Consider the following 57,671-nt stretch of genomic DNA (forward strand, 5'->3'; position numbering starts at 1 on the left):
GTAAATTGGCGTTTTCGTACAGAAGACGCAAGAGTTAAGCTTTTAAAGATTTATCCAACCCATCAGAATTAATGACATACACTACTAGTAGTCTGTCCCAAAAGTTTTGAGAGGTGAATCAGTTTTAAATTTATCTTCTTTACCTCTTAACTTTGCGCTCTTTGCGTCCTTTGCGGTTCGTTTTCTTAACCCATCAGAATTAATGACATAGACTACTAGTCCTATATATTAATCCAGTAAGCTGTTGAAGGATTCTTGCTGAATGAAGAATAGAATCACTCAGCCAACACTTTGCCATAACTCACCTCGCAGCACCGTTACCGCTTGTCCCGCGAGAAAGACGCGATCGCCTCCTTCGTAATATACTTTCACCACGCCACCACGACTAGATGCTTGATAAGCCAAAAAATCATTTTTGTACAAACGAGCGCGCCAGAAGGAAGCAAGGCAACAATGGGCTGAACCAGTCACCGGATCTTCATTAATACCTACCCCTGGTGCAAAAAAGCGAGAGACAAAATCATAATCTGAATCGGGATTAGTCAAGCTAGTAACTATAACTTTGCCAAGTGGTAACGTTTTGAGTAGTTGAAAATTCGGCTGTATTTGTCGCACCAATTCTTCAGATTCTAATTCCACTAGATAACCTAATGAATTCTGTAAGACAGATTTGTAGGGTATGCCCAAAGCTTGCTTGAGTTCTGGAGGAGCGATCGCAGCTTGTGAGTGATTTACAGGAAAATCTAACTCAATCCAGTCACCTTGTAACTTAGCAGTCAGCACTCCACTTTTGGTATAAAAACGTGCAACTTCATCAGGTGATAAATGTCCCTCTGACCAAAGTACATGGGCGCTAGCTAAAGTTGCGTGACCACAAAGCGGTACTTCCACAGTCGGCGTAAACCAACGCAGATTAAAGCCATCATCCTGTCTAACTAGAAAAGCTGTTTCAGATAAATTCATTTCCTGCGCCACGCTTTGCATCCAGCGCTCATCTTTGGGAGTAGGCAAAACACAGACAGCAGCAGGATTACCGGCAAAAGGTGTATTGGTAAAAGCATCAACCTGAGTAATGATTTGTCCCATTAGAGTCACCTGGAAAATTAGACAGCAATATATTTATCAGGGCGGCGTTCGAGATTTATGCTGACAAGGTTTAAGACCCCCACCAAATCTACGATTTGGTGGTCTTCAAGACGCTCGCGGACTCGCTAACGCTGCGCTATCGAGCGTCTTGATTCTGAATTCTGAATTCTGAATTCTGCATTCTTCTTCAAGATATGTCTATTTTTTGATTTTTCATTTTCTTAAAAGGAACTCGAACCAAGTTATAAGCACCTTTGGTCGATAAATTCTTGTAATCATCTGGCTGTAAGTCCATTTGTAAAAACTTTTTCTGTTCGGCTAACAGTAGCACTGATGAGGGTTTTAGTCCTTTGGCAGCCTGTTTTTTAATATGCTCTACAGCCTCTTTGGGAAATTTTAAATAATTTACGTGAATGTGGCTGTAAAATACCACACTAGGCTTTTTGAAGCCAAGCATGATCAATTCTTCGTTTGGTTGTTTTGCTTCTAAGATGACAGCAGATAATTCCCTTAAGGGTAATTGACGTTCTCGATCGATAAAGAAGGAAGCAGGTGTTAAGACAAAAATTACAAACGCCACAAACCCGATTAAATTAATACTGATAATGTAGTTCCAGCGACGACTCAATAATAAAGCCGCAACCAAAACAGCAGAAACTAGCCAAATTATACCTGCGATTACTGGTAAACCAGATTGTTCAATTAGTTCGTGGAAGTTACTGATCGCTGGATCAGTACCTAATATGTGGGTTATGTTGAGCAGTGCTGTTGCCAAAAATGACAAAAACACTACATTCACCCAACCACTCCAAAGGAATGGGGGAGAAACAGAAGTTGTTTGCTGTGTCTCCGTATCTGGAAAAAGGTCGCTCCACAATAGGGCTACCAGGATTGCTGCTGCTGGCATTAAAGGCAATACATAACTAGGAAGTTTAGTGACAGCAATGCTGAAAAAGGCAAAGATGCTAGCAAACCAGAACCAGGCAAATAAACCAAATTGCTGAAAACGCTCAAGCGATCGCCAATGCGATCGCTGCCAAAACTTTAGTCTGACTATAGATGCTGGTAAATATATTGAGTATGGTGCAAAACCCAGCAGCACGACTAAAAAGTAAAAATACCAAGGTGCGGAGTGACCATTAACCACTTCTGTAAAGCGTTCCAGGTTGTGATAACCAAAAAAGGAGTTAATATAATTCCAGCCATTGCGCCAAATGACTAAAGCATACCAAGGAACTGACAAAGCAATAATTATCAGCATACCTACGAGAAGGTGCATTTCCCGCAACACCTCTCGCACTTTCCCCACGTAAAGCAAAAAGGCGGCAACAATTAGCCCCGGCAAAACAATTCCCACTGGCCCTTTAGTCAAAATTGCGCCAGCAATCAGTACATAAAAAGCTAAGTACCATTTATTAGGGAATGGAGCATTGGTTATTCTTTCTCCCCCTGCTCCCCCTGCGTATCCTAGAAAGAAACATAACAAAGCTGATGCCATGCATCCGGTGAGCAGCATATCAGAAACACCCGTTCTCGCCCAAATAATAGTTTCGGGATTGAGTGCCATGAGGGCTGCTGCTATAAAAGATATTAAGTAGCGGCGAGTCGGACGTGAAACTTGTTCTAGTTCGTCTTGTTTAGCCAGATACCACTGCATGGTGTAAAAAGCTAAACAAACTAAGCCGAATGCGGCGATCGCAGAAGGAAGGCGTACTGCCCATTCATTCACGCCAATTAGATGATATGCGATCGCCTGACACCAGTAAATTAAAGCAGGTTTATCGAAACGAGTGTCACCATTGAAAAATGGGGTAATCCAATCACCTGTGACGAACATCTGGCGGGAAGCTTCGGCAAAGAGCGGCTCTGTCTCATCAATCAAGCCAATGTTGCCCAAATTCCACCCAAAAGCCACCCAGCCAACTACCATCAACCACAAAGCCGACACAGTTACACTCAGGGCTGGATTTTTTGCTATTTTGTTGAACCACCGATCAACAGTGTGCTTAACACTCAATTTCATTCTCATTTAGTCAATAGTCAACAATCACTAATCAATAGTCGTTGGTTATCTATCTTTTGTTCTTCGGAGTTTTTAATTCAATAATTTTCCTTACTTAACACTTTACCAACTGTAGGGTAATGATGTAAAAATAAAGGTTTGAGCCAATGGCATGATTTATTGACTCAGCACTAGTTGCCATTCTCTGTTTTGGGAATTCCACTTAGGTAATTGAGTTTCGCCAACAACATAAGGGCCCCAGTAACGCCGGGAACCATCTTCTGCAAAAGCAACTAAAATATCTCCCTTCTCCACCTTTAAATTATTCTCAGGTAAGGATAGAACCAGTCCCTTCTCACTACCTTCTTCGGGAGCAAAATCCCAATGCGCCGGTACATCATAGTGAGTCTGTTTTTTACTAGCTCCTTTTGCTACCGACTGCCGTGCCAGTATAACCAGGCGCACAGGCTGATTTGTTTGATTGCTCATTCGCAAAGTCCCTTGATCTTTGGCAATGCTTGCTGATTTATCACGATTTGCCAAAACAGGATAAGTATTCTCTTTACTGCTATGTTCTACTTGATTGCTTGGGGTAGGTACTGGAGTCGATAGACTAGCAGAAATACCTTTTTCAGGTACAACCGAAGTTGTTTGCCACTCTTGAGTTTCTGTTGGCTGTTGTGATGATGTATCTGGGTTTGTGGACTCCAAGGATACGCTCACTCCAAGGCATCCCACTAGAGCAACAAGCAGTCCCAAGCAAGAAGCTGTAATACCGACGTTACGATACACTGAAGATTTCATATTGATAGTTATTAGAAATAAATATTTTGTATAGGCTTGACCAAATAGTAGCCTATTATCCCAAAATACAATCACACAAAATAGCCAAATATAGACTTTCCTAAAATTAGAAATACGAATGTATTATAAATATCATTTTGATTAGAAAACATTTGCAGGAAAAAATCTCTTTGATGTTTGACAAATCAGGGGTACAGACATCCATTACTTCGGATTTTGACCGTAAGTATGGATAAAAACAAGATAATTTGATACTTGCCCAGGCAATTCACTTGTATAAAAAAACAAAAGTTTCCTGAAATCGCTAGCGGAGTCTACAGGTATCCTTTACTAAACATCAGATAAATCTAAGTGGTATATTTTATATTTTGCGATGAAAAGCTACCTGAAAAGAATGTTTGGAAAGTACTTGGTGATATCGCAAGTGCTTAAAGATCCTCCTTCCTAAATCTACGCAAGTCCTTCTCTTGTTGAGAGACGCTACGGGTAGCTTACCAGAAAATAGCGGGAGCTTGAAAGCCCCCAAGGAACAGGTACGCAGTACCGACTTCCGTTCTTTAGATGGGGGATGAAAAGCGACACGGGCAAATTTAAATGCCTTTGAAGATTGCATAGAGTATTTTAACTAACTCAATATCTTATACCAAACATGGTAGTATAAGAAGGGAGGTAAAATCATGCTTGTATTTGAGTTCAAAGCTTATGGAAAGTCAGCGCAGTTAGCGGCAATAGATGATGCAATTCGGACTGCAAAGTTTGTTCGCAATAGCTGTATTCGGCTATGGATGGATGTAAAAGGCACAGGTAAAAATGATTTGCAGAAATATTGTGCTGTACTTGCAGCTAACTTTCCCTTTGCTAATGAACTTAACTCAATGGCTAGACAAGCCAGCGCAGAACGGGCATGGTCTTCTATCTCTCGGTTTTATGACAACTGCAAGAAGGGCATTCCAGGCTTAAAAGGATATCCTCAATTCCAGAAAGATTGTCGCTCTGTTGAGTACAAAACATCAGGATGGAAGCTTGCAGATAATCGTAAATCTATAACTTTCAGTGATAAAAAAGGTATTGGTCGTTTAAAGCTCAAAGGTACTCGTGACTTGCACTTCTACCAAATAAACCAGATTAAACGGGTGAGATTGGTAAAACGTGCGGATGGTGTGTATGTTCAGTTCTGCATTGACGTAGACCGTTCTGAGGATATAGAACCTACTGGTAAAACGATAGGGTTAGACGTTGGATTGAAAGAATACTACACCGATTCTGATGGGATAATGGTTGAAAATCCTAAGTTTCTTCGTATTGGTGAGAAAGTTCTCAAGCGTTCACAACGTCGCATTTCCAGAAGGGTAAAAGGTTCAAAAAACAGAGGCAAGGCTAGACAGATTTTAGGGAAACGCCACCTCAAAATAAGTAGGCAACGTAAAGACCAAGCTGTGAAATTAGCACGGTGCGTAGTTCAGTCTAACGACTTGATCGCCTATGAAGATTTGAGGATTAAAAATATGGTAAAAAATCATTGTTTAGCCAAGTCCATTAATGACGCATCTTGGTATCAGTTTCGTGTCTGGATTGAGTACTTTGCAAAAGTATTTTTAAGAGTCACGGTTGCGGTTAACCCGCAATATACGAGTCAAGAATGCTCTAGTTGTGGTGTCATTGTTAAGAAAACACTATCCACTCGAACCCATGTTTGTAAATGTGGTTGCGTGATGGATAGGGATGAAAACGCAGCTAGAATCATCCTTAGTCGGGGATTGGGTACGGTAGGGCATACCGGAACCTTTGCACTTGATGCAAGCAACGCTTGGGGAGATGAGACCTCTACTCAATCTGGAGTAATCCTGATTGAGCAAGTCATGTCTTAGATTCAAGAATCCCCGTGTCTTTAGACCGGGGAGTGTCAACTTAATATAGATATATTTCAAGATATCTTGACTTTTCCCAGAAGTCCCTTTGATGCAAAATACTCGTCTGAATAACTTGTTCGATGCCATTGCTGCACGCTTTGGGCAATGGTTTTTAAATCCTTGGCGGCGGCTATCGTTGCTGATAATTAGTTTTTTGTTCGGTTTTTTTCTGGGAAACGCAGTTTCCACTACAGCCGGTCAACGGGCAGAATTAGATATTGTGGCAGCTGGTTTTTTAGTACTCTTGACGGAAATTACCAGCCGGATATTTTATAGTCGCAGGTTTTTGGATAGGCGATCGCTCTTGGTAGACTCACTAAATCTCCTCAAAGTTGGTTTCATCTACAGCCTGTTTCTCGAAGCCTTTAAGTTGGGATCGTAAAAAGGGGCAGAGGCAGAATTTATGAATTCATGGCTGGGTGTTTTGGCAAGCAATGGAATGGGGAAAACTTGGCAGCAGCAAGCAAGAGAAGCAGCGCTGGCAGATGAGTTAAGGGCAAAAGCTTTTGACATTACGCCGGAAAATGTTGATGAAATGCTCGAAAGGCGATCGCATTTACTAAAATCCGTCTTCCCAGCTTTTAGCCAATTCTGCCTAACTAATCTCCAAATCCAACCCCAAGAAATGTTACAAGTGTTGTGGGACTTGTGGTTGCCTTTGGGGATCAAACTAGCATCGCAGCGCCAACAGTCGGAACGTCCCCTGATTCAAGGAATTTTGGGAGGACAAGGTACTGGTAAAACCACAATGTCTAAAGTTCTGATTTTGATTCTCGATCATTTGGGATATCGGACTGTGAGTTTATCTTTAGATGACTTATATAAAACTTACAGCGATCGCTTGGTTTTAACACAGCAAGATCCCCGCTTGATTTGGCGAGGGCCACCAGGAACCCACGATATAGACTTAGGCTTAAATGTACTAGAGCAAATTCGCCAGTTGCAAAGCCCGGTGATGCTTCCTCGCTTTGATAAATCAGCTTGTGGAGGTGCTGGCGATCGCACTACTTCCGAAATGGTAACGGATGTAGATATTCTACTATTTGAAGGTTGGTTTGTGGGTGTGCGACCAATCGACCCAAATTTATTTGATACAGCACCGCCGCCAATTGTCACAGATGAAGATAGAGCATTTGCCCGCGATATTAATCTTCGCCTCCACGATTATCTACCATTGTGGGAGCGATTAGACAGCTTAATTTTGCTTTATCCCAGCGATTACCGTTGTTCTTTAGAGTGGCGCAAACAAGCGGAACAACAGATGATTGCTGCGGGTAAATCGGGGATGAGCAATGCAGAGATAGAGCAATTTGTCAATTATTTTTGGCGATCGCTGCACCCGGAATTATTCATCAAGCCGTTGGTAAAAGATGCGACAGTGGTTGATATGGTAATTGAGATTTATAGCGATCGTAGTTTTGGTGAAGTGTATTGCGATCGGGCTAATTCGTAATTGTTTTAAAAGTATTGGGCGAATAGAATTCGCTACTACACAAACCAAGTCCACCTCCGTGGACTAAGAAAAAATCAAGGTTTTTAACCCACGGAGGTGGGTAAAGTCTAGTGTAGCCGTGACTTCTAGTCGCCAGGGATTTACTGACAAATTGCTTTTAAAACTTGTAGCAAATGAATTGAACGCTCTCTTTCCATTAAATTTAATTCTGGTAACAGATAATAAATCGGGGGATTTCCTTGTTCGATATAGACAAACTGATAACTTCTACCATTAGTCGTTAATCCCCAAACTGATTTTTGATTATCTAAATTTTTATAAGAGTATGTGAGTAGCTGAGGTAAACCTGTTGATATATCAATCTGACTATTTTTAGATTCAATTAACAATACCCAAAAATATCCTTGAGGTTTTGTATGTTTAGCCTTACTAATCGCTAAAATATCAAATCTTCCTTTAATTTTGATATCTTCATCTTCAACTTCAATATCAGCAATATTTTCCTCCAAAATAATCTCGATCGGATAGCGATAAAAACCAGCTAATCTTAGTAAAGGCGCAACTGCAAGAAACTTTACCAGACCTTTAGAAACTTTGCCTATTGTTAGGTATCTATCAAAGTCATGCTGAATTTGTTTGAGTTCCTGCTGTTCTACTTCAGTGAGAGGTTCCAGAGATAAGTAGTTAGAAAATGAGTCATTGTACTGTCTTTGAAAGCCAAACAGACGCTGAACTTCTTCTAAGGATAAATTACGAGCGTTGAGAATTGTCATATATTTTTCCTTGATTAAAACGAAAAAATTATCAGTCAATCAAATTTTAACCCACAGCAAAATCTGTAAACTGTCTTTTATAAGGCGAGTGAAATCCTAAGACAATATCTTGTTTGAGAACACCTAAAGCAACTAATTCATCACCAATATTAGCTTCCGTTCCATTATGCTGAATCCAAATTTTTTCATTCTTAATATCTAAATGTAATACACAACCATATACACGCCGCTTATTTTGCCAACCCACATATACTAATTGATAGTGGTCATGTTCGGTATCAAAGATAGTTTGTGCTTCCACTTGACTATCTGATTTTTCATACTGACTATATGCTGTTAATAATTGCTTAATGTATTTTCTATATTCATCTAAGTTAGCCATTTGACAATCACCTCATTTTCGATGTCATAAATTAGCAAATATAATTTATTTTGTTGAATTATCATCTGAGGGAATGGCAGCTTAAAAAAAGCTTCGTAGGTATCTGAAGGAACCGCTAAATATAAAATGCGTCCTAGTTGTTCTTGGGAAAGTGCAAAGCGATAGTTAATAAATTGTCCAAGTGCGGTATGAAATTCAGAAATAGTTGATTGTCCAAGAAAACTCTTAACCTCTACAGCTATTTTTTGCCCTTCTCTCTCAGCTGCAATAATCTTTTCTGCTCCTAAATCAATATATAATTCAACCAAACCCCACTCTATACGTAAAGGATCATCTGTAATAGTCCAGCCATCTTTTTGTAAGCCTAATTTTACGACATCGTGAAATTTATCTTTTGCTGACATAACATAGTTGATTAGCTTTGTAGAGCATTCCATCTATATATTATCCACCTTCTCAAGGTGTGGAACTTAATATGCAAAATTAATTAACCAAGTAACGCACCCGCTTCATCTCATCTGTTCAGGTGCGTTAATTTGCGGCATAACCCATTTACATAAAATTATTAAGTATCGTATTTCCTTTGTCCTTTAACTGGATTCATCCACACTTCTAAGCGACTAAACACCTGTGAAGAAATTAACGTCAAACATAAATAAACCACCGATACACCTGCGTAAATCTCAAAGGCGCGATAGTTGTCAGCAATAATTAACTGTCCTTTACGTACTAATTCTTCAAAACCAATCACAGAGACTAAGCTAGTATCTTTTAACAAACTGATAAACTCATTACCCAAAGGTGGAATCATCCGCCGGAAAGCTTGGGGAAAAATTACATACCTCATAGTTTGCAGAGAACTCAAACCTAATGATTTTGCTGCTTCTGCTTGTCCTGGTTCAATTGATTGAATTCCAGCACGAACAACTTCGGCAATGTATGCAGCACTATTCAAACTTAAGGCAATTACCCCAGCACTTAGACGATCAAAAGAAAATGTCAAACCAAGTTCTTGTAAAATTGCTGGTAAACCAAAGTAAATCATAAAAATTTGCACCAGCAAAGGCGTTCCTCGAAAAAAATCTACATACGCCCTCGCCAACCAACGCACAGGTGCAATATGAGAAAGGCGAACAATACCAATTAAGGAACCGCCAATTAAACCAAACATTACAGAAAGTATCGTCAATTGCAACGTTACCAATGCACCCTGCAATAGACTTGGAAAAGCCTGTAAAAACACCCGAATTGAAGTTAATATTTTAGGTGCGCCAGCGTTAGTTTGATTCTCAAATGGTGATTTAGCTGGTAGTGATGGCGGTTGAACTTTAAACCATTTCTGGTAAATTTTGGCATAAGTGCCATTTTTCAACACTCTATCCAAACCATTATTTATTAATGCCAAATTCGGCGATTTTTTGGCTGTAGCAATGCCGTAAAATTCCTCTGTCAGCAGTTGCTGTACTATTTTAATTCCCTTGAGATTGCCTGTATTAATGGCATATAAAGTCACAGGCGCATCATTAATTACCGCATCCACATTACCGTTGAGCAATTCTTGCAAAGCTAAAGGTGCTGAATCAAAACTGCGAATTTGCACCCCAGGAACACTCTTAGCCTTTGCAGCCCCAGTTGTACCAAGTTGTACAGCAATTTTTTTATTTTTGAGACTGTCAAAACCAGTAATATTTTGATTATCTGCGCGAATTGCGATCGCTAATCCAGCCTTAAAATAGGGACGGGAAAAAGAAATCGTCTTCGCCCTTTCCTCTGTAATCGTGATCGAACTAATCGCCGCATCTACCGTTTTGGCTTGCAAAGCGGGGATAATGCCATCAAAAGGCAGACTTTGAAAATTCACTTTAAAGTTAGCAGAAGAAGCGACCGCATTCATCAAATCAATAGAAAACCCCTGCAACTCGCCACCTTTTCCTTGAAACTCAAAAGGTGGAAACGCCGGTTCGGTAGCAACCCGCAGAGTTTTACCCGCGCTAGGGTTCACAGCACAGCCAGCCAGTAACAAACAGCAAAAACCCACAGCCAGACACCAACGCCCAAAACCAAATTTAACCATATTATTTTCTCTTCCCCTCTGCGCTCTCTGCGCCTCTGCGGTTCGTCAAAAACCTTACAATCAACTTTAGAGCAGCTTGACACAAGAAATGAACAATACCATCCCTGCGATTATCTTTGACAATATCGAAAAAAACTTTGGTTCCCTAAAAGTTCTCAAAGGAATCACCGGCGAAATCAACCGAGGAGAAGTCGTTGCAGTTATCGGTTCCTCCGGCTGTGGTAAAAGTACCCTACTACGCTGCTTCAACCGCCTAGAAACCATTGACAAAGGGCGTTTAATCATCAACGGTATCAACTTATCTCGACCCACTGTCAACTATAGCCAACTGCGGCAACTACGAACACAAGTAGGTATGGTTTTTCAACAATTCAACTTGTTTCCCCATCTGTGCGTCTTAGAAAATATGACACTCGCACCGCGTAAAGTCTTAGGTAAAACACCGAAAGAAAGCGCCCAACTAGCAGAGTTATATCTCGAAAAAGTTGGCTTATCTGACAAAGCCTCTGCTTATCCCGAACAACTTTCTGGTGGACAAAAGCAACGAGTAGCGATCGCGCGTAGTTTGTGTATGAATCCCCAAATCATGCTATTTGACGAACCCACCAGCGCCCTAGATCCCGAACTCGTCGGCGAAGTTCTGCAAGTAATGCAGCAATTAGCCACAGAAGGCATGACAATGGTAGTTGTCACCCATGAAATGCAGTTTGCAAAAGAAGTAGCCCATCAAGTGATATTTTTAGACCAAGGTATTGTCACAGAACAAGGCGCAGCCTACGAAGTACTGACTAATCCCCAAAGCGATCGCCTACGTATGTTTCTAAGTCGCCTTAAAATAATTCGTAATTCGTAATGACGCGACGCTCGAATACTCGCTACCGCTACGCTATCGAAGACTCGCTACCGCTACGCTAACGTAATTCGTAATTAAAGGCTTCTTTTAAACTCAGCACTCCTAACTCCTAACTCCTAACTCAGCACTCAGCACTCAGCACTCTTTAAAGATATTCGCGCAAGAAATCAAAGGGATCGTCCTCCCAACAAGGTTCAGGTATTAGCCAAAATAAACTACTGTGGATATCAGCTTCAATTTCATCACCGTCATCTCTATCAAATAGTTCTATCAAAGCTGTCCAATCACGTTCTCTGAGAGATATTAACGATGGGGCATATACCTGGAGATTGTTTGAGTAATTCACGCGCAAAGTTGTGCTTGACAGCCGTAAAAAGTTAGTATAGAAATTTGTAAATAATCAGAGTTTAGCTTTGATAACCGCAGTTACACTAATTCAAAATACAAAATGCAAAATTAAAAATGTCTGATTTAATCTGGCTTTCTAGGTTTGTATCTGTCACATTATTTTTTAAAATGGGTATTAAATAATTATTTTTATACTATTAAATATGGACTACTCTCATAAGTGTCTCACAATTTATATAGGACTGCTATAGTATTTATTACATAATTACAAGCTGAATTTACTCAGACCGGAAAAATTCTTGGGGCTGAGATTCTACTAATTCCACGCCAAAGACTTCTGCAAAAGATTGTGCTATATAAAAACGCACTTCTTGGCAGGTGATACCTGGAATCCATTGGGCTAAACTGCCTACAGGTTTGTCAGAAATACCGCAGGGTACAATGCGCTCAAAGCCTGTCATCTCTGGACAAACATTTAACGCAAAGCCATGCATAGTAATCCAACGGCTGACTTTAATCCCAATAGCCGCAACTTTTCGCCCTTGCAACCAAACGCCAGTAAAAGCCGGAATTCTTTCTCCTTCCAATCCATAAACTGCCAATACGCGAATTATTACTTCTTCGAGTTGCCGTAAATACCAATGGAGGTCTTTACGATAACGTTGCAGATTTAAAATTGGATAGCCCACCAGTTGTCCGGGACAATGGTAAGTAACCTCGCCGCCTCGTTCAACTCGATGCACATCATACTCACCTTTGTCAATATCAAATTTGAGAAAATCTAAGTTGCTTCCTTGTCCCAGAGTATAGACAGGTGGATGTTCTAGCAAAATTAACACGTCATCTAGACTGGGATCATGAATGCGCTCAGTTAGAAGCGATCGCTGCCATCGATGAGCTTCCAAGTAAGGCATTAATCCTTGATTATAAAACAAACAAAGGTTTTTATGTGGATATCTACTATGGATCATGCCAAAAATCAACCGTATAAAGAACTAAATATATTTCAAGTTACAGAATTAGAATCAAAAATTGTCAAGTTTTGCAAAGGATTTTAAAGGAAAGTCAAGGGAACCTGCATTAGAAAATACAAAGTGCTAGTTTGAATATTAACCTCAATAGGTTTTAGGAGGAATTCTCTGTAATAAGCATCATGCCAAGACGATAAGAACGAATGGATTGGCTGATGACTCTTATAACATTGCTTGCATTTCAAACAGAATCAAACTTCCACAAAGCCTTGTATTCTTAAACAACAGCAAGCAAACCTCAATCGAACACAGAAGGAGCAACTATCAACAGTTCTGTAGGCGTTCTTTTAAAGGAAAAGGTAGTCGTAGGAGCTACAATTAGATTCCCTTACTCAAGAGTTCTAAGTGGATATCCAATTGGATACCAGCGCAGAGATGAGGAGGTCAATCAAGGTTATACTTGACAACAACTCAGATGCAGCAAGCTGAGAGACAGCTTACCAGCAGTAGATACAATATAGTTCACAATTTGTTTTGGCGGAAGTAATAAAACTTACCGCAACTTCTTTTCATACAAAGCAAATTCACACATCCAAATATTCAGTGGGAGAGTATTACATGAAGCTTGTCATCCACGGCAAAAATATTGAAATCACCGATGCGATTCGTGAGTATGTACATCAAAAGATTGAAAAAGCAGTTAGTCACTTTCAGAGCATTACAAATGAAGTGGATGTGCATCTTAGCGTCGCCCGGAATCCCCGAATTAATACTAGACAAGCGGCTGAAGTAACTATTTATGCTAATGGTAGCATTATTCGTGCCGAGGAAAGCAGCGAAAGCCTGTATGCCAGCATTGACTTAGTTGCAGATAAAATTGCCCGTCAACTGCGGAAATACAAAGAACGTCGTCAAGATCAGAAAACTCATACTCTACCAACAGAAACAGTTGTTGAAGAGTTGGTAGTCACAGATTTAATTGGCGATCGCACCCCCGAATTGCCCAACGAAGTCGTCCGCACCAAGTATTTTTCCATGCCGCCAATGACCCTTGCAGAAGCCCTGGAACAACTGCAACTAGTGGGACACGACTTTTATATGTTCCACAATTCTGAAACTGGAGAGATTAATGTAATTTACGAACGTAACCACGGCGGTTATGGTGTAATCCATCCCCGCAATGGTAACGGACACACTAACGGCAAGAATGGCAAGGCAAGCCACGCTAATATTGTCATGCCGGAAAAGTCGCATTCGAGTAAATAGGGACTGGGGATGAAGGGAGATGAGGGAGACAAGGGAGACAAGGGAGACAAGGAGATAAACAAAAGTCCTAACTCCTAACTCCTAACTCAGCACTCAGCACTCCTAACGCCCAATGACCATTCCCTCATTTCGCAAGCTGTTGCAAAGTTTTCAACGCTTCCTCGACGTGACCTTTAAAATTAAACATTGAATCAAACACGTATTGCACAACTCCCTGTTGGTCAATAACGTAAGTAACGCGACCAGGGAACAAGCCAAAGGCTGCTGTTGCGCCATATAGCTTACGCACTTGGTCGCTTTTGTCAGTTAACAAAGTAAAAGGTAGATTGTATTTCGCAGCAAATCGCTGGTGAGATTCGCTTGAGTCAGCACTTACGCCAACAACTTCAGCACCAGCAGTTTTAAACACTTCATATTGATCGCGAAAGGCGCAGGATTCAGCAGTACATCCAGGCGTGTCATCTTTGGGATAAAAATATAGGATAACAGCCTTTTTGCCGCGAAAATCTTGGAGGCTAACTGTCGATCCGTTTTGAGCAGGTAGAGTGAAATTAGGAGCTGTATCTCCAACTTTGATTGGCATAACAAGTAGTGGTAAAGACTTAACAAAATTTTACCTTATATTTAAGTCTAGCTAATTGCTACAGCACTTAGTTAATGCGAAATGCCTTATTAAAAGGAAAAAGCTTGGTAGTTAGTCATCATTCTTGATTGTGCCAACTCCTTGATTATTGTTAAATATGGCGTTTGCAGCACCATAGATATTGACAAAAAATGTTTCATTGGGTTCAACTTTATTATCACCTCTAACGCCAATACTAATAACTTTGCTGGTTTCGCCAGCGTTGAAAATAACTGTCCCCAATCCAAAGTTGTAATCCGAGTCAGATTCTTTGGCACTACCATCACTCGTACTGTAATTTACAATCACCCGTTGAGAGAATTCATTAGAGAGAGTAACGACAAAATTAGCATTAGTTATCATCCCTGTTGTGCCTTCTTTGACTGATACATCTGCAATGCTAATAGCTGGAGGCTGATCATCATTTGTAATAGTAGCCACTCCTAAGCTATCAGTAATCGTAGTGTTTATAGCACCGAAGAGATTGACAGAAAATGTCTCGTTATTTTCAGCTTTATTATCGCCGATGACACCAATACTAAGAGTTTTGCTAGTTTCGCCAGGATTGAAAACGATCGCCCCAGAAGCAGGGTTGTAATCCGAGTCAGAAACTTTAGCAGTACCATCACTGGTGTTGTAATTTACAGTAACCTGCTGAAAACTGGGTGCAGAGAGAGTGACGGTAAAGTTAGCATTAGTTGTTGTGCCTGTGTTACCTTCAACAACTGAGACATCCGAGATACCGATCGTTGTTTGGTTGTCATCATCAATGATATTACCAATACCTAAACTATCTGCGATCGCAGCATTGCTTGCACCCGAAAGATTGACAGAAAATGTCTCGTCAGTTTCAGTTTGATTATCACCGATGACACCAATATTAAGAGTTTTACTAGTTTCACCAGGATTGAAAGTAATCGTCCCCTGAGTAAAATTGTAATCAGAGTCAGCAACTTGAGCAGTGCCATCATTTGTGTTGAAATTTACACTAACCTGCTGAGAACTAGGATTGGAGAGACTGATAGTAAAGTTAGCGTTAGTGGTTGTACCTGTGTTGCCTTCGGTAACTGAAACATCTGAAATATTGATAGTTGGTTGATTATCATCATTGATAATGGTAGCAACTCCTAAACTATCTGCGATCGCGGCGTTTGTTGCACCCGAAAGATTGACAGAAAATGTCTCGTCAGTTTCAAATTGATTATCACCGATGACACCAATATTAATAACTTTACTAGTTTCACCAGGATTGAAAATAATCGTTCCCTGAGTAAAATTGTAATCAGAGTCAGCAACTTGAGCAGTGCCATCATTTGTGTTGAAATTTACACTAACCTGCTGAGAACTAGGATTGGAGAGACTAATAGTAAAGTTAGCGTTAGTTGTTGTACCTGTGTTGCCTTCACTAACTGAAACATCCGAGATGTTGATAGTTGGTTGATTATCATCATTGATAATGGTAGCAACACCTAAATTATCTGCGATCGCAGCATTGCTTGCACCCAAAAGATTGACAGAAAATGTCTCGTCAGTTTCAAATTTGTTATCGCCGATGACACCAATACTAATAACTTTACTAGTTTCACCAGGAGCGAAAATAATCGTTCCCTGAGTAAAATTGTAATCAGAGTCAGCAACTTGAGCAGTGCCATCATTTGTGTTGAAATTTACACTAACCTGCTGAGAACTAGGATTGGAGAGACTGATAGTAAAGTTAGCGTTAGTTGTTGTACTTGTGTTGCCTTCGTTAACTGAAACATCCGAGATACTGATAGTTGGTTGGTTGTCATCATCAACGATAGTACCAACTCCTAAATTATCTGCGATCGCAGCATTTGTCGCACTTAAAAGATTGACAGAAAATGTTTCGTTGGTTTCAGCTTTGTTATCACCGATGACACCAATACTAATAACTTTGCTAGTTTCCCCAGGATTAAAAGTAATTGTCCCTGAAGCCGAATTGTAATCAGAGTCACCAACTTGAGCAGTGCTATCACTCGTGTTGTAATTTACGGTAATCTGCTGATAACTGGCATTGGAGAGACTGATAGTAAAGTTAGCATTAGTTGTTGTGCTTGTATTGCCTTCGCCAACTGAAACATCTGAGATAGCGATCGTTGGTTGACTGTCATCATTGATGATAGTAGCAACACCTAAATTATCTGCGATCGCGGCATTTGTTGGAGCTAAAAGATTGACGGAAAATGTCTCGTCGGTTTCAAATTTGTTATCCCCTACAACACCAATGCTAAGGGTTTTACTCGTTTCACCGGGATTGAAAGTAATCGTACCTTGAGGAGAATTATAATCAGAATCAGCAGCATTAGCAGTGCCATCACTCGTGTTGTAATTTACAGTAATCTGCTGTGAACTAGGATTGGAGAGACTGATAGTAAAGTTAGCGTTAGTTGTTGTACCTGTATTCCCTTCAGTAACTGAGACATCCGAGATGCTGATAGTTGGTTGGCTATCATCATTAATAATGTTTACTGTCGCTGAACTGTTAGTAATTGTAGAATTTGCCGGTGCAGCTGTGAGGTTGGGGTTACTCAGGTTAACAGTAATGCCTTCATTGAGTTCAAATGTATTGTCACCCAAAACATCGACTGTAATTGTTTTTGTGGTTTCCCCAACAGCGAAGCTTAAAGTCCCAGATGCAGCAGTTCCTCCACCCGTCACTTGAATATTGTTATAGTCACTGCCAAAAGTTGCCGTACCGCCAAAAGCATAATCTACGGTGCTAGCTACGCCAACACCACCACTGCGAGTAACCGTAAAGCTAACAGCTTGAGTCCCGTTATTACCTTCATTTAAACTTGAGGTGGCGGTAGAAATTCCATATTGAATCGCATCATTAGCAGCAATATTTAGAGTAGTTTCAGTTATTGTCCCCAAATCAGCCCCTGTTGGCGTGCCGAAGTTGAGTACAACTGTTTCTGCATTCTCAGGTAAATCGTCTGGGTTAATAGTAAAAGTAATTAGCTGTGTTAAATTTGAGCCTGTCGCCTCAGCAGTAAAGGAAATGGTAGCGGGGGAAAAAGTGTAATCGTTGCCACTGGTAGCCGTGCTACTATTTTTTACAACAATAGGAACTGTGACAGCAGTTTCGGGAGAGGCATCTAAGGTAACAGAAATAGTTACTGTAGTGGCGGTACTATCTTCTGTTGTATTGTATGTAGCAGCACCAAAGTTGACTTTTGGAAGCACATATTCAAATGCTCCAATGTCAATTCTCCCGCTTTCAACACGGTTAAAATCTGTACCGCGTTGGTCGGTAGTTAAGCCACCATTGTAAGTGGGATTACCAGCATTTCTGGCAGGACTGTTAAAGTATAGAGCATGAGTTAGTGTCGAACCACCGTAATCTCCTAATGGTTTGAGTCCGGGGTTGGGATTAATAATATCTGTACCCGTGCCCAGAGTCCCAGATATACCAGCAATTTTACCAATCAGGTTGTAAGCGTTACCATTGAAGTTATTACCAAAGACATCGACTCCTTGATTGCCTGGGTCAATATTGCCAGCAATGATGCTATTGCTGATGTTCGCCGTACTCCCAGATTTATAAATGCCGCCACCATCACCTTGAGTATTGTTATCACTATCAGCAGCGTTGCCAAAAATAGTGCTATTGCTGACTGTGGTATTATTGGTGCTGTAAATGCCACCACCATGAGTTTTTGCTGTATTGCTAGAAATAGTGCTATTGCTGATGATGACACTACCGTTACTAGCGTTACTGAAAATGCCGCCGCCATTGCTGTTAGCAGTATTGCCAGAAAGAGTACTATTGTTAACTGTGACATTGGTGCTGTAGATGCCTCCCCCAAGGTTCGCTATGTTACCAAAAATACTGCTATCGCTGACTATGACACTACTGGTACTAAAAATGCCGCCGCCATTGCTGTTCGTAGTGTTGCCATAAAAAGTACTATTGCTGACTGTGACAATACTGTTGCTGGAGATGCCGCCACCGTTACTACTAGCTGAATTTCCCCCAGTGATGTTTAACCCATCAATTGAGAGGGGGGCAGTGGCATTAAAAACACGGGAAGTATTGTTACCACTGATGGTAAGTTTATTAGCCCCAGTTCCTTGAATAATCACTGCTTGAGAAACACTCAATTCCCCAGAAGTAAGGGTAATGGTGTCAGGGGTAGCATCACCAAATATTCCAGTCGTATCAAAGAGGATTGTCTCAATCCCTGGATCATTATTGGCATTGATAATAGCTTGTCTTAAGGAGCCAACACCGCTATCATTGGTGTTAGTAACTATATAGATTGTGCCATCTACTTTGACAGATACATCGTCAATTGCTAGACCATGATCGTTCCCTCCATCATCTATATCTTCCCAACGCAATATAATCTCTTCACCGTTAGCTATTGGGGTAGCCAGGTTAAATATTACAGGCGCTATGACAGTTCGATTGGCAATTTGATTACCATTCAGGGAACCTACGGTTGCAGTTGCAATTGGCCCGGTGAAATCTAGCGATGTCACAGGTGTCCATGTTCCTGTTGTTAAATTTGTGAGAGTTGACCCAGTTTGATAACTGAACTTCAGCTGTTGCTGCGATGTATTACCACCATTACGCCATTGCTCACCCGTATAATTTACTTGCAACTTCGTAATTGGTGAACCTGTATTATTTTGGAGGCGCAATCCATAATAAATACTTCCTGTAGCAGCGGAAGCTACAGAACCAAGTGCGCGGTCTGTGGTTGTACCAAAACTGTACAATCCACCTGTATTATTAGTGCCAGAACCAAGGCTGTAAGTTGTTCTTGTGGAATACCAGCCGGAAATAGTTGAATCATTAACCCAAGCCGGTGTTCCAGAAGTATTTAATGTGTTGAAGTTTTGAGAATATATACCAGTAAAACTAGCTGGTAAAATCGATTGGTAAGCCTGTATTACTTCCGGTTTAAATGCCAGGGAAGCCTCAATTTTCCCTGTCTTCACTTCTAAATCCCAGTCGCCACCTAAAGCTGCACTTCCGGTTTTGCCAGTAGAAGCGGCAACATCTGCTCCAGTAATTTGGCTAATTTGCTGTACAAATTTTGCGCCTTCACCACTGGCTACATCACAGCCATAAAGTAGGATGTCAGCTTTATCAGTTAAAGCACTTCTCCACTTTTGTAACTGATTTTTGTAGCTGTCCAGGTTGCTAAGATTGAGGCTGCTTGACCCTAGTTGTAAACTTCCCGTGCTTCCGTGGGAAACAATATGAATTGATTGAACTGAATTTGATTCGCGTTTTGCTAGAAACTCGGTGATTTGTGCTAAACCATCTTTATTAGCATCAAGAATAATGACTTCACTGCCGAGCGTGATACCAGCCATCAAGCTTTGGTAATCTATAACTTTTGGATCTATGAAAACAATATTTGTGCTTGCTTTGAGTATTTTTTTATGAGATTTATTTCTGGTGTTATGATGATGATTTTCTGGCAGAATTATCATAATTATTATCCTTAAATATAATTTGTTAGATTTAGCTAACTAGTATTTTTCGTGCATAACAAAATAGAAAGTGAATGACTATACATTCGCTTTCATACCCTAATTAAATCGGTATTAAACCTTTTATCTAATGAGACAAAACCGCAATATTTTTAGTTGTTATATAAGCACACACGCCTTGAATAAAGTTAGCTGTTTTTTAATCACAGGTTTGTTTATAGCAATTTATACTAACTTTAGTGACAAGACAACTGCATTTACACTTAAATAACCATAGATTGGCTGAAATTTGAGTATATCTAGTTTATTAACAGTTCTGGTGCTACTAATCCTTTTTGGATAGCGAAAACTGGGGCTTAGGTGCGATCGCGTACTTCTAGTTTCGTACAATCTAGTATGGGCAGAAATCCAAACGGTTCCAGGAACCTTGATGAAAAACTATATTCAGTAAGTATACCGATAAATTTTGCTTGATTACCTTCATCAACCGGGGTAACTTAAATACTCTCTAACACCAAATTTCGTCTATGCGCCTGACTTCACTCGATGTTTTTCGTGGCATTACCATCGCTGGAATGATTCTCGTCAATATGGCGAGTGTCGCAGATGATGTATATCCTCCCTTAGCCCACGCCGATTGGCACGGCTGCACACCAACGGACTTGGTATTTCCTTTCTTTCTCTTCATTGTCGGTGTAGCAATGACTTTCTCGCTGTCAAAATACACTGAAAGCAATAAACCAACCTCAGCTGTTTACTGGCGGATATTGCGCCGCGCCGCTATTCTCTTTGCCTTGGGATTGCTACTAAATGGCTTTTGGAATCAGGGTATTTGGACTTTTGATTTGAATAGCATCCGCATTATGGGAGTGTTGCAGCGCATCAGCCTTACCTATCTGCTGGCTTCCCTAGTTGTTCTCAACCTTCCGCGCAAAGGTCAATGGATACTAGCAGCAGTGCTACTCATTGGCTACTGGCTAATGATGATGTATGTCGCAGTGCCAGAATATGGTGCAGGAGTTTTGACGCGAGAAGGTAATTTTGGCGCTTATGTTGACCGCCTGATTATTCCCAAAGCACATTTATATAAAGGTGATGGTTTCAACTTTATGGGAGATCCAGAAGGACTTTTCAGTACTATTCCCGCCATAGTAAGCGTCCTCGCTGGCTACTTCACTGGTCAATGGATACGCACTCAACCTGTACAGTCACGTACAAGTATCGGTTTAGCATTATTCGGAGTCGGTTGCTTAATTATCAGTTGGGCGTGGGGGTTGACATTCCCAATTAACAAAAAGCTGTGGACAAGTTCTTATGTAGTATTTACAACAGGTTGGGCGTTACTATTGCTAGCAGCTTGTTATGAATTTATCGAAGTACGGCTGATGCGTCGCTGGAGTAAACCTTTTGAAATTATGGGCTTAAATGCGATCGCTCTTTTCGTTGCATCGGTTTTGTTGATTAAAATTTTAGTCAAAACCACTATTGGCACTGGCAAAGACGCTCCCAGTACCTACAATTGGATTTACCAGAACTTTTTTGCATCTTGGGCGGGAATGCTGAATGGTTCCCTGCTATTTGCCTTAGTCACCGTGTTGTTGTGGTGGGCTGTTGGTTTTCTGATGTATCGGCAACGCTGGTTTCTGAAAGTATAAAAAAGATTTTTGTGGTTATTTACGTTTTAGTGTTTGTAATGTTACAACAGGTGTTAAGTGATAGATTTATAACACTTTAGGAACAAAGGCAATCGCAACTTTATCAATATCAATATTATTGGCGCGTTAATCTGCGCTTTCTTTAGCGAACCTACTTAAGTCCTGATATTGTTTCTAAGGGCAGAAGCGTCTACAGACTTATCTGTGCGTTGAAAATTCTTATTTCTTCTAATTCACTAAATTAATCCATAGAAAAATTGTGAGGTAATAGATGCGTCGCATGAAATTTTGGGTATTTTTGCCAATTGCCCTAATATTCGGCTGCTCAGATCAACTGTTTCAATCTAACCCGTCTGTAGCCAACCCTAATCCAGCAGTACAAACTAGTCCAACTTTATTAGCAAAGGCGAGTTACCTTTCACCATTAGAACAACAGGTAATTGTTGAAACAAATAAAGTAAGAATAAATCCGAAAGCATACCTTCCAATTATGGAAAACTATAGAAAGCGCTTTGAGGGGAACCGAGTCAAAATTTCTAATAATACCTATTTGCGAACTCAAGAAGGAGTTAAGGCAGTTGATGAAGCGATCGCATTTCTCAAATCAGCACGTCCTATGGGAGCGTTGAGTGCATCTAAAGGTATGTCTTTAGGAGCAAAAGACCACGTAAAAGACCAAGGCCCAAAAGGTGCTATAGGTCATGATGGTAGCGATGGTAGCAACCCATTTACTCGCATCAACCGCTATGGTACATGGCAAACAACCGCAGGGGAAAATATCAGTTATGGGCCAAACAGCGCTCAAGATATTGTCATGCAATTAATTATTGATGATGGTGTGCGCGATCGCGGCCATCGAAAAAATATTTTCAACGGCGCTTTTAAAGTCTCTGGTGTTGCTTATGGAACTCACAAATCATATAGAACAATCTGTGTGATTGACTACGCTGGGGGGTATAGGGAGAAATAATTCGTAATTCGTAATGACGCTCGCGTCTCCCCTTGGGAGAAGACTCGCTAACGCTGCGCTAACGTAGTTTTGAGTCTAGATTTAGGCTCCGGGTTTGAAATAATCGAAGAGGCGATCGCCTGAATCTGCGCGAATTAATGCTACAACTACATCTGGTAAGCTGGCTAAACTGGGGTAAACCAAGTAACGCGGTTCCCAACGGGGGCGAAACTTCTCTCTGTAGGCGTGTAGTCCCTTGAAATTGTAGAAGCGATTCAAATGGTCGTAAAGATAGTGCAACACTTTTTCCAAGCGGCGCGATTCGGGGTTGTCTCCAACTCCTGCTAGTGCAGAAAGACCGAAATTAAAGCTGTCGTAACCACCCTCTTTAAAATGCTGGAGCAGGGAAATAAAGAGAAAGTCCATTGTGCCATTTTCAAGAGATGAGCGATGTCGCATCATGTCAATAGTCGCTTCGTTAAGTTGGTACTCGCGGATAATGTTGGCAAAGGCGCTAATCTGACCTTCAGGATTATGCACCACAGCAATCTCGCACTCTCGCAGGTAAGCTTCATCAAACCAACCCAAAGAAAATTGTTTTTCTGAACCTTGTACCATCTTCAGCCATTCATCACTCACAGGTTTGAGTTGGTGCAATAAATCATTAGCGATGGGTGGTTGGTAAAATTCGATTTGGTAGCCTAGTTTAGTTAAACGACTGATTGATGGTCTAAAGTTTTTACCGGCTTTACCTTGTAACGTAAAACTTTTTAAATCAACGATCGCTTCTTCTCCAATCTTGAGTACCTTAAACCCCAATGATTTGTAAAGCTCGACATCATCGGGCATAGTTTGGTAAAAGCCTGGATACCAATCATTGCGCTGGCAAAACTGCCAGAAAGCAATAATTGTCTCTTTGCGGTCTTCAATGGGGCCGATGGGATCTCCTAATGCGATCGCACCGCGTCCTTTGGGAACATAAGCAATTACACTATTACCCGAAGGACTGAAATAATAACTTTTATCATTTAAGAGTGTGAGCGCTGCTAAAGAAGAACATCCATATTGCTCGACGATTTCTGTAACTTTTCTTCGCTCATTTGTAGTTGCGAGATTCCGCCAAAACACAGGTTGCAAGAGCATTATCATTGCATAAGTAACAGTACCGGCGGCAATAATATAGATAGAATTAGCAAAAAATTCTCCAAATCGGCTCTTTGGTTGCAGTCCCCAATTATCCTCGGTGAAGAACATCGCTAAAGTCTGAACTATGGCTTCACGCCAATTAAAATTCTCTGAAAATTTGCCATCTAATAAGTAAAATCCTATAGTTCCGTATGCCAAGGTAAATAATAAAGCGCCAATCAGCACTCTAACTCCCTGTGCAATAGAAGGACGGTCTGATTGCGCTGTGAAAAAATGGCGCATCAAGATTAATTGCACTAGCAAAACTCCAGAGAGTAGACTTTCTTCATAGTCCAGTCCCTTCAGCAAGTGGCTGCAAATAGAAATTACTAGTAAAGTAATGGTCAGTAACCAGGCGATTCTTTTTCGGCGTAATAAATTAGTCGCAAGTGTTAGTAAAACAAACCCGGTTAATGCTGCAAATATATGACCACTGGCACGAATTTCAAATGGTAAAAATTCCTTTAACCAGTGAGTTCGTCCATACAGGTTAGGTGTCACTGCTGATAATAAATTTACTACTCCGACTAAACCTGTTAGGAAAGCTGCACTCCAAAGTCCAATCCGAGTTTTTAAATTATTAGTCATTTGTCATTTGTCATTTGTCATTTGTCATTTATCATTTGTTTCGGAGTTAAAACTCTTAACTCCTAACTCCTGACTTTTTAAACTGTTCTCCGACATAGGAGAGTGAATTCTTAAGATGTTTGTGAAAGTAGTTCCAACCTACATCTGCACCAGACAAACCATGACCTCCAGGAAATGCATAAAATACGTGAGCAATGCCTAATTTATTTAAGGTTTCGTTGAAGGTTTTGGTAGAAGCTAGCAAATTAATATCATTCACACCTGCATCTAGATAAACACGCAATCGCTTCCTATCTTGAACTGGTAGCTGTTGCACAATTTGTTGAGGACTATTTTGTGAACCGCTCTCATCAGTAAAGTAACCGCTATGGCTAAACAAAATCTGGAAGTTCTTGAAATAGCGTAATCCAATATTAAATGCACCCCATCCCCCAGAAGATAGACCTCCCAGCGCCCAAAACTGGGGTTCTTCTAAAGTCCGGTAGCGCGACTTGACAACTTGTACTAATTCTGATCCAATCAAAGTTCCCACTTTGCCATTCAGCCCATCAAAATAATCAGGATCGTACAAAGGACTAGAACCGCGATTATCATTACCATCAGGTGTAATCACAATCGATGGCGGTAATTTTCGGCTTTGATAAAGTTCATGCAATACATCTAAAAGTGCATATTTATCAGCATAAGCCCGAGCATCATCATGACCACCGTGTAGTAAGAATATCACAGGGTAGCGCTTTTGTGGATTTTTGCTATAACTAGGGGGCAAAATCACGCCGTAGTTACGGACTGCACCCATTGCTTGGGAGTTGAAGGTTGCTAATTGAAACTTTAGCCCAGTATTTGTCTCTTCTTGGGGTGGGTCTAGTTGTGGCGCACCTAAGATGAATACATAATAATAACCAGCGCTAGTTAAGAGTGCGATCGCTCCTACCAAGCTAATTAACCATTTATAAATCTTCATATTCTTTTAGCGATTAAAAAAATCACCTCCATTAGAACTTACTATAATTAATCTGCTGAAAAATTGCACTAGAGTTTTTCACATTGATATGAAAATATCAACGTTTTGTAGAATTGGATTATTTCTAATAATGGTTTTAATTATTTTTAGTCTTTTTCCTTTGATTAATAGTTAAATTATCAGCCATCCTTGCTGTCTCAGAAGCTCTAAATTGTTCGCCGACAAATACTAATGAATTTGCTAAATGTTCGCGCCAGTATTTCCAAGTGTGACTGCCAGGAAATTGACGAAACGAATTATGAATTTTCAGTTTATTTAGGACTTTACTAAATCGATCGGCTTCGGCAATTTCATCAATATCTGATGTACCAGAATCCAGGTAGATTTTTAACCTTTTTTGAGCTTGTGGAGGAATGGTTTTGATATAAGATATTGGGCTATTTGCTGGACCACTTTTATCATTAAAATAACCACTATGACTAAATAAAATTGAGAAATGCTCCAGATTGTGTAATCCCACATTGACTGCTCCCCAACCACCAGAAGATAAACCACCTATCGCCCAAAAATTTGGATTATTTATTGTCCGATAACGGTTTTGCACAACTTTTACTAACTCATCGCCTATGGCTGTAGAGACTTTACCGTTAGGGCCATCGATATATTCGGGATCTCGATAGGGACTAGAGCCACGTTTGTCGTTGCCATCTGGTGTAATGATGATGCTGGGTGGCAACTTACCTGTAGTATAAAGTTGTTCTACTGTCTTGAGAGCTTTTCCCTTACTCTGATTAAACCAATCAGTGGGGCTTCCGTGTCCACCGTGGAGGAGAAAGATTACAGGATACCTTTGTTTTGGGTTTTGCTCATAGCCAGGAGGTAAAGAAACGCCATAAGTGCGACTTGCACCCATTACTTGACTATCGTAGGTTTCAATTTTGTAGGTTAGGAGAGTCGCTGAGTTGCTAGTATTGCGCTGGCTGAGAAGAACGGAAGGCGTTGTTTGTAAATCTTGTTGTTGCGGTGCTTTTGCGATAACACCTTGGGAGAAATTACAGCCAACTAGGGTTAATACTGAAAATAGCAAGAGAATTTTAGATTGTTTGTAGTTCATCTTTGAAAGGCATTGGTTAAACAGGTCATTATTGGGTATTCGGTGCTTGCCTTCAAAAGCTTATGCAAGTGATATGTCAATGCTGTGTCAACAGGATGGAAACTTTGCGACTGGTGTAAATTAAAAGTCAAGAGTTAGGATAAGTTTCTTCACGATGCTTAAAAAGCTGCAACTCAATTTCAGTTCTTTGTTTGGCTTGTTACTGCTAGTGCTTTCCTTGTGGGCGATCGCTAGCGAATTACGTCAGTATAATTATCGTGATATCCTCAACTCTCTAGCTGCTATTCCCAAAAGCCGTTTAAGTTGGGCAATTTGGCTGACAGCTTTGGGTTATCTAGTGATGATTGGGTACGATATCTTAGGTTTTAACTACATTAATCGTTCTTTAAGTTGGAATAAGATCGCTTTCACTAACTTTATTAGCTCTGCATTTAGTAATACTATCGGTTTTGCCTTGCTGACTGGCAGTGCTATCCGTTATCGATTTTATGCTAGTTGGGGAGTCTCAGCAGTTGCGATCGCTCAAGTAATTGCTTTCGCCAATTTTACCTTTTGGTTGGGGATGTTTGCCGTTGCTGGGTTAATATTTGTCATCAACCCTTTGACAATTCCCACACAATTACATTTGCCTTTTGCAACAGTACGTCCCATCGGTGTAATTTTTTTGCTGTTGATTGCTATTTACTTATTGGGAAGTATTTTAATTAGACAACCATTAATAATTCGCGGACAAGAATTTCGCTTTCCTTCCTTGCCAATATCTCTAGCTCAAATTGCAATTTCTAGCTTTGACTGGATTCTGGCTGCGTTGGTTCTTTACGTAATACTTCCTAGCAATACACCTTTGTCTTATCTAGATTTTTTAGGAATTTATTTACTAGGAATGTTTGCAGGTGTTGTTAGTAATATTCCTGGCGGTTTGGGTGTTTTTGAAACCGTGATGTTGCTGTTTCTCTCTGATAAAATTTCGGCGGTGGCAGTTTTGGGGTCATTGTTAGCTTATCGGGGAATATACTACTTTTTACCTTTGCTGCTGGCAGCGTGTTTGCTGGGAATATATGAAATTAGATTTAGAGCCAATATTTTAAAAAATATCAATAAATTGTAAAGTTGAGCTTCAGTATGACTACGAATAACTAGATCCCCGACTTCTCGAAGAAGTCGGGGATCTTAGAATCCTGGGGTAGTACCTTCACATATCGTGGTGAAAATTCCTAATTTTTGCTGAGGCGATCGCTAAACAAATCCCACAAAAATAGTAACAGTTAGTTGCAAATTTTGAAGTAGATTTCTATAAATCATCATCAAAATTCCGTTTTACTGTTTGAGGATAGAAATAATCATGAAAAATAAAGTATTGTTTGGTGCCATCTTTATGGCAACTTGGGTAGGAACATTAATTCCCGGTGCTTTTGCGGCTTCACCCTGTTCTGTGGGACAAAAGGCTGAGGTTCTTTGGAAGCAATCATGGTATCCGGCAACGGTACTTAAGGTTAATGATGATAAGTGCTATATTACCTACGATGGTTATGATAGTTCTTGGAATGAATGGGTTGGCAGTAGACGCTTTCGGGCATCATTTCAAGTTGGAGATGCAGTGAGAATTTTGTGGAAGGGAAAATGGTATGCAGGGCAGGTTTTAGAAGTTAGTAACGATCTTTATAAAATTACTTATGATGGCTACGATAGCTCTTGGGATGAGTGGGTTGAACCTGCAAGGGTAAGTAGATAGGGAATATTTCACTTTTATAAGTTTAAAGGGACGATTTCACCTGTTGGAGTCGTCCCTTAATTTGTTTTATAATTTATTCTATTATTTGCTCTCCATTACGTGTTTAGAGGCTGTTAAACTGAGAGCCATTAAGTAAAATATCGTGTAATTTGGCAAACTTATGGAGCCAGTATCACTCACAGCAGGTGCGATCGCAACTTTGGTAATCATCAAAGCCTTTGAAAAAACTGGTGAAATCATCGGCGAAAAGGCTTGGGATGAAGGTGAAAAGTTGTTAGTTCTGCTGAAACGCAAGGAACCTAGCACGGCGAAGGTTATCGAACAGGCTAAAACACAACCTTTAGATTATGGTCAAGCTTATCTCATTGGGCAGCAAGTAGAGGAAGCGGCAAAGAAAGATCCTGAAATTGCTCAAGCTGTTGAAGCATTGGCTAAAGAAGCTCAACCGCAATTGACTCAAACTATTGAAAACTATAAAGGGATAATCATTAAAGGCGGAAATAATACTGTTTCTGGCAATACTTTTAACTTTTGACTACAGTCGCCCGAACGGGAACGGGTAAAGTCAAATCCCTCTACTGAAATACCGCAAAATTTGCCCCTGAGTGGGGTGGTGGAGTTTGTCGGACGTAAGGAAGAACTTCAAAAACTCCACCAACTTTTGCAGGATAATAAACAAGTAGCTATTGCAGCGATCGCCGGGATGGGTGGAGTTGGTAAAACAGAACTCGCCTTACAATATGCAATCAAACGGCGCGAAATATATAACGGTGGGCTTTGCTGGTTGCTAACAAAGACTGGAGATGTGGGCATTCAAGTTGTGCAGTTTGCCAGAACGCAGCTTGATTTAAAGCCGCCAGAAGATGTTGATTTACTCGCCCAAGTGCAATATTGTTGGCGGCGTTGGCGTGAAGGTGATGTGCTGCTAGTGCTGGATGATGTCAGCGACTACGAGGAAGTCAAACCTTACTTACAGTCGCTACCTTCTCGGTTTAAAGTGCTGATGACTACCCGCCAGAAGTTGGGACGCATCGCACAGTTATCTTTGGATGTGCTGCAACCAGAGGCGGCGCTGGAATTATTAAATTCTTTACTCAAAGAAACACCGGGGCGAATTGAAAAAGAATTAGCTTTAGCAAATCAGTTGTGTGAGTGGCTGGGATATTTACCTTTAGGTGTGGAATTAGTCGGGCGCTATCTGGCGCGGAAACAGGATTTATCTTTAGCAGAAATGTTCCGGCGGTTGGAGAACAAGCGATTAGATGAGCGTTCTCTTTCTAAATCTAAGTCGGAAGCTGACATGACAGCACAACGAGGTGTGTTAGCAGCCTTTGAGTTGAGTTGGCAGGAATTAGAAGACGACGATAAACAATTGGGTTGTTTATTGAGTTTATTTGCCGCCGCACCTATACCTTGGAAGTTGGTGGAACAGTGTTTACCAGAAGAAGATGCCGAAGATTTAGAAGAAATTAGAGATGATACCTTGTTGAATCTGCATTTAGTTCAGCGCAAAGGTGAGGGAATTTATCAACTGCATCCACTGCTACGGGAGTTTTTTCAATATAAGCTTACAGGTTTAGATAAGGGGGAGGAATTAAAGCGATCGCTTTGTCAGATAATGGTAGCAGTTGCCAAGAATATTCCTGAAACACCCACCCTTCAGCAAATCACCGCCGTTTCTCCCGACATACCTCATGTAGCTGAAGTAGCGAATAATCTGATTCCATACATCAGCGATGAAGATATAGCAAGCCTTTTCACCAGCTTGGGTGAATTCTATGAATGTCAGGGGTTGTATGCACAGGCAGCACCTTGGTATGAGAAGTGCTTAGTCGTTACTCAAAAGCGCTTTGGCTCAGAGCATTTGTCTGTTGCTCAAAGTTTAAATAATCTGGCGTTAATATATCAATTACAAGGATATTACAAAAAGGCTGAGCCTCTTTGTCTGCAAGCCTTAGAACTTACACAACGCCTATTAGGACAGGAGGATTTATTAGTTGCCACTAGTCTCAATAATCTGGCAGAACTCTACAAATTACAAGGGCGTTATCAAGAAGCCGAACCCCCATTTTTGCAAGCTTTAGAACTTAGGCAACACCTGCTAGGACAGAAGCATTCATTAGTTGCCACTAGTTTTAACAATCTGGCAGAACTTTACAAATTACAAGAGCGTTATAGAGAAGCCGAACCTTTTTGCAACAAAGCTTTAGAAATGTACGAAAGCTTGCTAGGACAGGAAAATCTGTTGTTTGCGACTAGTCTGAACAATCTGGCAACACTCTACTTTTACCAAAAATTTTACATGGAAGCCGAACCCATGTTTTTGCAAGTTTTGGAATTGAGGCAACGTCTGCTAGGAAAGGATCATCCTGACGTTGTTCAAAGTCTCAATAATCTGGCAGAACTCTACAAATTACAAGGGCGTTATACAGAAGCAGAAACTCTATTACAGCAAGCCTTAGAAATGGGAAAACGCCTTTTGGGACAAGAGCATCCTAACTTTGCCATTAGCCTCAGCAATTTGGCAGGTATCTATATGTTACAAAAACGTTATAAAGAAACTGAACCTATATTAAAGCAAGCCTTAGAGATTTGTGAGCATAGCTTAGGAGTAGGTCATCGCTCAACAATAATGGTTCGTAGAAATTATGCAATTTTCTTGAGGCAGGCATATCGTTAACTCTACGCTCACCTCAGATGCAGTAAAGTTTTAGCTATCAGCTACAAGGTGCTTGGGAGGTGAAAAATTAGGGATGATGCGAAAAATAATTTACAAGTTTTGTGCAAAGCGTACTGTAATAAAACTGAAAAGTGCGATGCCTAGACTAAAATTCATATTGAACTAAGTAAAAATGCCATTCAACTTACTAAAAATGAGCTTTGACTTTCTCAAAAGCAGCTAGGACTTTCTCAAAATAAGCTTTTACTTTCTCATTTTGGTGTTTTCCGCAAGCAAAAGCAGCTTTTACTTTCTCAAAAGGAGCTTTTGCTTTCTCATTTTAGTGTTTTCCGCAAGCAAAAGCAGCTTTTACTTTCTCAAACCCCAGTTTGCTTTTTCATTTGAGTAATTCACGCATTCATTTTGATATACAGCAGATTGCGAGTTGGTGAGGTACAAAAACACCCCACCCTAACCCTCCCCTTGCAAAGGGGAGGGAACTAGAGTTTCTTGTTTCCCCCCTTGGCAAGGGGGGATTAAGGGGGGTAAAACCCGGATATCAAAGTAACTCCGATTTGTGTGTACACCGTAGCAATATATCGGGGGGATTAAGGGGGGTAATTCACCGTAGCCCCAAGCAAGAGAAGGGTATACTTCATTTACTTGCAAAGTGCTGTATATTGAGCCAAAAGCTATTATGTAGTTGTGAATGATGGAGAGCAATGTTTCCCGCAAGAAAAAATCAGCTACGATAAATCATATAATTCTCTTCACAAACATAGCAATGTTAATTACATACACTGCAAAATATACAAAAACTAATAGCGGATATATGGGACAACTTATTGAATGGCAAGAAGTCATCACAGAAGGAGAAACCATAGAAGAATGTAGAGCTATGTTACAAGATGCAACCAAAGAAATGGTTCTTGCCTATCGTCAACAAAATAAAGAAATTCCCACAGGTGGCTCTTTGCTGGAACAAATTCCTATAGAGGTTTGAGTGTGTCAGTCAAACGAAAAGAGCTAATTAAATACTTAGAGCAAAATGGCTTTTATTTATTAAGGGAAGGAGGAAATCATTCTATATATACTAATGATATCAAAACTCTTCCGGTAAAACGGCATCGTACCATTGATCGGATTACTGCTAATGAAATTTGTAAACAAGCGGGTTTATCACCTAATTTTTAACTGCCACTTAGAACCGTCGAAGGTAATGAAGTTTTGGGCAGCTTGTAAACTAAGTAAAGGCGACTATTTGCAAATTAAAGAAAAACTATTTGCTAAAGAAACGGTTGCCAGTTTATATGCCAAAATCAAAGAATATCAAGATGATGAGGCTATACTTTAAAGTGTAAATCTACAAGCGATCGCTTAAAAAGGAATCCATTCAAACTGATCTATCCATTCTTGTGCCTCAGTAGTCTCCCAAACCAGCAATAGTTCTTGTGCTAATTGCCCTATTGGTATTCTCGGACGCAACCAGAATAAGCCCCAAATATTTCCACCTTCTGCCCAATGTGCTTCTAAATGAGCCGGCATACTAGCGCGGTTATCTGTCACTAACAGTCGTTGAGATAATTGCAGATAAACCAACACATCAGGGTCTAAAGTTCCTAATGTTGGTGCATTACTTTCACCCACACGCAAAATATCTATCGCCGGGTTAAGACGAAGAACAGCTACTTTCAGGCGCAGTGACAAATTTTCATCGAGCAAAAAAAGAACTTTCACTAAGCACTTACCTGACGTTCATTTCTTTGATTTTTTAACATTCTGAGGCGCTGTACCAAAGGTGAAGGATTTGTAAGCGATTCTTGGTAACGCTGTTCACGCCATATTACTAGACGTGACAAATAAGCTTCGATATCGGCGCGATTATGGAGATAGTAAGTAATAGTAGCGTGAATTTGTTCCAAACTCAAACTAGGTAGATTAGCAGCAATTTCTTCCGGCGTATATCCTTCCAAGTAATAATCAAGTACATTGTCGATGCCAATGCGGTGTCCTTTTAGGCGAATATCATCGGCTGATAAAAAGTCAAAATAATCTTCTAGTTGCATTGGTCTACCCAAATGGAGTTCATAATTATCTAGTCTTAAAGCCTTGAATGATGATGTTGTCAAGGCGTAGGCGTAGCCCGCACTTCTCTACGAGAGGCTGCGCCAACGACAAGCTCAGTGACCATCGGAGACATCGCTATATAACCATTACTCAAATAAATCAAATCCCTTTTCGCTTCTCAACTTTCTGTCAAAAGTCACTGTTGAACTACAACCAGAATGTTGAGCAATTACCCCAATTAAATAATCAGAAAAATCTGCACTTCCCTGCTTAAATCTTTGTAATGCTTGATAAACTAAAGAGCGATTTTCTAGCTCAAATACCGAACATTGGAGCATTAATTCGATAGTGTTACTAATTTCTTCTCTACTAAATTGATAAGGATTACTCCGTAAAACCCAAACCAATTCACAAATAACTATATTAGCAACAAAACATTGCTCTCCCCCTTCGATAATTTCAGCAGCTTGCTCCCACTGCTTTTCATCATCTTTTGTCAAGTAGCGCACTAAAATATTTGTATCAAGTCCAATCACTTGAGCCTTCTTTAATTGCAGCTTCCATTTCTTCTAAAGTTGCGCTTTTCATTCCCGGACGGTGTAAAATCCCTGATAAACTTTGGATAGAGATATTCAAGGGAATTAATTTGACTATTCCATTTTCATCAATAACAAAATCAACTTTACTACCTGTATCAAGGTTAAGATAATCTCTAATTTCTTTAGGAATAGTTACTTGCCCTTTAGTAGTGATAGTCGCACTAGCCATTATCCAGGTTCCTTACATAAGTTCCTTACCTGATTATAAAGTCTACTGCGCCTAACGCACCGCCATAGGTAAATCGGCACAATAAAACCTTTAAAATATGATAGCTTCGCCCCAACAAAACTACGTCACTGCTGAAGAATACCTCCAAATGGAGGAACAGAGCGATATCAAGCATGAATATATCGACGGCTACATCTACGCAATGGCTGGAGCGCTAGATCCACATGTTACTATTGCGGGAAACCTGTTCGCTCTCCTCCGTAATCATGTGCGCGGCTCTGGTTGTCGTGTTTACATCGCTGATATGAAAGCCAGAATTGAATCTCTGAATCGCTTTTATTATCCCGATGTGATGGTTACTTGCGATCGCCAAAATCGAGAAACGCCAGGTTATAAAAGATTTCCCTGTTTAATTGTCGAAGTTTTATCTAATTCTACCGAAGCCTTTGACCGGGGCGACAAATTCGCCGATTATCAAACACTGGAAAGTCTGCAATAGTATGTTTTAATTAATACAAAACGCCAGCGAGTTGAGTGTTTTCGACGCAATGAGCAGGGGTTGTGGGTTTTACAATCCTACACAGCAGAGCATCAATCATTTCGACTTAACAGCGTGGATTTTGACGAAACAATGGCAGCACTCTACGAAGATGTAGTTTTTGAATAATCAATTATGATAGGGTATTCAATGCGATATTTAGTACACTATATAACTGATAAGCCTTGAATGCTTCCTAACCAGGTGGAAGCGTTGATGAAAACAGGCACAATTGATTAAATAAAAAGTTATGGCGCTCATAGTTCAGAAATTCGGTGGTACATCTGTCGGTTCAGTGGAACGTATTCAAGCTGTTGCAGAGCGTGTTTATAAAACTGTTAAAGCTGGAAACTCTATTGTCGTAGTGGTTTCGGCAATGGGCAAAACCACCGATGGACTCGTCAAACTAGCTACCGAAATTTCTCCAAATCCTAATCGCCGAGAAATGGATATGCTGCTTTCCACTGGCGAACAAGTAACTATTGCCTTACTCAGTATGGCTTTGCAGGAACTCGGACAACCCGCAATCTCCATGACCGGCGCTCAAGTCGGAATTGTTACTGAAGCCGAACACAGCCGCGCTCGGATTTTACATATTGAAACTACTCGCCTCAATCGCCACATAAATGAAGGTAAAGTAGTTGTAGTAGCGGGCTTCCAAGGTATCTCCAGCGCCGGAGAGATGGAAATTACCACTTTGGGGCGTGGTGGTTCTGACACATCAGCAGTGGCGATCGCAGCTGCATTAAAAGCGAATTTTTGCGAAATTTATACAGACGTTCCAGGGATTCTCACTACAGATCCCCGCTTAGTTGCCGAAGCTCAGTTGATGGATGCCATCACCTGCGATGAAATGTTGGAATTAGCTAGCTTGGGCGCAAAAGTGCTGCATCCCCGTGCTGTGGAAATTGCCCGTAACTATGGTGTTCCTCTGGTAGTTAGGTCTAGTTGGACGGATCAACCAGGTACTTGGGTGACATCAGCCAAACCCCAAGGGCGATCGCTAATTAATCTAGAAATTGCCCGTCCAGTGGATGCTGTAGAATTTGACACCAACCAAGCAAAGGTCGCTTTGTTGCGCGTACCCGACAAACCGGGGGTTGCAGCGAGATTATTTGGCGAAATTTCTCGGCAAAAAGTAGACGTAGATTTAATTATTCAATCAGTTCACGAAGGTAACAGTAATGACATTGCCTTTACAGTTACAACGCCAATACTAAAACGTGCAGAAGCAGTAGCAACAGCGATCGCCCCAGCACTGAGGAGTCAATCTCACCCCAAATCTGACGAAGCCGAGGTAATGATCGAAAATAACATTGCCAAAGTCAGCATCGCAGGTGCAGGAATGATTGGCCGTCCTGGTGTCGCTGCAAAGATGTTCGCCACTTTAGCCGAAGCTGGCGTGAATATTCAAATGATTTCCACCAGCGAAGTAAAAGTAAGTTGCGTAGTCGATGCCAGCGAATGCGATCGCGCCGTCTTAGCACTCCGCAGCGCCTTTGAAATTGAAGCAGGGGAAGAGGGGACAAGGGGACAAGGGGGACAAGGAAGACAAGGAAGAATCATTGAACAAACCTCTCCCTTGTCTTCCCCCTCTCCCTTGTCTCCCTTGTCTTCTTCATCTCCTCCCGTTCGCGGTGTTGCTCTCGATTTGAATCAAGCGCGTCTTGCGATTCGCCAATTACCAGATCGTCCGGGGATGGCGGCGAAATTATTTGGATTGTTAGCGCAGCATAATATTAGTGTTGATATGATTATTCAATCTCAGCGTTGCCGAGTAATTAATGGTGTTCCCAGACGAGATATTGCCTTTACAGTCTCGCGGATTGATGGGGAAAATGCCAGAGAAATGCTTACCCAAGTAGCAGCAGAGTTAGGATGGGGTGAAGTTGTTTTAGATAGTGCGATCGCTAAGGTGAGTATTGTCGGTGCAGGTATGGTAGGACAACCTGGTATTGCTGCTAAAATGTTTGAAGCTTTAGCCCAACAGCAAATCAATATTCAAATGATCGCTACTTCAGAAATCAAAATTAGTTGTGTTGTGGCGCAAGAGCAAGGTGTTAAAGCTTTGCAAGCTATTCATGCAGCCTTTGAACTGGCTGGTAGTGAGAAATTTGTCGTACCAGCGTAAAATCTGAATCAATGAGCTTTCAACCCTAAATCCCTCTCCCAAGCTTGGGCTACGGTGTACACCCAACTCAAATTACCCCCCTTAATCCCCTCTTATAAAGGGGGGAAACAGAAAATCTAGTTCCCTCCCCTTTATAAGGGGAGGGTTAGGGTGGGGTAAAACCTTGGTTAATCAGCTATTTCAGACTTGTGTATACACCGTAGCAAGCTTGGTAGAGGGACTTTGCAATATACACGCCGTAGCAACCCGCGCATTGATCTTATTTGAAGTTGCTTAATAAATAAATATTTATATTTTAAAATGAGTAGTAATAACACGTAAGCTATAATCGAACAATTTATCAGACTATATTTTTGATGAATAGTCATTTATTAGATGAACACTATCGAATAGTAAAAGTTATCAATGGTGGGGAAAAAGGAAAAACCTATCTAGTTGAAGATGTTAATCTTTCTGGCAGTCAATTTATAGTAAAGCAGTTATCTCCTCCTAATAGCAATCCTCAAGCTTTAACAATCCTACGCCGCTTGTTTACGAGTAAGGCAGCAACTTTAGAAAAACTCGGACAGGAACACAATCAAATTCAAAAGCTCATTGCTTCTTTTGAAGAAAATGAAGAATTCTATATAGTCCAAGAGTTCATACCTGGTAATCCTTTAACTGACGAAATTATTCAGGGAGAACCTCTAACAGAAGACCAAGTAATTACTCTGTTATCAGAGATATTAGAAATTTTGGTTGTTGTACACAGCTATGGCGTAATTCATCGGGATATTAAACCAGCAAATATTATTCGCCGGGAATCTGATAATAAGTTAGTTTTGGTTAATTTTGGTACTTTTAATGAAGCCATGACTAATACTGTTGATCATCTCGAATATATGCCGATAGAACAAGTTAACGGCAACCTGAAATATAACAGCGATATATATGCTTTGGGGATTGTTGCGATCGCAGCACTTAAAGGTTTACCGACAAACGAAATATCTAATTTGCGAAGTCAGAAAAATAAGCTGACAGGTGAAATACTTTGGCGCGACAAAAATCTCAAAGTTAACGGAAAGTTAGCAAAAATTATTAATCGAATGGTGCGTTTTAACTATCGTCGGCGCTACCAGTATGCAACCGAAGTTTTAGACGACTTAAAAAATTTAATAAATGTTGATGACAATCAGCAAAAACGGCATCAGAAAAAATTATTACTAGTTTTGATGGGAATAGCTGGATGTATTACCCTTGGTATTGGAGCGTGGCAATTGAGATTGCCAAAACCTGTAAGTGATGCTCAAAAACAATTATATCAAGATGGAGTCAATAAATATGAGGCAGGAAACTATGAAGGAGCAGTTGAAGATTTTAATCAGGCAATTAAATTAAATCCGCGAAATGCTTTAGCTTATAATCGGCGAGGTGATGCTTATTATCGATTAGGAGACTACGAGCAAGCACAAGCAGATTCTAGCCAAGCTATTTTACTCAATCCTCAAGATGCTAATGCTTATTTTGACCGAGGATTTGCTTTTTCGGAATTAAGCAAATACAAAGAAGCGATCGCAGATTATACTCAAGCAATTAAGCTAAATTCTAAAGATGCTTATGTTTACTATGGAAGAGGGTTAGCTCGTGTTCAATTGAAGGATAATAAAGGTGCAATTGAAGATTTTAACAAAGCGATCGCTCTCAAACCCCAGTATACTGAAGCCTACTTACAGCGAGGAATTCTCCACCGTCGCCTCAAACAAAGACTTGAAGCAATCCAAGATTTTGATAAAGTAATTAAAATTAATCCTAGTGATGCTAAAGCTTATTATCAAAGGGGTTTAACTCAATCTATTAATAAACAAAAATATGAAGCAATTAAAGATTATACAGATGCAATTAACATTAATCCCAAATACATCGAAGCTTATCTTAATCGTGGTGATACTTACAGCGATTTGGGAAATAAAGTAGAAGCTACTGAAGATTACAACACTATTTTACAGATCGATCCTAAATTTATTGCAGCTTATATTCATAGAGGTATTCACCGCTTTTCTTTTGGAGATTATAAAGGCGCTATTGAAGATTACAGCGCAGCCCTAAAACTAGATACTAATAATATTGTAGCTTACAACAACCGTGGTAACGCTTATCTCGAACTGGGAAATAAAAAAGCTGCAAATCAGGATTATTCACGAGCGATCGCAATTAATGCTAACAACGCCTTAGCCTATTATAACCGGGGTGTGATTCGCACTAAGCAGAAAAATAAATCGGGTGCGATCGCAGATTTCAAAAAAGCTGCAAAACTATTCCGACAGCAAGGGGAACAAGATAGTTATCAAGATGCACAGCGAGAAATTGCAATTCTGCAAAATCAATCAGCACCAGTGCTAACTACTCGCCCTAAATCTGGGAAAATAGAAAAAAATTGAGTTACCACTCAATATAGTGTTGACTATCAACCGTCAAAACTCTTAGAGAGTGATTGTGCTATTTAAATGTGTTTTATTTTACAAATTTACGACTGGTAATTTATCAAGCTATTTTTAATGGTTTGTAGTAAGCACTTTAGTGCTTATTACAAACCATGAGTCACAGTATTTTCTCACGACTCAATTAGGATTGCTATATGCTAATTCTCCTCACTTTTTATCCAGATAAGCTGGAAATATTCACCCATCGGGATGTCGATACGGTACTAGAAAGAATTGATGGTTCTCACAATATTTGGTTGCGTTGTGTTCACTTCCGCGATCGCACCGGAACAGCCAGGATTATCAAGCACTTTGGACTCAATGCATCTCGTGTTAACATGATTTTCAACCATTCCCCTCTAGGAATTGATGAAGACGTAGAAGATTGTTTATTTGACAGCTATGAAATCTTAAGTTCTCAAATAAAAAATAATGAGTTTGAGGTTGTACGTGGCAACATTGTGGTTGGAAATAATTTTATCATAACTTTTGAAATCACTGAATTAAAAATTTTAACTATTTTAGCTAATAATCTCCAAAAGCGAACTCTAGATATTCAAAAATTGGGGATTGACTATCTTTTTTATCTCATATTTAAAGATATTTTGAATAATTACGAAACTGTATTTACCTATATTTCTAGAAAACTTGATGATTTAGAGGATGAAGTTTTAGATAATTCTGGTGATGAATCAACGTACCAAAAAATTGCCACAATGAGGCAATCTACTCGTTCGGGACGACGTAATTTTCAAAGCATCAAGTTACTGATGGCGATTATGGATCATGAAGATTTCCAATGGATTAGCCAGCCAGTCAAAGAATTATTCAATCAAGAATTGGTTCATCACGTTGATAAACTCTGGCAAGAATATCAAGCTTTAAGAGCCTGGATGTCAGAATTAATGGAAATTCAGCGCGATAATATTGCTAGTAAAACAGGTGAACGAATTAATCGCCTAACTATTCTTTCAACGATATTTTTACCAATCACTTTTATGTCTGGTTTCTATGGTATGAACTTCAAATATATGCCGGAACTAGAACAACCTTGGGCTTACCCTATGGTAATCTGTATGATGGCATTAATTGTGATTGGCAGTATTGTCTATGCCAAAAACCAACGTTGGTTGTAATATCTATAAATTAACGCACCATTTACAAAGATTTGGTGCGTTACGACGTTCCAGCTAACACAGCCTACAATACCTAATTTTTTTCAAAAATCAAATCCGATTCCTCTATAGGGTTCCTATTTGATTTTTGAAATGACACGTAGGGGATATAGACTAGCTGATTCGCAATGCTTGCATTTGCAGCCAAAGAGCTAGTCACAGCTTACAGTTAAAAACTGGATTGAGGCGTTGTAATGGTAGCGGCAATAAAGCCAAAGAAGGAATTATTAATTTGGTCATTATCAATCTTTATATCTTTTATCGTACCCCAGCTATAGACTGTTCCTTCCCAAACATTAGGCGTAACCCCCGTATTTATTACCATCCGGGTTTTCATCAAAACCCAATGTGATTTGGTGGGATCAAAGTCAATTATGTAAGAATGTAGCCCCTCAATCGTATCTGAATTGATATTGAGCATAACCATCTTGCCTTGGCTAGCATTTAAATAATTATTAGCTTTTTGAATGTCCTTTTGGGTTTTGCTGGGGTTGAAAGAATCTGCTTCTTGCACAATGCTGCTGGCACCATATTTAGTAAACCACGCCGTAATTTCAGATGGCATGGTACTTTCAACAATTGTGCGAATCTGTTCTACATCGTCTTGATTGGGTTCTTGGGCTAGCGATTGAAAGGTTTGACCACTTTGAACAGTCATCTGTTTGATGACCATAATCGCTTTTTGCAATGTGTCGCTTGTGGGTCGCAAATCCAATGCTGCGATAACGCCATTGTTTTGGAAGGCTTCGACCACTTTCATTACCTCACTATTACCAGAATAATCGGGTGCATTGGCTATCTCTTGGGTATGAATCGACCCCATAGACATCCAATCTGTTTGCGAAATATTTTTGTTTTTAAACTTCCTTACGTCACTGGTTGCTACCCCTTGATCAACATTAACTGACATATTGCCTAACTTCGCGGTTTGACTAGCTACCGCGTTTTTAGATGAGGTAGCCTTTTCATAAGTTGCCTTTGCTGTATACAAGTCAATGATGTACTTCATGTAGCTCACAGGGTCATTGAGGGCAATTGCCATTAGAAAAGCGTTAGAACCACAAAAGTGAAATTGCCCTTGGTCAATTTTTTCCGGTCTCCAAATACTTCGCTTAATTTCTTCTGCCGCAGTTCCGAGTAGCTCACGTTTGCTTTCCAAAAGTTTGATAGCTTCGCTCTGATTTGTGAGTACTTCCTGTTGTTTTAAATTGCTATCCGATTGCGGTGGTGTGATTTCTATTTGCGGTACTGTTATTCCTGTTGACAGTGCAGTTTCTGGTGTTTGTGTTGATGACGATGTATCTGTAGAAGGTTGTTTTAAATTGCTATCCGATTGCGGTGGTGTGATTTCTATTTGCGGTACTGTTATTCCTGTTGACAGTGCAGTTTCTGGTGCTTGTGTTGATGACGATGTATCTGTAGAAGATTGATTAGAATTTTTAATCTTGAAAAATGGAAACTTTGTGGAACCTTTGATTTCTCTGCTTGGAACTTTCATTCTTTGGATAACTGTTTCAGTTTTTCTCTGCACCAAGCCAGATTTAGCATTCAACTGGTCTGATTGAGCATCTGTATGAACTTTCACTCCACTAAAATCTGACCCAAACGCTTGTTCCATCGGTTGCCGAATCTTTGTTGACATGGGTGCATGAAGACGCTGCACTACTTGACGCGCTACGGTATCCGCTTCCTGCTCGTACTCATCCCCTGGTTCCCCAATTGTCAACTTTGCCTGGATTACTTTTTTTGGCGGTGGCATAAAAGGGATTGGTAAAAAGTTCGTCTTTCTTTGAAGTAGTCTCTCAGTTTGTTCCTGTTGCTGAAGAAGAGTTGGTGTTGGGGGTTGAATAATCGGCGCAAAGGGTCTTGATATAAACCGGGATGTTGTCGGGGTTTCGGTCTTTGTAGAAGCAGTTTTCTGGATTCTTTGAAAGATCATAATGATTCTTCTTTTCCCTAACTCTCATCACCCACTTGGTTTACAAAAACATTAACCTTTAAGAGGCATTGCTATTGTACTGATAGTACCATGATCTGAGCCTAATTTATACCATGTAATTCTCAGTTGCGATTCTATGAAGGCGCTAACAACTGCGATCGCTTCGGTCACTCGTGCTGTCGCTTGTGGGGATTTCTGTAGTACTGTGTGGGCATTGGTTACAAAGCGCGATCGCTTTGAGCCTTGGAAAATAAATCAAACGAGATAAGTAGACTGAATCAACCCTAAATCGGTAAATAAACATGAATCTCCCATTGATTATTCGTGCTGAAGAATATAACGAGAAAACCGCAATTGTGACAACGGAAGGAGCATTTACCTATGGGGATTTGCTACACACTTCTAGTCAAATAGCAATAGGCCTTCTGCAAAATGTGGAAGATTTACAAGAGCAAAGAGTTGCCTTTCTTATCCCGCCTGGATTTGAGTATGTAGCCACTCAATGGGGAATTTGGCGGGCTGGTGGTATAGCTGTACCTCTGTGTATTTCCCACCCGCGTCCAGAATTAGAGTATGTTATTACCAATTCTGGAGCATCAATTATTATTGCTCATCCTAATTTTGAGAGTATATTGCGTAGTTTACCGCCGCAGGCATCGCTAGCCCAAGAACACAATTTGCGATTTATTCTCACCTCAGAAACGCTCCCATCTAATGTTAGTAACCTTCCAGAGATAGATATCACTAGACGTGCTTTAATTCTCTACACTAGTGGTACAACAGGTAAACCCAAGGGTGTAGTTACAACTCACCAAAATATTCAAGCGCAAGTGACTAGCTTAACTACCGCTTGGGAATGGACATCGGATGATAGCATTTTACATATTCTGCCACTACATCATATTCATGGAATTATTAACGTACTAACTTGTGCTTTATGGGCTGGGGCGGAGTGCCATATATTGAGCAAGTTTGATGTCAAAACCGTTTGGAACCGAATTTGTGACGGTGACTTAACTCTATTTATGGCAGTACCAACGATTTATGTAAAACTAATTGCGGCTTGGGAAATTGCCTCTAAAGAACAACAAGAAAAGATGTCAGAAGGCTGTGCTAAAATGCGTCTGATGGTTTCTGGTTCGGCAGCATTACCAGTTCAAGTTTTAGAACAGTGGCAAACCATCAGCGGCCATTTTCTGCTTGAGCGCTATGGTATGACTGAAATCGGCATGGCGTTATCGAACCCTTTACACGGTGAACGCTTGGCTGGATATGTTGGGAAACCTCTACCTCATGTTGAAGTGAGATTAGTAGATGAGAACGGAGAGTTAGTCCCACCAGAAACACCAGGAGAAATCCAAGTTAAAAGCCCTGGAGTGTTTCTAGAATATTGGCAAAACCCCCAAGCAACTGCCAAAGCCTTCCAAGATGGCTGGTTTCGTACCGGAGATACCGCCGTCGTTGAGAATGGCAACTACCGAATTCTGGGACGGATGAGTGTGGATATCATCAAAACCGGAGGGTATAAAGTTTCAGCTTTAGAAATTGAAGAAGTACTGCGATCGCATCCAGATATTCAGGAATGTGCAGTGGTTGGGGTTGCCGATTTAGAATGGGGTGAGCGGGTTTGTGCCGCGTTAGTCTTGCAAGGGTCACAAGCTTTAACATTAGAAGCTTTCAGGAGTTGGGCAAAAGAGCGATTGGCTGTTTATAAAGTGCCAACCCAAATTTTGATAGTTGAAGAATTACCGTGCAACGCGATGGGGAAAGTTACTAAGCCGACAGTGATTCAGTTATTTTGAGTATAGCGATCGTCAACGCTGAACTAGACCTAGAAATTTTCAACCTTGTAAGTCATTAGAATTAAGTAAATCCCTAGCGATCTCTTCGGATAATATGAGAAAGTCAACAGCTTATGCGATATGAGCGAAACTGTTTACATCGAAACCAGTATTGTTGGCTACTTGACTGCTAGACCCAGCAACAACTTGATCCTGATGGCTAATTTAGAAGCTACGCGGGAATGGTGGGACACACGTCGCGATCAGTTTATGCTCTACATTTCTCAAGTGGTTTTAGATGAAGTAGCACGAGGCGATACAGAGATAGCAACGAAGCGACTTGAAATAGTGCGTGATTTTCCTTTACTTGAAATCAGTGAAGCTGTTCAAAATTTAGCAGGACAATTTCTCGCAAAAAGTAGCCTTCCACCGAAAGCTGCTGATGATGCACTTCATATTGCGGCGGCTACAGTTTACGGATTGGACTATCTGTTAACGTGGAACTGTAAGCATATTGCCAATGCTCAAATCCAGAAGAAGCTAGCCCAAATCAGTCTTGATGCCGGATACGAGTTGCCAACCCTTTGTACACCCTATGAACTAATGGGAGAGTAGATATGTGGAAAGATGAAATTCTTGAAGAGATTTATAGAATTCGAGAAGAACATGCAAAGGCTTTCAACTACGACTTACAAGCAATTTGTGATGATTTGCGGCAAAAACAAGCTGTAAGTAATCGGCAGATAATTTCACAGCCACTCAAACAACGCAATCGTCTGCATAGCAAATCGCAATACGCAACTAGCTAAAAGTTATATGTTGGGCGTTGCGGTTTATCTGGGGTGATTGGGAATGTTATGCCGTACAAGATTTTTGGGAATACTATCTGGTAGCTAAACACAAATCTCAAGCTAGGGAGTGTGAACTATGAAAAGCTACACAGATCAAGCTGAAGCCGAACTCTTTTACAACGAAGGTAATGTAAGCGCTAAGATGGGCATGTTTGAAAATGCTCTGTCTCTTTATGATCAAGCTATCACTCTTGATGACGGCAATCCAATGTACTACAACAATCGTGCTGCCACGCTTAAGAGGCTCGGTAGGTTTCAAGAAGCGATCAAGCAATATGAAGAAATTGTCCACAAATTTCCAGACTATGGAAAAGCTTTTCTTTCCATAAGCAGCACATGTATTGAAACAGGTAATTATCAAGGGGCTGTTTCCAGCTATCGGCGTTTTATTGACGCGTACAACAAGGGGCAGTTCACCTTTAATCCAATATGGGGAGGAATCAATCAAAGTATGTATGGAGAGAATTTGCTAGAGACTGCTTTATTGACATCTATCAACTACCTGTCCGTAGATCAGCAGGGACTAGCGATTCAGGCTTTCCAGGAAGCACAATAGTGAATCAGATTGAATCAAAATCCATCTAAAAAACCCTTTTTTAAACGTGTGAGCACAATGGGACGCAAACCTTACTATAAAAATATCAAGACAGGCAACTATGGTCATCTCGAAGTAGATACAGTCTCCATCACAGAAAGCCAGCCTAATGCATATTTGTCTCTTAAGCTTTTTGAAGCTGTTGGTGGCATGGTTGAACAAAGTTCCGCAAAGGAAAGAGTTCTTGGTGTCGATTTAGTTGAAGTTTCACCAGAGGAAGTTCAGAAGGCGCTCCTTGATTTTTAGCTGCCTCGCCTAACAAATGCTTGCACCGGACGGTCGATATACGTTGATGCTGAGTTACACTTTATCTGCCGCCGGTGAAGCTAGCCGTTAGACTGTCAACCCGCATTATATCGAAGGGATTGAGCAATCAAAGAAGGAGCGCCTACCTAGTTTCCCACCCCTTCGGTATTTTGGGTGGACACCAAAAGAGGTTTTTGCTGGACACACCAAGGGATTTCAGAATTCCTCGCATTACCTCTGTGCAATACATCCAATGTCCCAAGTCGTCATACATGCGATCGGGATTAAACTCGACATTGTAGTGCAGCACATTGGGAATATCTAAAAACTCATCATCGCTTTGGGGAGAAAGCAGCAAGAGATGAAATGGTTTCCCCTGGCATTGTTTTTGCAGCTTGTTGACTAAATCTATCACACCACCGCGTAGCTTGCCGCCGTAGGCATCGCTAATTCCTGTGCGAACAAAAAGCACTTTATCGCAGTGCCGCAGTGCGTACCAAAACCTTTCAGACCTTGCCGTGTAACGAACGCGCATCCGTTCATGGACGGGAGACATATCGTTTGTTGGGTCGTCTGTCTCCTCGACTTCATGGGCAAAAGATAAACCTGACCATTTGCTGTGATAAATTCTACCTGCATCGGGACTGTAATGCAAATAAGCAGGGTTCCACATATCATCAAAACCGTTTTCGATCGCATCCGCAACATCTGCAATATTAGTTGTGCGCGTTAAATCAAACGGAAACGCGGGACCATCATACTCCATTTTATACAACATCATGCGGACGGCACAGCGATCGCCAAGGGGAAGAATGGCCACACGGCTGATATCCGATAACTCACATTTGTATTGAAAAAACACCGCAGATTTCGGTGGTGCTTTCACCCGACTTTCTAGCCCATCCTTACCAATCATCATGGTACGAAAAGGGACATCGGGATAAAGGGGATCTTCATAAACACCCGATGGCATGGCTTTAAGTGCGTTGCAAACCTCCGTCCACATCGGTTGGATGTTGTACTCGTTATCTGATTCGTTGATTATCCAAAGATGTTGTTTATCTGCTTGCAAAATCCCCAGATGCCCGTCATCGAATAAAATGTTGTTGGGCGAAAAGAGATTGAAGGCGGCGCTATATTCTAAATCGGTATTTGGGGGGATGTTTATTGTAGTTGCGATCGCGCCATCCTCGACAGCCAAGAAGGGGAGCGTCCCTGGCTGGATATTCTTGGCAATGTAAATACCTGATATCAATCCCGCCTTACTTTGCAGTGCAGTTTGTAGTTCCTGCCAATAGGGAGCGATCGTGTAGCTGTATGACGATGAATTAACGATTCGCAAACGCTTCTCTTCTATACACACAGAGACATGAAAGCCCTCATTATCAAAGTAGATGGGAAATTCATTTGGTTGCTGGAAGCGTTGTTTGTCTTTTGCTAATGCGTCTTTGTCGATATCGAATAGGTGGTGGTCAATCTGCTGATACATCAGGTTATGACCGACTGTATTCGGGTGAGCCGGGTCGAAGGATATCCCCGCTTTCCATCGTCCTTGTCCATCATCGACGGCTGCTAACCAATTGAGTACAGGTACGCCCCAACTTAGCATCCGCTTGTGTGTGTCTCGGATCAGCGAGTAATGTTCTAGGGAATAATCACCGTTGGGGTAGACTCCGCCCAGAATCGGGATTGCTCCGATGTCCCGCGTCATTTTCACCAGCTGCTGCAAGCCATTTTCAAACCGCCGTTGTACTGCTCGCCGCTCGTGAGGGGGACAATAGGCTAACCCTTCGTTGCCTAGAGACAGGGCAATAATCACAATATCTGGTTGTTCTGGGGTGACAAACCAAGGGAATCGAGCGATCGTTCTGCTGACATTCGCCCCCACCTCCGACACATTCACAAGTTTATGCCCATATTTTTGCTGCAAAGCCTCTGCCAACAGCCAGACCCAACCTTTCAAAAACCAGGCTTTATGACCTAATGCGACGGAACTGCCAATGACTACGATTTTTAACCCTTTAGACTCTTCATCTAAGGGTGTTCTGACAGCAGACTGCTGAATGTATGCGAATGGATAAGGTTGTAAATAACCGAATGCGCCATCATCCACAATAATTGTGTTGGGTGTGTTGGCGCGATCGCTAGAGTCAATCGGAATCCATCGGTTTGTATCTAATAAGCTCTCCCATTGAGCGTTACCGTTTGCATCGAGACGCACATACTTATATTCAACTCTCTGTTGACAGTCTGACTCTTGAATGTCAATATCTGTCCACCATAAAGGATAGCGATCGCCACTTGTACGCAGATGAACACATTTGGTGATGTCCCACAATCCCAATGCTGGAGTAGAACCCACCAAACCAATGGATTCGCCAGTTTGAGTGTATGCACTGATCTGGAATCGATACATAGAGTTTATCCTGATTTAGTGAGGACAAGACCAAACGGTTAGCTGAATCCTGAAACCTGTTTTGAGAATATCACATAGAAATCTTAAAAATCAGGTATTAATCTTATTAAGTATGCCTGATATCTGATTTACCTCACTCAAAGTTATAGCACTCAAGCTTTTCAAAAATTAAATCGGATTTTTATAGAAGAATTTTATACAGATTAAATAGAATTTATTGTATTAAAAGTCTTAGTACAATTAAGAACAAATCAAAATAAGGATAAGATTAAGTTAAATTTGTCCTTCAGTAGCATTAAAATCCTTGTAAGAGGATGTTTGAAAAGTCATGATTGATGTATCAAATATTGTTTTACCCCACCCTAACCCTCCCCGATGCATTGGGGAGGGAACGAGATTCTCTTGTTTCCCCCCAATGCATGGGGTGGATTAAGGGGGGTAATTCGACTTGTGTGTACACCTTAGCCTTATAAAGGGGAGGAACGAGATTCTCTTGTTTCCCCCCTTTATAAGGGGGGATTAAGGGGGGTAATCATTCGATTAGTATCACAACGTAGAACTTTTCAAACAACCTCTAAAGATACAAAATTTGACTAGTACAGCACTGCGGAAATAAACCACCCATTTGAAATGTCTAAAACCTTTACGAATTACGAATTACGCCTTGCGGTACTAGGCTAGAAAAACATAAATAAATATTAATATCTTAATAGTTATATATAAATGAATAGTTAAATAATCTTAGGAGAAATAAAAATACCTGGGATTTGCATCGGCAGTTGTATTTGCCAGATAGAGTGATGCAGATTCTCTGTAAACCTAGAATAACAATTTTTAGCGGGCTGCGGCAGTTATCGTGAGTCGGTCACTGCCGAAAAACCTTGCGCTTGAACATGAAGGAAGCAACAATGAGTAGCAATCTAGCCATCAAACTGCGCTCTGGAACTCAACAAGCCCACACATCAGCAGAAAATGTGGCATTCATGAAATGTTTTTTACAAGGAGTTGTGGATAGAGACTGCTTTGCCAAGTTCTTAAGCAACTTGTATTACGTCTACAGCGAACTAGAAGCAGCATTAGAGAGCCATAGAGAGAATCCTGTGATTAGTGCAGTTTACTTTGTAGAACTTAATCGCCAATCCTCACTTGAAAAAGACATGGTGTTTTATTATGGAGATAATTGGCGAGAGCAAGTTACACCTTCACCTGCTGCCCAAACCTACATTGACCGCATTCGGGAAATTTCTGCTAGTGAACCAGTCTTATTGCTAGGTCATGCCTACACTCGCTACATGGGCGATCTCTCAGGGGGTCAAATGCTACAAAAAGTTGCTCAGTCAGCCCTGAAGCTTTCTGGCTATGAAGGCACATCCTTTTACAACTTTGAGCAAATTCCTGACAAAAAGGCATTTAAGGATAAGTATCGTCAGGCATTAAATGCATTACCCGTTGATGATATAACAGCAGAACGGATTGTTACAGAAGCCAATAATGCTTTTGGGTTAAATTTACAAATGGCTCACGAGTTAGAGGAAAGCTTAATTAAAGCACTCGGTCAAGTCTTGTTTAATAGCCTCACTCGTTCTCAGAATTCAGGTAGCACTGAAGTAGCTGCGGCTAATTAATTTTGTCATTTGTCATTTGTCATTTGTCATTGGTTATTTCCCAATCATCGCCCCACTACCCACAGACGCGATTAATCGCGTCTCTACCTACTCCCTTCATTTATTGGAAAGCAACTCAATGGTTTTTCTATTACCTGGTGTCAAGTTTGATCTGGATCTGATTCAAAAGTACGACACTCGCGCACCTAGATATACTAGTTACCCGCCCGCTACAGAGTTAAGCGAAACATTCACCGAAACTGATTTTAAGGTTGCGATCGCAGCATCGAATCAACGCAAAACCCCTCTTTCTTTGTATTTCCATATCCCTTTTTGCCAAAGTGCTTGCTACTTCTGCGGCTGTAATACAGTAATTTCCAACAACAAGAATATTGCTAAACCTTATGTGGAGTCTTTGGTTCAAGACATTAAAAACACCGCAGCTTTAATCGATTCCGATAGAAAAGTGCTGCAAATTCACTGGGGAGGTGGTACTCCTAATTATTTGGAGCGTCACCAAGTAGAATTTTTATGGAAAAACATCAATCGCTATTTCAACATCGATTCCCAAGCAGAAATCTCAATTGAGATTAATCCCCGCTATATCGATAAAAACTACATTTTCTTTCTGAGACAGATTGGATTTAACCGCATTAGTTTTGGTATTCAGGATTTTAATCATCAAGTTCAAGTAGCTGTAAATCGCGTCCAGCCAGAAGAAATGCTTTTTGATGTCATGAGTTGGGTCAAAGAAGCTAAGTTTGAAAGTGTGAATGTAGACCTAATTTATGGTTTACCTTATCAAACACGTGAGACATTTCAAGAGACGCTGAAAAAAACGATTGAGTTAGATCCCGATCGAATTGTTGTCTTTAACTTTGCTTATGTACCTTGGCTGAAACCGACACAAAAAAATATTCCTGAAGAGGCGCTACCCCCAGCCGAGGAAAAGTTAGAGATTCTAAAAATGACCATTGAAGAATTGACGAATAATCAATATCTATTTATTGGGATGGATCATTTTGCTAAAACTAATGACGAATTAGCGATCGCTCAACGCAATGGCACTCTGAAACGCAATTTCCAAGGCTATACTACCCACGCCGAAACAGAATTATTTGGTTTTGGTGCAACATCCATCAGTATGTTAGAAGATGCTTATGCTCAAAATCACAAGGAATTAAAGGATTATTATCAGACACTAGCAGCAGGTAGTTTACCTGTTAGTAAAGGTATCAAACTAACTCAGAATGACATTATTAGGCGGGATGTGATTATGGGTATTATGTCTCATTTTCAGCTTTGTAAGCAAGATATTGAAAACAAGTATCATATCAGTTTTGATGAATATTTCTCTGAGGAACTAGAGGCGTTAAAACCACTAGAAGCCGATGTTCTAGTCAGTTTATCAAAAAATCAGATCCAGATTACAGACATCGGTAGATTACTAGTCAGAAATATTGCCGTTATCTTTGATACTCACACAAGAATGCGAGAGACAAAATTCTCCCGCGCTATTTGATATCACTAATCCTAAATGATCTGTGAAAATCGAGAGACTCAGATCCCCGACAACTTTTACGAAGTCGGGGATATTATTGTTCGCAAATGATTTAGGACTGGTATAGATAATTAATAATAAGTTATAGCTAAAATTCTACATGACGTAATGAATAAAAGGTTTTCATACATCCCTAATAAGTTAGATAAAGACTTTGTATCTTAAGATAGATAAAATTAGATTGATTAATAAATTAGAATTCTAACTTTAGGTTTTATATTATATTTTTTACGAAAATAATTCGTAACTAAAACCTGGAAAGATTTTCGTTTGGTTGGTATCAAAACATAGTAGAGTGCAAATTATCTCGAATCTGGATATATATAAAAAATTATTTATTTTGTATAACTTTTGGATTTAGCATTTACCCCATCTGGTAGAAAGAATTTGGAATTAGAGTTGATAACTTAGATTTAAGTGAGATTGTTGAGGCGGTTATGAGTATTATTGCTTGGATAGTTTTAGGACTTTTAGCAGGTGCGATTGCTAAAGCTATTTATCCTGGTTATCAAGGCGGCGGAATTCTCTCCACAATGATTTTGGGTATCATTGGTGCTTTCGTCGGTGGAACTCTATTTACCTTGTTACAAACAGGAACTCTGCAAATTACTGCGGCTGGTACTGGTTTGACTATTCCCGGTATTTTAGTGGCTGTGCTTGGCGCAATTGTTGCTATTTATTTATGGGGATTAATCAGAAGAAACAGCAATGTATAATTGCCGCTTGACAGTTATCAACCTTGAGATAAGTACTGTACTTTCAGTCTTTTAGTTAACAAGTTTTAGATAGCTATAAAATATCAAATTAGCTCTATCTGGAAAAGACTAGAAGACAAGTCAATTCATTCTGTAACACCAAATTTTGGGAAGTGTAAATCTATGTTTTTTCACAAAAAAGAGCCTATTCATGCAGTTAACGTTACTGACGCAAACCCTCGTTTTGCTCAGTTGCTATTAGAGCAGTTTGGCGGAGCTACTGGCGAACTTAGTGCAGCACTTCAATATTGGGTTCAATCTTTTCATGTCGAAAATGCTGGCATTAAAGATATGCTGCAAGATATTGCAATCGAGGAATTCGGCCATTTAGAAATGGTTGGGAAACTTATCGAAGCTCATACTAAAAATGTAGATCAAACAGAGGCTTATAAGAGTACTCTCTTTGCAGTTCGAGGGGTTGGTCCTCATTTTCTAGATAGCCAGGGTACTGCTTGGACTGCAAGTTACTTGAATGAGGGTGGAGATGTAGTGCGTGATTTAAGAGCTAACGTTGCAGCAGAAGCTGGCGCTCGTCAAACTTACGAATCATTGATTAAGTTGGCAACAGACAAAGGAACCGAAGAGACTTTAGTCCATCTGTTAACACGAGAAATTTCTCATACTCAGATGTTTATGAAAGCTCTAGATTCACTAGGTAAGTTGACAGATCCATTCTTTGGTAATATTAAGCCAGATGAAACTGTTGCTCTTTACTACAATCTATCTACAAACGGAGATGGTAAAGATGAGCGTGGCCCTTGGAATTCTGAGCCTACGTTCAAATATATTGCTAATCCGCTAGAAAGCCATTCTTAATTGTAGAGGTTGATTGTGAATAGAATCTGAAAAAATCCCAATCATCTGGTGGGTAAATAGCCTACCTTCTTTAGAAAATGTTGGGCTGTTTAGCTACATCTAGTGAGCAAAAGAATCCCGACTTTTCTAAGAAGTCGGGATTTTTAGTTAAGTATTTGGGTATTACACTCAATGGAAAATAACTATGGCTATAAATATTCAGCAACACTGAATAAGTCAGAGCGATCGCTTGTTCAATTTCTACCACGATATTTCTGATTTCAGAAATTAATTCAACTCAAAATCAAAACTCAAAATCAGGAGATTAACTTGTGATTGTCAACGCTACGCCAAATGGTTGGGAAGTCATTTATCATCGTGCCCATGCTTTATTAGCAGCTCAACTAGCGGGACAATGGCAACGTAAAGATGCGCCGATTAGGTTATATGAAACGATGGCTGCAATTTCTCATCACGATGACTTAGAAAAAGAGTGGGAAGACGATATTCTGACTGAAGCAGGTGCGCCAAAGGACTTCACCCTCTCCACTAATGCCGATATAGATGCTGGTGCCGATAAATTGGCTAATTTGGCAAAAAATGCCCTTTATCGTGGGCGATGGGTGGCTCTATTAATTTCCATGCACATCAGTCGTTTAAATGAGTCAGGGCGGGGTAAGTCTTCAAAATTAGACAAACTTTTAGACGAGCAACTTCAAAATCAGCAACGTTGGCGTAAAGAACTGGGCATCAAAAAGGAGGAAGTTGATGCAGCCTATGCATTTATGCAATGGTGCGATCGCCTTTCGCTTATTCTCTGTCAGCAAGAACTACCTGACGATGAGCGATTTTTAGAAATTAGCAAAGGCCCTGAAGGTGAGCGCTATGACATCATGCAGCGTAGTGATAACTTACTTGTTGTTAAACCCTGGCCTTTCCAAAACGAGAAATTCACGGTCAATGTCGAAGCGTGTGACCTCTCCCAGATAAAATTTGAGAGCAGCGCTGAATTAACTCAATCACTACAAGAAGCCCCCATCAAGGTACTAGAGTGGACATTTGTTAAGAGTTAGATGCATAAAGCTTACAGCTATTTAGCTGAAAATAGCTGTAAGAAAACTAAGTTATGCGATCGCACTCTTCTATCAAATCCCTACTTATTTTTGCAATGGCGATCTCAGTAACGGCTATTGTAGGGGGTTATGCTGTGGATATAACCCAAGCTGCTAAAACACAAGAAGTAGCGATCGCATTTAGTTCCAAGGTTGTGAAGTCAGTTTTAATTATTCTGACTTTTATCTAAAGATGTACTTTTAAGGCAGATTGTTATTACTTATGATAGTTCCTTTGAATCATGCCGATCAGTGAAAGTAAATATACTTAATAACTGAGGTTCAAAGCATGGACTCAACAGGTAAGGTTCAAACTGTGGACTCGTCCTGGTCTCTTCCACTGCCGTTGAAAGAGTATGCAATGAGCCGAGTAACTGTCTACTTTTATAGCGACAACTGGGTTCCAATTAAATATTGTTCTTTGGAAAAGGCAATTTTGCTTCACCAGAAGGCAAGTTTAGAAGGCAAGGAAATTTTGTTATTTCCAGCTAATATAGACCCTAATGAATTCTCAAACTCTTTTAACTGAAATGCATTGAGGTAGACTATTTTCAAACATCTTGGCAACAAATTAGTCAGCTATAGAGGCGTACATATATATGTATATATGTACGTCTCCATTTAGGGCTTGCTGAAAAAGTAATAAAAAAGTCAGATAAGGATTGGTTAGTTATTCAATCAAGCCCTAAATATGAGCTTTTGTTGTCATTTGTCGTCTTGATGCGTAATCCGCAACCAATTTTGCGCCATAGCTACTGCCAACACTAGTTAATGTGATGCTACCTTATCCTAGTCATGATTACTTGTTAAGCCCGAAGAACTCCACCCGGACAAGGCTACGCTTCGTCTCCCCTCCACGCAAGCCGTGTGTCGAATTACCCCCCTTAATCCCCCCGATGCATTGGGGGGAAACCGGAAAATCTAGTTCCCTTCCCAATACATACGGGGAGGGTTAGGGTGGGGTAAAACTCTGGTTAATCAGCAAATTCTATTGGACTAGGCTTTTAATTCAGTACAGATACAGCGATAATTTACTCAAATCATCATCGAGTTGTTTCATGCTGCCAGTTATTGAAAGCATTGTATTACGTCAAATGGCTTCGGGCGATCGCCTCTACTTACAACTATACAAATTCATCGGCGCTCAACCTGGTAAAAAAGTTTACATTCAATCTAATCTGCACGGTGCAGAAATCGCCGGTAATGCCGTTATTCACCAGTTAATTGAATTTTTACTAACAATAAATGATACAGATTTAGCTGGAGAAATTTGGCTAGTTCCCGTTTGTAATCCAATGGGGACGAATGAACGCGCTCATCATTTTTCCCCTGGGCGTTACTGCGTTTACGAAGCCAAAGACTGGAATCGCATATTTTGGGACTACGAGAAAGAAGCTGATGATTTAGTAGCTTTTACTAAATCTCAACTTAATATCGATCTAGAGGTTGTTAGACAAAATTATCTAACTATAATTAAGCAGCAATTTGCGAAAATTTTAGAAAAAATTAATTCTTCTAGTGGTGTTCCTTACACTGAGCTTTTTGCCTACAAGTTACAAAATCTGAGTTTAGATGCAGATTATTTAATTGATTTACATAGTTCTACAAATCAAGCATTAGACTACCTTTATTACTTCCGACATCGAGAAGACAGTGCAAAATACTTCCGACTCGATTTTGGAATATTACTTAATAAATATGATGGTGATGCTTTTGATGAAGCTTTTATCAAACCTTGGTTAGCACTGGAAGCTTGTTTTAAAGAGTTGGGTAGAGAAATCAAGTTTGACGTGGAAGCTTGGACACTAGAGTTAGGAACAGGAATGCAAATGAACTCTGATTCAGTTGCCAAAGGTGTACGGGGTGTGAAAAGTTATTTAGCCCGAAAAGGTGTACTGCAAATTCCTGATTTATCAGACGATACAAAAACCCATGAGATGACTTTTGCATCTAGTAGCAATCGGAAAAAATATTATGCGATCGCAGGTGGTATGATTCAATCCAGAATAGCATTAGGTAGTAAAGTCAAAGCTGGAGACAAGCTGTATCAAATTCTCAGTTTTAATAAAGAAGCTAAGTTACCTAGTGTAATCGATGTCTGCGCTCAACAAGATGGATTGGTTTATGATGTCGCAACCAATCAAGCTGTGAATGAAGGTGAATTTGTCTTAGGAGTTATTAATTAGGGCATTGGGCATAGATATTCATGTAATTGTCATCACATACTAAACATAAAAATTTCTTTCCCTATTCCCTATTCCCTGAGAGAAGCAAGCAACTGGCGTGTGAATTTTATGAGACTAATAGGGCTAAAATTGAGTTATATCTGTATAAAAGAGAGAATAATGATGCTAAATGCGGTAGAGTTTCAAGCAAAAATCCAAAATGGTTTAATTCAGATTCCCGATGAGTACAAACAAGAATTCGGTGAAGGAGATGATATTAAGGTAATTGTTTTGTTAAATAAAAAATTATCTCAAAAAAAAGACATAATTGATGAATTGACTGAAAATCCAATTCCAGTAAATGGTGTACTCAGCCGTGAAGAAATTTACAATCGCTAGCTATGAGCAATGATGCATTTTTTATTGATACAAATGTTTGGCTATATCGTTTGTTTGATGATAAAAAGATAGAAGTGGGAGAAAGAGAAAGAAAGCGCAATATAGCTATTTCAATTACGTCCAATGAAGGAATAGTTATCAGTACGCAAGTTGTAAATGAGGTTTCTGCTAATTTACTGAAAAAAGCAGCCTTTAACGAAGAGCAAATTAAAGCTATGATTCAGTCGCTTTATCGTCGCTGCACTGTAGTAGATTTCAGCCTGAGTATTTTAAAATCTGCATCGGATATCCGCAATCGGTATAATTTTTCTTTTTGGGATGGTTTAATTGTTGCTTGTGCGTTGTCCGCAGAAGCAACAATTCTCTATTCTGAAGATATGCAGGATGGGTTAGTATTACCTGGTCAATTAGAGATTGTGAATCCGTTTAAGTAAACTACCCATGCCCAATCAATTTAGTCTCCCAAATAAATACTCATACCACGAGCGGTTTTAACTAAAGTACCATTAGGATCGACAGCACTATATTGAGCGATCGCTTCTGTAATTGGTACACTTAATACTTGGCGATTTTGCCAAGTCACCATGCGATCGTATTTATCCTCTGCAATTAGATTAACTGCCGCAACACCAAAAGCAGTTGCAACTAATCTATCTAGTGGTGAAGCAGTTCCACCGCGTTGAATGTGTCCTAAAACTGTAACTCGCGTTTCTACGCCAATGTGTTCAATAATTTTATCTGCCAAATATTCACCAATTCCACCGTATCGAGATTGACCTAAGCGATTTGTAATCGTCACATTTTCACCATCGTGGGTACGAACCGCTTCGGAAACAATAATCAAACAATAGTTTTTGCCTTTTTCTTGGCGTTCTTTAATTTTGTGACAAATATGCTCAACTGTGTAAGGAATTTCGGGAATTAAAATTACATTTGCTCCCCCCGCAATTCCCGCAGCTATAGCTATGTGTCCAGCATCACGCCCCATAACTTCCAAAATCATGACGCGGCTATGACTTGCAGCAGTAAAATGTAATCTATCTAGTGCTTCTGTGGCAATATTGACTGCTGTATCAAAACCGATGGCGTGTTCGGTAACGCCAATATCATTATCAATGGTTTTGGGAATTCCAACTAAGTTAATGCCACCTTGTTGAGCGAGGCGGCGGAGAATTGCCAAGCTACCATCACCGCCAATACCAATCAAAGCGTCTAAACCTAGCTCATGATAACCTGCAATGATTTCTTCGGAGCGATCGCATAAACTTCCATCCGCCATTGGAAAGGCAAAAGGGTCGCCTTTATTGGTTGTCCCTAACATTGTCCCACCCGCAGTTAATAGCGAGTCAACTCGATCCACTTCCAACTTGGTGAATTGTGGCGGACGCGCCATTAATCCTAGAGTCGCTTGACGAATTCCCAAAACCTCCCAGCCGTAAGTATCCACAGCACAAT

At 40.4% G+C, this 57,671-nt stretch carries 54 protein-coding genes and 1 pseudogene (1 of these 55 running past the window's edge); 33 read left to right on the forward strand and 22 right to left on the reverse strand.

What is annotated here, in order from left to right; genetic code table 11:
* Window positions 1-279: 279 nt before the first annotated feature.
* The 3 genes from HWQ37_RS19775 to HWQ37_RS19785 form a co-directional block, all read right to left on the reverse strand.
* Window positions 280-1,086, reverse strand: a complete 807-nt coding sequence (locus HWQ37_RS19775; RefSeq protein WP_292749953.1) for a PhzF family phenazine biosynthesis protein — start codon at window positions 1,084-1,086, stop codon at window positions 280-282.
* 187 nt (window positions 1,087-1,273) lie between these two features.
* Window positions 1,274-3,115: an ArnT family glycosyltransferase gene (locus tag HWQ37_RS19780; protein WP_292749955.1), complete on the reverse strand. Its 1,842-nt coding sequence runs from the start codon at window positions 3,113-3,115 to the stop codon at window positions 1,274-1,276.
* 150 nt (window positions 3,116-3,265) lie between these two features.
* Window positions 3,266-3,892 (reverse strand): hypothetical protein, encoded by a 627-nt coding sequence (locus HWQ37_RS19785; RefSeq protein ID WP_292749958.1) that lies wholly within the window; start codon window positions 3,890-3,892, stop codon window positions 3,266-3,268.
* A 677-nt stretch (window positions 3,893-4,569) separates the two neighbouring features.
* On the opposite strand from HWQ37_RS19785, the gene HWQ37_RS19790 reads away from it, so the two are divergent.
* The 3 genes from HWQ37_RS19790 to HWQ37_RS19800 all read left to right on the forward strand — a co-directional run bounded on the left by HWQ37_RS19790 (window position 4,570) and on the right by HWQ37_RS19800 (window position 7,255).
* Window positions 4,570-5,760 carry an RNA-guided endonuclease InsQ/TnpB family protein gene (locus tag HWQ37_RS19790; protein ID WP_292749962.1) on the forward strand — a complete coding sequence of 397 codons (1,191 nt, stop codon included), beginning with the start codon at window positions 4,570-4,572 and terminating at the stop codon, window positions 5,758-5,760.
* A gap of 91 nt (window positions 5,761-5,851) precedes the next feature.
* Window positions 5,852-6,184 (forward strand): DUF565 domain-containing protein, encoded by a 333-nt coding sequence (locus HWQ37_RS19795; protein ID WP_292749964.1) that lies wholly within the window; start codon window positions 5,852-5,854, stop codon window positions 6,182-6,184.
* 21 nt (window positions 6,185-6,205) lie between these two features.
* Complete coding sequence (locus tag HWQ37_RS19800) at window positions 6,206-7,255, forward strand: glycerate kinase (RefSeq protein ID WP_292749966.1); 1,050 nt, start codon at window positions 6,206-6,208, stop codon at window positions 7,253-7,255.
* 140 nt (window positions 7,256-7,395) lie between these two features.
* On the opposite strand, the gene HWQ37_RS19805 is transcribed toward HWQ37_RS19800, so the two are convergent.
* The 4 genes from HWQ37_RS19805 to HWQ37_RS19820 form a co-directional block, all read right to left on the reverse strand.
* Window positions 7,396-8,028 (reverse strand): restriction endonuclease subunit R, encoded by a 633-nt coding sequence (locus HWQ37_RS19805; RefSeq protein ID WP_292749968.1) that lies wholly within the window; start codon window positions 8,026-8,028, stop codon window positions 7,396-7,398.
* Between the two features lie 46 nt (window positions 8,029-8,074).
* Entirely contained in the window at window positions 8,075-8,410 is a 336-nt protein-coding gene (locus HWQ37_RS19810; protein ID WP_292749971.1) for a XisI protein, read from the reverse strand.
* Window positions 8,398-8,814 (reverse strand): XisH family protein, encoded by a 417-nt coding sequence (locus HWQ37_RS19815; protein ID WP_292749973.1) that lies wholly within the window; start codon window positions 8,812-8,814, stop codon window positions 8,398-8,400. The genes HWQ37_RS19810 and HWQ37_RS19815 overlap by 13 nt, the downstream gene beginning before the upstream one ends.
* Window positions 8,815-8,975: 161 nt before the next feature.
* Window positions 8,976-10,484 (reverse strand): ABC transporter permease subunit, encoded by a 1,509-nt coding sequence (locus HWQ37_RS19820; RefSeq protein WP_292749975.1) that lies wholly within the window; start codon window positions 10,482-10,484, stop codon window positions 8,976-8,978.
* A gap of 88 nt (window positions 10,485-10,572) precedes the next feature.
* Here HWQ37_RS19820 and HWQ37_RS19825 point away from each other — a divergent pair, with 88 nt between their 5' ends.
* Window positions 10,573-11,337 (forward strand): amino acid ABC transporter ATP-binding protein, encoded by a 765-nt coding sequence (locus HWQ37_RS19825; protein ID WP_292749977.1) that lies wholly within the window; start codon window positions 10,573-10,575, stop codon window positions 11,335-11,337.
* Window positions 11,338-11,482: 145 nt separating this feature from the next.
* On the opposite strand, the gene HWQ37_RS19830 is transcribed toward HWQ37_RS19825, so the two are convergent.
* The gene (locus tag HWQ37_RS19830; protein WP_292749979.1) at window positions 11,483-11,683 is read right to left on the reverse strand and encodes a hypothetical protein; all 201 of its coding nucleotides are present in this window, start codon (window positions 11,681-11,683) and stop codon (window positions 11,483-11,485) included.
* A 280-nt stretch (window positions 11,684-11,963) separates the two neighbouring features.
* The gene (gene lipB, locus HWQ37_RS19835; protein WP_292749982.1) at window positions 11,964-12,656 is read right to left on the reverse strand and encodes a lipoyl(octanoyl) transferase LipB; all 693 of its coding nucleotides are present in this window, start codon (window positions 12,654-12,656) and stop codon (window positions 11,964-11,966) included.
* Window positions 12,657-13,274: 618 nt separating this feature from the next.
* Between lipB and hpf the strand changes: the two genes are divergently transcribed.
* Window positions 13,275-13,922 carry a ribosome hibernation-promoting factor, HPF/YfiA family gene (hpf, locus tag HWQ37_RS19840; RefSeq protein ID WP_292749985.1) on the forward strand — a complete coding sequence of 216 codons (648 nt, stop codon included), beginning with the start codon at window positions 13,275-13,277 and terminating at the stop codon, window positions 13,920-13,922.
* Window positions 13,923-14,046: 124 nt separating this feature from the next.
* Here hpf and HWQ37_RS19845 read toward each other — a convergent pair whose 3' ends face one another.
* Together HWQ37_RS19845 and HWQ37_RS19850 are read right to left on the reverse strand one after the other, a co-directional pair.
* Window positions 14,047-14,505, reverse strand: coding sequence for a peroxiredoxin (locus HWQ37_RS19845; RefSeq protein WP_292749988.1), 459 nt, complete (start codon window positions 14,503-14,505; stop codon window positions 14,047-14,049).
* A gap of 111 nt (window positions 14,506-14,616) precedes the next feature.
* The gene (locus HWQ37_RS19850; RefSeq protein ID WP_292749990.1) at window positions 14,617-20,013 is read right to left on the reverse strand and encodes a Calx-beta domain-containing protein; all 5,397 of its coding nucleotides are present in this window, start codon (window positions 20,011-20,013) and stop codon (window positions 14,617-14,619) included.
* Window positions 20,014-20,540: 527 nt separating this feature from the next.
* On the opposite strand from HWQ37_RS19850, the gene HWQ37_RS19855 reads away from it, so the two are divergent.
* The gene (locus HWQ37_RS19855; RefSeq protein WP_292749993.1) at window positions 20,541-21,668 is read left to right on the forward strand and encodes an acyltransferase family protein; all 1,128 of its coding nucleotides are present in this window, start codon (window positions 20,541-20,543) and stop codon (window positions 21,666-21,668) included.
* Between the two features lie 271 nt (window positions 21,669-21,939).
* The gene (locus HWQ37_RS19860; protein WP_292749995.1) at window positions 21,940-22,638 is read left to right on the forward strand and encodes a CAP domain-containing protein; all 699 of its coding nucleotides are present in this window, start codon (window positions 21,940-21,942) and stop codon (window positions 22,636-22,638) included.
* A gap of 81 nt (window positions 22,639-22,719) precedes the next feature.
* On the opposite strand, the gene HWQ37_RS19865 is transcribed toward HWQ37_RS19860, so the two are convergent.
* The 3 genes from HWQ37_RS19865 to HWQ37_RS19875 all read right to left on the reverse strand — a co-directional run bounded on the left by HWQ37_RS19865 (window position 22,720) and on the right by HWQ37_RS19875 (window position 26,468).
* Window positions 22,720-24,390: a phosphatidylglycerol lysyltransferase domain-containing protein gene (locus HWQ37_RS19865; protein ID WP_292749998.1), complete on the reverse strand. Its 1,671-nt coding sequence runs from the start codon at window positions 24,388-24,390 to the stop codon at window positions 22,720-22,722.
* Between the two features lie 55 nt (window positions 24,391-24,445).
* Window positions 24,446-25,354, reverse strand: coding sequence for an alpha/beta hydrolase (locus tag HWQ37_RS19870; protein ID WP_292750001.1), 909 nt, complete (start codon window positions 25,352-25,354; stop codon window positions 24,446-24,448).
* 136 nt (window positions 25,355-25,490) lie between these two features.
* Complete coding sequence (locus HWQ37_RS19875; protein ID WP_292750004.1) at window positions 25,491-26,468, reverse strand: alpha/beta hydrolase; 978 nt, start codon at window positions 26,466-26,468, stop codon at window positions 25,491-25,493.
* Window positions 26,469-26,622: 154 nt separating this feature from the next.
* Between HWQ37_RS19875 and HWQ37_RS19880 the strand changes: the two genes are divergently transcribed.
* The 7 genes from HWQ37_RS19880 to HWQ37_RS19910 all read left to right on the forward strand — a co-directional run bounded on the left by HWQ37_RS19880 (window position 26,623) and on the right by HWQ37_RS19910 (window position 32,213).
* A complete protein-coding gene (locus HWQ37_RS19880; protein WP_292750006.1) occupies window positions 26,623-27,576 on the forward strand; it encodes a lysylphosphatidylglycerol synthase domain-containing protein in 954 nt (317 codons plus the stop codon).
* A 234-nt stretch (window positions 27,577-27,810) separates the two neighbouring features.
* Entirely contained in the window at window positions 27,811-28,200 is a 390-nt protein-coding gene (locus HWQ37_RS19885) for an agenet domain-containing protein (RefSeq protein ID WP_292750008.1), read from the forward strand.
* A 160-nt stretch (window positions 28,201-28,360) separates the two neighbouring features.
* Window positions 28,361-28,735 (forward strand): hypothetical protein, encoded by a 375-nt coding sequence (locus tag HWQ37_RS19890; RefSeq protein ID WP_292750010.1) that lies wholly within the window; start codon window positions 28,361-28,363, stop codon window positions 28,733-28,735.
* A gap of 60 nt (window positions 28,736-28,795) precedes the next feature.
* The gene (locus HWQ37_RS19895; RefSeq protein ID WP_292750012.1) at window positions 28,796-30,880 is read left to right on the forward strand and encodes a tetratricopeptide repeat protein; all 2,085 of its coding nucleotides are present in this window, start codon (window positions 28,796-28,798) and stop codon (window positions 30,878-30,880) included.
* 811 nt (window positions 30,881-31,691) lie between these two features.
* Entirely contained in the window at window positions 31,692-31,862 is a 171-nt protein-coding gene (locus tag HWQ37_RS19900) for a type II toxin-antitoxin system HicB family antitoxin (protein WP_228058141.1), read from the forward strand.
* A gap of 2 nt (window positions 31,863-31,864) precedes the next feature.
* Window positions 31,865-32,053: a type II toxin-antitoxin system HicA family toxin gene (locus HWQ37_RS19905; protein ID WP_292750017.1), complete on the forward strand. Its 189-nt coding sequence runs from the start codon at window positions 31,865-31,867 to the stop codon at window positions 32,051-32,053.
* Window positions 32,013-32,213 carry a hypothetical protein gene (locus HWQ37_RS19910; RefSeq protein ID WP_292750019.1) on the forward strand — a complete coding sequence of 67 codons (201 nt, stop codon included), beginning with the start codon at window positions 32,013-32,015 and terminating at the stop codon, window positions 32,211-32,213. The genes HWQ37_RS19905 and HWQ37_RS19910 overlap by 41 nt, the downstream gene beginning before the upstream one ends.
* Window positions 32,214-32,236: 23 nt before the next feature.
* Here the strand turns inward: HWQ37_RS19910 and HWQ37_RS19915 are convergent, their stop codons facing one another.
* From HWQ37_RS19915 to HWQ37_RS19930, 4 genes are all read right to left on the reverse strand, one after another.
* Entirely contained in the window at window positions 32,237-32,596 is a 360-nt protein-coding gene (locus tag HWQ37_RS19915; RefSeq protein WP_292750021.1) for a DUF5615 family PIN-like protein, read from the reverse strand.
* Window positions 32,596-32,925 carry a DUF433 domain-containing protein gene (locus HWQ37_RS19920; protein ID WP_292750023.1) on the reverse strand — a complete coding sequence of 110 codons (330 nt, stop codon included), beginning with the start codon at window positions 32,923-32,925 and terminating at the stop codon, window positions 32,596-32,598. Before HWQ37_RS19920 ends, HWQ37_RS19915 begins: the two co-directional genes overlap by 1 nt.
* A gap of 147 nt (window positions 32,926-33,072) precedes the next feature.
* Window positions 33,073-33,462 carry a PIN domain-containing protein gene (locus tag HWQ37_RS19925; RefSeq protein ID WP_292750026.1) on the reverse strand — a complete coding sequence of 130 codons (390 nt, stop codon included), beginning with the start codon at window positions 33,460-33,462 and terminating at the stop codon, window positions 33,073-33,075.
* Entirely contained in the window at window positions 33,449-33,694 is a 246-nt protein-coding gene (locus HWQ37_RS19930; protein ID WP_289794873.1) for an AbrB/MazE/SpoVT family DNA-binding domain-containing protein, read from the reverse strand. The genes HWQ37_RS19925 and HWQ37_RS19930 overlap by 14 nt, the downstream gene beginning before the upstream one ends.
* A 97-nt stretch (window positions 33,695-33,791) precedes the next feature.
* On the opposite strand from HWQ37_RS19930, the pseudogene HWQ37_RS19935 reads away from it, so the two are divergent.
* The 4 genes and pseudogenes from HWQ37_RS19935 (at window position 33,792) to HWQ37_RS19950 (ending at window position 39,958) form a co-directional block, all read left to right on the forward strand.
* A pseudogene (locus HWQ37_RS19935) lies at window positions 33,792-34,361 on the forward strand (Uma2 family endonuclease).
* Window positions 34,362-34,482: 121 nt separating this feature from the next.
* Window positions 34,483-36,363, forward strand: a complete 1,881-nt coding sequence (locus tag HWQ37_RS19940; RefSeq protein WP_292750031.1) for an aspartate kinase — start codon at window positions 34,483-34,485, stop codon at window positions 36,361-36,363.
* 356 nt (window positions 36,364-36,719) lie between these two features.
* A complete protein-coding gene (locus tag HWQ37_RS19945) occupies window positions 36,720-38,780 on the forward strand; it encodes a serine/threonine-protein kinase (RefSeq protein ID WP_292750033.1) in 2,061 nt (686 codons plus the stop codon).
* A 197-nt stretch (window positions 38,781-38,977) separates the two neighbouring features.
* Window positions 38,978-39,958 carry a magnesium transporter CorA family protein gene (locus tag HWQ37_RS19950; RefSeq protein ID WP_292750036.1) on the forward strand — a complete coding sequence of 327 codons (981 nt, stop codon included), beginning with the start codon at window positions 38,978-38,980 and terminating at the stop codon, window positions 39,956-39,958.
* Window positions 39,959-40,166: 208 nt separating this feature from the next.
* Here the strand turns inward: HWQ37_RS19950 and HWQ37_RS19955 are convergent, their stop codons facing one another.
* Window positions 40,167-41,936, reverse strand: a complete 1,770-nt coding sequence (locus HWQ37_RS19955) for an eCIS core domain-containing protein (protein WP_292750039.1) — start codon at window positions 41,934-41,936, stop codon at window positions 40,167-40,169.
* Window positions 41,937-42,072: 136 nt separating this feature from the next.
* On the opposite strand from HWQ37_RS19955, the gene HWQ37_RS19960 reads away from it, so the two are divergent.
* From HWQ37_RS19960 to HWQ37_RS19985, 6 genes are all read left to right on the forward strand, one after another.
* Window positions 42,073-42,204, forward strand: coding sequence for a hypothetical protein (locus HWQ37_RS19960; RefSeq protein ID WP_292750042.1), 132 nt, complete (start codon window positions 42,073-42,075; stop codon window positions 42,202-42,204).
* Window positions 42,205-42,238: 34 nt separating this feature from the next.
* Window positions 42,239-43,738 (forward strand): acyl-CoA synthetase, encoded by a 1,500-nt coding sequence (locus HWQ37_RS19965; protein WP_292750044.1) that lies wholly within the window; start codon window positions 42,239-42,241, stop codon window positions 43,736-43,738.
* Between the two features lie 120 nt (window positions 43,739-43,858).
* On the forward strand, window positions 43,859-44,332 hold the full coding sequence (locus HWQ37_RS19970) for a type II toxin-antitoxin system VapC family toxin (protein ID WP_292750046.1): 474 nt from the start codon (window positions 43,859-43,861) through the stop codon (window positions 44,330-44,332).
* Between the two features lie 2 nt (window positions 44,333-44,334).
* On the forward strand, window positions 44,335-44,526 hold the full coding sequence (locus HWQ37_RS19975; protein ID WP_292750049.1) for a hypothetical protein: 192 nt from the start codon (window positions 44,335-44,337) through the stop codon (window positions 44,524-44,526).
* Between the two features lie 118 nt (window positions 44,527-44,644).
* Window positions 44,645-45,124, forward strand: coding sequence for a tetratricopeptide repeat protein (locus tag HWQ37_RS19980; RefSeq protein ID WP_292750051.1), 480 nt, complete (start codon window positions 44,645-44,647; stop codon window positions 45,122-45,124).
* A gap of 57 nt (window positions 45,125-45,181) precedes the next feature.
* Window positions 45,182-45,409, forward strand: a complete 228-nt coding sequence (locus HWQ37_RS19985; protein ID WP_292750054.1) for a hypothetical protein — start codon at window positions 45,182-45,184, stop codon at window positions 45,407-45,409.
* A gap of 142 nt (window positions 45,410-45,551) precedes the next feature.
* On the opposite strand, the gene HWQ37_RS19990 is transcribed toward HWQ37_RS19985, so the two are convergent.
* On the reverse strand, window positions 45,552-47,825 hold the full coding sequence (locus HWQ37_RS19990; protein ID WP_292750057.1) for a DUF1796 family putative cysteine peptidase: 2,274 nt from the start codon (window positions 47,823-47,825) through the stop codon (window positions 45,552-45,554).
* 908 nt (window positions 47,826-48,733) lie between these two features.
* Here HWQ37_RS19990 and HWQ37_RS19995 point away from each other — a divergent pair.
* The 4 genes from HWQ37_RS19995 to HWQ37_RS20010 all read left to right on the forward strand — a co-directional run bounded on the left by HWQ37_RS19995 (window position 48,734) and on the right by HWQ37_RS20010 (window position 52,561).
* Window positions 48,734-49,450 (forward strand): biliverdin-producing heme oxygenase, encoded by a 717-nt coding sequence (locus HWQ37_RS19995; protein WP_292750059.1) that lies wholly within the window; start codon window positions 48,734-48,736, stop codon window positions 49,448-49,450.
* Between the two features lie 118 nt (window positions 49,451-49,568).
* Window positions 49,569-50,951: an oxygen-independent coproporphyrinogen III oxidase gene (gene hemN, locus HWQ37_RS20000; RefSeq protein WP_292750062.1), complete on the forward strand. Its 1,383-nt coding sequence runs from the start codon at window positions 49,569-49,571 to the stop codon at window positions 50,949-50,951.
* A gap of 476 nt (window positions 50,952-51,427) precedes the next feature.
* Window positions 51,428-51,706, forward strand: coding sequence for a GlsB/YeaQ/YmgE family stress response membrane protein (locus tag HWQ37_RS20005; protein WP_292750065.1), 279 nt, complete (start codon window positions 51,428-51,430; stop codon window positions 51,704-51,706).
* A gap of 162 nt (window positions 51,707-51,868) precedes the next feature.
* The gene (locus HWQ37_RS20010) at window positions 51,869-52,561 is read left to right on the forward strand and encodes a manganese catalase family protein (protein WP_292750068.1); all 693 of its coding nucleotides are present in this window, start codon (window positions 51,869-51,871) and stop codon (window positions 52,559-52,561) included.
* A gap of 70 nt (window positions 52,562-52,631) precedes the next feature.
* Here HWQ37_RS20010 and HWQ37_RS20015 read toward each other — a convergent pair whose 3' ends face one another.
* On the reverse strand, window positions 52,632-52,808 hold the full coding sequence (locus HWQ37_RS20015) for a hypothetical protein (protein ID WP_292750071.1): 177 nt from the start codon (window positions 52,806-52,808) through the stop codon (window positions 52,632-52,634).
* Between the two features lie 64 nt (window positions 52,809-52,872).
* Between HWQ37_RS20015 and HWQ37_RS20020 the strand changes: the two genes are divergently transcribed.
* From HWQ37_RS20020 to HWQ37_RS20040, 5 genes are all read left to right on the forward strand, one after another.
* Window positions 52,873-53,613 (forward strand): DUF3891 family protein, encoded by a 741-nt coding sequence (locus HWQ37_RS20020; protein ID WP_292750074.1) that lies wholly within the window; start codon window positions 52,873-52,875, stop codon window positions 53,611-53,613.
* A 95-nt stretch (window positions 53,614-53,708) separates the two neighbouring features.
* The gene (locus HWQ37_RS20025; RefSeq protein ID WP_292750077.1) at window positions 53,709-53,843 is read left to right on the forward strand and encodes a hypothetical protein; all 135 of its coding nucleotides are present in this window, start codon (window positions 53,709-53,711) and stop codon (window positions 53,841-53,843) included.
* 867 nt (window positions 53,844-54,710) lie between these two features.
* Window positions 54,711-55,838 carry a succinylglutamate desuccinylase/aspartoacylase family protein gene (locus HWQ37_RS20030; protein WP_292750079.1) on the forward strand — a complete coding sequence of 376 codons (1,128 nt, stop codon included), beginning with the start codon at window positions 54,711-54,713 and terminating at the stop codon, window positions 55,836-55,838.
* Between the two features lie 162 nt (window positions 55,839-56,000).
* Entirely contained in the window at window positions 56,001-56,216 is a 216-nt protein-coding gene (locus HWQ37_RS20035) for a hypothetical protein (RefSeq protein ID WP_465249708.1), read from the forward strand.
* Between the two features lie 2 nt (window positions 56,217-56,218).
* Window positions 56,219-56,650, forward strand: a complete 432-nt coding sequence (locus tag HWQ37_RS20040) for a PIN domain-containing protein (RefSeq protein WP_292750084.1) — start codon at window positions 56,219-56,221, stop codon at window positions 56,648-56,650.
* Window positions 56,651-56,670: 20 nt separating this feature from the next.
* On the opposite strand, the gene HWQ37_RS20045 is transcribed toward HWQ37_RS20040, so the two are convergent.
* Window positions 56,671-57,671, reverse strand: partial view of an ATP-dependent 6-phosphofructokinase gene (locus tag HWQ37_RS20045; RefSeq protein WP_292750090.1) — the 3' portion only. It continues 82 nt past the right edge of the window; the window shows 1,001 of its 1,083 coding nt (coding positions 83-1,083); its start codon lies beyond the right edge, outside the window — the gene reads right to left on this strand; it ends in the stop codon at window positions 56,671-56,673.

This window comes from Nostoc sp. NMS4 (genome assembly GCF_017115095.1).
Lineage (GTDB): Bacteria > Cyanobacteriota > Cyanobacteriia > Cyanobacteriales > Nostocaceae > Nostoc.

Bases quoted from the DNA above. Each gene is read 5' to 3' on its own strand.
- HWQ37_RS19775 (WP_292749953.1), bottom strand. From the start codon at position 1,086: ATGGGACAAATCATTACTCAGGTTGATGCTTTTACCAATACACCTTTT.
- HWQ37_RS19780 (WP_292749955.1), bottom strand. From the start codon at position 3,115: ATGAGAATGAAATTGAGTGTTAAGCACACTGTTGATCGGTGGTTCAAC.
- HWQ37_RS19785 (WP_292749958.1), bottom strand. From the start codon at position 3,892: ATGAAATCTTCAGTGTATCGTAACGTCGGTATTACAGCTTCTTGCTTG.
- HWQ37_RS19790 (WP_292749962.1), top strand. From the start codon at position 4,570: ATGCTTGTATTTGAGTTCAAAGCTTATGGAAAGTCAGCGCAGTTAGCG.
- HWQ37_RS19795 (WP_292749964.1), top strand. From the start codon at position 5,852: ATGCAAAATACTCGTCTGAATAACTTGTTCGATGCCATTGCTGCACGC.
- HWQ37_RS19800 (WP_292749966.1), top strand. From the start codon at position 6,206: ATGAATTCATGGCTGGGTGTTTTGGCAAGCAATGGAATGGGGAAAACT.
- HWQ37_RS19805 (WP_292749968.1), bottom strand. From the start codon at position 8,028: ATGACAATTCTCAACGCTCGTAATTTATCCTTAGAAGAAGTTCAGCGT.
- HWQ37_RS19810 (WP_292749971.1), bottom strand. From the start codon at position 8,410: ATGGCTAACTTAGATGAATATAGAAAATACATTAAGCAATTATTAACA.
- HWQ37_RS19815 (WP_292749973.1), bottom strand. From the start codon at position 8,814: ATGTCAGCAAAAGATAAATTTCACGATGTCGTAAAATTAGGCTTACAA.
- HWQ37_RS19820 (WP_292749975.1), bottom strand. From the start codon at position 10,484: ATGGTTAAATTTGGTTTTGGGCGTTGGTGTCTGGCTGTGGGTTTTTGC.
- HWQ37_RS19825 (WP_292749977.1), top strand. From the start codon at position 10,573: ATGAACAATACCATCCCTGCGATTATCTTTGACAATATCGAAAAAAAC.
- lipB (WP_292749982.1), bottom strand. From the start codon at position 12,656: ATGATCCATAGTAGATATCCACATAAAAACCTTTGTTTGTTTTATAAT.
- hpf (WP_292749985.1), top strand. From the start codon at position 13,275: ATGAAGCTTGTCATCCACGGCAAAAATATTGAAATCACCGATGCGATT.
- HWQ37_RS19845 (WP_292749988.1), bottom strand. From the start codon at position 14,505: ATGCCAATCAAAGTTGGAGATACAGCTCCTAATTTCACTCTACCTGCT.
- HWQ37_RS19850 (WP_292749990.1), bottom strand. From the start codon at position 20,013: ATGATAATTCTGCCAGAAAATCATCATCATAACACCAGAAATAAATCT.
- HWQ37_RS19855 (WP_292749993.1), top strand. From the start codon at position 20,541: ATGCGCCTGACTTCACTCGATGTTTTTCGTGGCATTACCATCGCTGGA.
- HWQ37_RS19860 (WP_292749995.1), top strand. From the start codon at position 21,940: ATGCGTCGCATGAAATTTTGGGTATTTTTGCCAATTGCCCTAATATTC.
- HWQ37_RS19865 (WP_292749998.1), bottom strand. From the start codon at position 24,390: ATGACTAATAATTTAAAAACTCGGATTGGACTTTGGAGTGCAGCTTTC.
- HWQ37_RS19870 (WP_292750001.1), bottom strand. From the start codon at position 25,354: ATGAAGATTTATAAATGGTTAATTAGCTTGGTAGGAGCGATCGCACTC.
- HWQ37_RS19875 (WP_292750004.1), bottom strand. From the start codon at position 26,468: ATGAACTACAAACAATCTAAAATTCTCTTGCTATTTTCAGTATTAACC.
- HWQ37_RS19880 (WP_292750006.1), top strand. From the start codon at position 26,623: ATGCTTAAAAAGCTGCAACTCAATTTCAGTTCTTTGTTTGGCTTGTTA.
- HWQ37_RS19885 (WP_292750008.1), top strand. From the start codon at position 27,811: ATGAAAAATAAAGTATTGTTTGGTGCCATCTTTATGGCAACTTGGGTA.
- HWQ37_RS19890 (WP_292750010.1), top strand. From the start codon at position 28,361: ATGGAGCCAGTATCACTCACAGCAGGTGCGATCGCAACTTTGGTAATC.
- HWQ37_RS19900 (WP_228058141.1), top strand. From the start codon at position 31,692: ATGGGACAACTTATTGAATGGCAAGAAGTCATCACAGAAGGAGAAACC.
- HWQ37_RS19910 (WP_292750019.1), top strand. From the start codon at position 32,013: ATGAAATTTGTAAACAAGCGGGTTTATCACCTAATTTTTAACTGCCAC.
- HWQ37_RS19920 (WP_292750023.1), bottom strand. From the start codon at position 32,925: ATGCAACTAGAAGATTATTTTGACTTTTTATCAGCCGATGATATTCGC.
- HWQ37_RS19930 (WP_289794873.1), bottom strand. From the start codon at position 33,694: ATGGCTAGTGCGACTATCACTACTAAAGGGCAAGTAACTATTCCTAAA.
- HWQ37_RS19940 (WP_292750031.1), top strand. From the start codon at position 34,483: ATGGCGCTCATAGTTCAGAAATTCGGTGGTACATCTGTCGGTTCAGTG.
- HWQ37_RS19945 (WP_292750033.1), top strand. From the start codon at position 36,720: ATGAATAGTCATTTATTAGATGAACACTATCGAATAGTAAAAGTTATC.
- HWQ37_RS19950 (WP_292750036.1), top strand. From the start codon at position 38,978: ATGCTAATTCTCCTCACTTTTTATCCAGATAAGCTGGAAATATTCACC.
- HWQ37_RS19955 (WP_292750039.1), bottom strand. From the start codon at position 41,936: ATGATCTTTCAAAGAATCCAGAAAACTGCTTCTACAAAGACCGAAACC.
- HWQ37_RS19960 (WP_292750042.1), top strand. From the start codon at position 42,073: ATGAAGGCGCTAACAACTGCGATCGCTTCGGTCACTCGTGCTGTCGCT.
- HWQ37_RS19965 (WP_292750044.1), top strand. From the start codon at position 42,239: ATGAATCTCCCATTGATTATTCGTGCTGAAGAATATAACGAGAAAACC.
- HWQ37_RS19970 (WP_292750046.1), top strand. From the start codon at position 43,859: ATGAGCGAAACTGTTTACATCGAAACCAGTATTGTTGGCTACTTGACT.
- HWQ37_RS19975 (WP_292750049.1), top strand. From the start codon at position 44,335: ATGTGGAAAGATGAAATTCTTGAAGAGATTTATAGAATTCGAGAAGAA.
- HWQ37_RS19980 (WP_292750051.1), top strand. From the start codon at position 44,645: ATGAAAAGCTACACAGATCAAGCTGAAGCCGAACTCTTTTACAACGAA.
- HWQ37_RS19985 (WP_292750054.1), top strand. From the start codon at position 45,182: ATGGGACGCAAACCTTACTATAAAAATATCAAGACAGGCAACTATGGT.
- HWQ37_RS19990 (WP_292750057.1), bottom strand. From the start codon at position 47,825: ATGTATCGATTCCAGATCAGTGCATACACTCAAACTGGCGAATCCATT.
- HWQ37_RS19995 (WP_292750059.1), top strand. From the start codon at position 48,734: ATGAGTAGCAATCTAGCCATCAAACTGCGCTCTGGAACTCAACAAGCC.
- hemN (WP_292750062.1), top strand. From the start codon at position 49,569: ATGGTTTTTCTATTACCTGGTGTCAAGTTTGATCTGGATCTGATTCAA.
- HWQ37_RS20005 (WP_292750065.1), top strand. From the start codon at position 51,428: ATGAGTATTATTGCTTGGATAGTTTTAGGACTTTTAGCAGGTGCGATT.
- HWQ37_RS20010 (WP_292750068.1), top strand. From the start codon at position 51,869: ATGTTTTTTCACAAAAAAGAGCCTATTCATGCAGTTAACGTTACTGAC.
- HWQ37_RS20025 (WP_292750077.1), top strand. From the start codon at position 53,709: ATGGCGATCTCAGTAACGGCTATTGTAGGGGGTTATGCTGTGGATATA.
- HWQ37_RS20030 (WP_292750079.1), top strand. From the start codon at position 54,711: ATGCTGCCAGTTATTGAAAGCATTGTATTACGTCAAATGGCTTCGGGC.
- HWQ37_RS20035 (WP_465249708.1), top strand. From the start codon at position 56,001: ATGCTAAATGCGGTAGAGTTTCAAGCAAAAATCCAAAATGGTTTAATT.
- HWQ37_RS20040 (WP_292750084.1), top strand. From the start codon at position 56,219: ATGAGCAATGATGCATTTTTTATTGATACAAATGTTTGGCTATATCGT.